Source organism: Streptosporangium sp. NPDC051022 (assembly GCF_040683035.1).
GTDB lineage: Bacteria > Actinomycetota > Actinomycetes > Streptosporangiales > Streptosporangiaceae > Streptosporangium.
Window position 1 is genome coordinate 211296 of the sequence record NZ_JBFBCF010000005.1, and the last position, 56159, is coordinate 267454.

The 56159-nt window shown below is 69.0% G+C and carries 53 protein-coding genes (2 of these 53 cut by a window edge); 34 read left to right on the forward strand and 19 right to left on the reverse strand.

The features are described from left to right. Both AB0N02_RS12115 and AB0N02_RS12120 read left to right on the forward strand, forming a co-directional pair. A protein-coding gene (locus AB0N02_RS12115) for a hypothetical protein (protein ID WP_363945165.1) crosses the window boundary here: on the forward strand, positions 1–1159 show its 3' portion. It extends 65 nt beyond the left edge of the window; only the last 1159 of its 1224 coding nucleotides appear in the window; its start codon lies off the left edge, out of view; the stop codon is at positions 1157–1159. A 26-nt stretch (positions 1160–1185) separates the two neighbouring features. Further along, positions 1186–1398, forward strand: coding sequence for a hypothetical protein (locus AB0N02_RS12120; RefSeq protein ID WP_363945167.1), 213 nt, complete (start codon positions 1186–1188; stop codon positions 1396–1398). Between the two features lie 5 nt (positions 1399–1403). Here the strand turns inward: AB0N02_RS12120 and AB0N02_RS12125 are convergent, their stop codons facing one another. Next, positions 1404–1958, reverse strand: a complete 555-nt coding sequence (locus AB0N02_RS12125) for a hypothetical protein (protein WP_363945168.1) — start codon at positions 1956–1958, stop codon at positions 1404–1406. 439 nt (positions 1959–2397) lie between these two features. On the opposite strand from AB0N02_RS12125, the gene AB0N02_RS12130 reads away from it, so the two are divergent. Continuing rightward, positions 2398–3363, forward strand: a complete 966-nt coding sequence (locus AB0N02_RS12130; RefSeq protein ID WP_363945170.1) for a hypothetical protein — start codon at positions 2398–2400, stop codon at positions 3361–3363. Here the strand turns inward: AB0N02_RS12130 and AB0N02_RS12135 are convergent. Then, the gene (locus AB0N02_RS12135; RefSeq protein ID WP_363945172.1) at positions 3353–4093 is read right to left on the reverse strand and encodes a hypothetical protein; all 741 of its coding nucleotides are present in this window, start codon (positions 4091–4093) and stop codon (positions 3353–3355) included. The genes AB0N02_RS12130 and AB0N02_RS12135 overlap by 11 nt on opposite strands. Positions 4094–4155: 62 nt before the next feature. On the opposite strand from AB0N02_RS12135, the gene AB0N02_RS12140 reads away from it, so the two are divergent. The 3 genes from AB0N02_RS12140 (at position 4156) to AB0N02_RS12150 (ending at position 8268) form a co-directional block, all read left to right on the forward strand. Beyond that, the gene (locus tag AB0N02_RS12140; protein WP_363945173.1) at positions 4156–5574 is read left to right on the forward strand and encodes a hypothetical protein; all 1419 of its coding nucleotides are present in this window, start codon (positions 4156–4158) and stop codon (positions 5572–5574) included. 8 nt (positions 5575–5582) lie between these two features. Then, the gene (locus AB0N02_RS12145; protein ID WP_363945174.1) at positions 5583–7400 is read left to right on the forward strand and encodes a DEAD/DEAH box helicase; all 1818 of its coding nucleotides are present in this window, start codon (positions 5583–5585) and stop codon (positions 7398–7400) included. A gap of 106 nt (positions 7401–7506) precedes the next feature. Further along, positions 7507–8268 carry a DUF3883 domain-containing protein gene (locus AB0N02_RS12150; RefSeq protein ID WP_363945175.1) on the forward strand — a complete coding sequence of 254 codons (762 nt, stop codon included), beginning with the start codon at positions 7507–7509 and terminating at the stop codon, positions 8266–8268. Positions 8269–8455: 187 nt separating this feature from the next. Here AB0N02_RS12150 and AB0N02_RS12155 read toward each other — a convergent pair whose 3' ends face one another. Beyond that, a complete protein-coding gene (locus AB0N02_RS12155; protein WP_363945177.1) occupies positions 8456–8962 on the reverse strand; it encodes a very short patch repair endonuclease in 507 nt (168 codons plus the stop codon). 83 nt (positions 8963–9045) lie between these two features. On the opposite strand from AB0N02_RS12155, the gene AB0N02_RS12160 reads away from it, so the two are divergent. Next, a complete protein-coding gene (locus AB0N02_RS12160; RefSeq protein ID WP_363945179.1) occupies positions 9046–10320 on the forward strand; it encodes a DNA cytosine methyltransferase in 1275 nt (424 codons plus the stop codon). Between the two features lie 45 nt (positions 10321–10365). Here the strand turns inward: AB0N02_RS12160 and AB0N02_RS12165 are convergent, their stop codons facing one another. Beyond that, positions 10366–12186: a prolyl oligopeptidase family serine peptidase gene (locus AB0N02_RS12165; protein WP_363945181.1), complete on the reverse strand. Its 1821-nt coding sequence runs from the start codon at positions 12184–12186 to the stop codon at positions 10366–10368. Next, positions 12174–14096, reverse strand: a complete 1923-nt coding sequence (locus tag AB0N02_RS12170; RefSeq protein ID WP_363945183.1) for a helix-turn-helix domain-containing protein — start codon at positions 14094–14096, stop codon at positions 12174–12176. The genes AB0N02_RS12165 and AB0N02_RS12170 overlap by 13 nt, the downstream gene beginning before the upstream one ends. On the opposite strand from AB0N02_RS12170, the gene AB0N02_RS12175 reads away from it, so the two are divergent. Continuing rightward, a complete protein-coding gene (locus tag AB0N02_RS12175; RefSeq protein WP_363945184.1) occupies positions 14002–14523 on the forward strand; it encodes an ATP-binding protein in 522 nt (173 codons plus the stop codon). The genes AB0N02_RS12170 and AB0N02_RS12175 overlap by 95 nt on opposite strands. Before the next feature lie 283 nt (positions 14524–14806). Here the strand turns inward: AB0N02_RS12175 and AB0N02_RS12180 are convergent, their stop codons facing one another. After that, positions 14807–15073 carry a hypothetical protein gene (locus AB0N02_RS12180; protein WP_363945185.1) on the reverse strand — a complete coding sequence of 89 codons (267 nt, stop codon included), beginning with the start codon at positions 15071–15073 and terminating at the stop codon, positions 14807–14809. A 110-nt stretch (positions 15074–15183) separates the two neighbouring features. On the opposite strand from AB0N02_RS12180, the gene AB0N02_RS12185 reads away from it, so the two are divergent. The 3 genes from AB0N02_RS12185 (at position 15184) to AB0N02_RS12195 (ending at position 18974) form a co-directional block, all read left to right on the forward strand. Next, positions 15184–16431, forward strand: a complete 1248-nt coding sequence (locus tag AB0N02_RS12185) for a sensor domain-containing protein (RefSeq protein WP_363945186.1) — start codon at positions 15184–15186, stop codon at positions 16429–16431. Then, positions 16419–17057: a response regulator transcription factor gene (locus tag AB0N02_RS12190; RefSeq protein WP_363945187.1), complete on the forward strand. Its 639-nt coding sequence runs from the start codon at positions 16419–16421 to the stop codon at positions 17055–17057. The genes AB0N02_RS12185 and AB0N02_RS12190 overlap by 13 nt, the downstream gene beginning before the upstream one ends. A gap of 291 nt (positions 17058–17348) precedes the next feature. After that, a complete protein-coding gene (locus tag AB0N02_RS12195) occupies positions 17349–18974 on the forward strand; it encodes an amidase (RefSeq protein ID WP_363945188.1) in 1626 nt (541 codons plus the stop codon). A 249-nt stretch (positions 18975–19223) separates the two neighbouring features. On the opposite strand, the gene AB0N02_RS12200 is transcribed toward AB0N02_RS12195, so the two are convergent. Both AB0N02_RS12200 and AB0N02_RS12205 read right to left on the reverse strand, forming a co-directional pair. Continuing rightward, positions 19224–19499, reverse strand: a complete 276-nt coding sequence (locus tag AB0N02_RS12200) for a hypothetical protein (protein ID WP_363945189.1) — start codon at positions 19497–19499, stop codon at positions 19224–19226. A gap of 130 nt (positions 19500–19629) precedes the next feature. Continuing rightward, entirely contained in the window at positions 19630–20274 is a 645-nt protein-coding gene (locus AB0N02_RS12205; protein WP_363945190.1) for a TetR family transcriptional regulator, read from the reverse strand. 58 nt (positions 20275–20332) lie between these two features. Between AB0N02_RS12205 and AB0N02_RS12210 the strand changes: the two genes are divergently transcribed. Then, positions 20333–21478, forward strand: a complete 1146-nt coding sequence (locus AB0N02_RS12210) for an FAD-dependent monooxygenase (protein ID WP_363945192.1) — start codon at positions 20333–20335, stop codon at positions 21476–21478. A 33-nt stretch (positions 21479–21511) separates the two neighbouring features. On the opposite strand, the gene AB0N02_RS12215 is transcribed toward AB0N02_RS12210, so the two are convergent. Together AB0N02_RS12215 and AB0N02_RS12220 are read right to left on the reverse strand one after the other, a co-directional pair. Further along, entirely contained in the window at positions 21512–22630 is a 1119-nt protein-coding gene (locus AB0N02_RS12215; RefSeq protein ID WP_363945194.1) for an epoxide hydrolase family protein, read from the reverse strand. An 89-nt stretch (positions 22631–22719) separates the two neighbouring features. After that, positions 22720–23544, reverse strand: a complete 825-nt coding sequence (locus tag AB0N02_RS12220) for an alpha/beta hydrolase (protein ID WP_363945196.1) — start codon at positions 23542–23544, stop codon at positions 22720–22722. 185 nt (positions 23545–23729) lie between these two features. Here AB0N02_RS12220 and AB0N02_RS12225 point away from each other — a divergent pair, with 185 nt between their 5' ends. Beyond that, positions 23730–24386: a TetR family transcriptional regulator gene (locus AB0N02_RS12225; RefSeq protein ID WP_363945198.1), complete on the forward strand. Its 657-nt coding sequence runs from the start codon at positions 23730–23732 to the stop codon at positions 24384–24386. Between the two features lie 130 nt (positions 24387–24516). Here AB0N02_RS12225 and AB0N02_RS12230 read toward each other — a convergent pair whose 3' ends face one another. Beyond that, a complete protein-coding gene (locus AB0N02_RS12230) occupies positions 24517–26169 on the reverse strand; it encodes an MFS transporter (protein WP_363945199.1) in 1653 nt (550 codons plus the stop codon). A gap of 103 nt (positions 26170–26272) precedes the next feature. Here AB0N02_RS12230 and AB0N02_RS12235 point away from each other — a divergent pair, with 103 nt between their 5' ends. Next, positions 26273–26839, forward strand: coding sequence for a helix-turn-helix domain-containing protein (locus AB0N02_RS12235; RefSeq protein ID WP_363945200.1), 567 nt, complete (start codon positions 26273–26275; stop codon positions 26837–26839). A gap of 354 nt (positions 26840–27193) precedes the next feature. Here AB0N02_RS12235 and AB0N02_RS12240 read toward each other — a convergent pair whose 3' ends face one another. Then, the gene (locus AB0N02_RS12240) at positions 27194–27700 is read right to left on the reverse strand and encodes a DinB family protein (protein WP_363945201.1); all 507 of its coding nucleotides are present in this window, start codon (positions 27698–27700) and stop codon (positions 27194–27196) included. 296 nt (positions 27701–27996) lie between these two features. On the opposite strand from AB0N02_RS12240, the gene AB0N02_RS12245 reads away from it, so the two are divergent. The 6 genes from AB0N02_RS12245 to AB0N02_RS12270 all read left to right on the forward strand — a co-directional run bounded on the left by AB0N02_RS12245 (position 27997) and on the right by AB0N02_RS12270 (position 35808). Beyond that, complete coding sequence (locus tag AB0N02_RS12245; RefSeq protein ID WP_363945203.1) at positions 27997–28695, forward strand: pentapeptide repeat-containing protein; 699 nt, start codon at positions 27997–27999, stop codon at positions 28693–28695. Positions 28696–28868: 173 nt separating this feature from the next. Further along, positions 28869–29408 (forward strand): DUF4262 domain-containing protein, encoded by a 540-nt coding sequence (locus tag AB0N02_RS12250; protein WP_363945205.1) that lies wholly within the window; start codon positions 28869–28871, stop codon positions 29406–29408. Between the two features lie 445 nt (positions 29409–29853). Next, entirely contained in the window at positions 29854–31875 is a 2022-nt protein-coding gene (locus AB0N02_RS12255; RefSeq protein WP_363945207.1) for a hypothetical protein, read from the forward strand. Positions 31876–32233: 358 nt separating this feature from the next. Then, positions 32234–34099, forward strand: a complete 1866-nt coding sequence (locus AB0N02_RS12260; RefSeq protein ID WP_363945209.1) for a potassium transporter TrkA — start codon at positions 32234–32236, stop codon at positions 34097–34099. 300 nt (positions 34100–34399) lie between these two features. After that, the gene (locus AB0N02_RS12265) at positions 34400–35239 is read left to right on the forward strand and encodes an alpha/beta fold hydrolase (RefSeq protein ID WP_363945210.1); all 840 of its coding nucleotides are present in this window, start codon (positions 34400–34402) and stop codon (positions 35237–35239) included. Between the two features lie 236 nt (positions 35240–35475). Continuing rightward, entirely contained in the window at positions 35476–35808 is a 333-nt protein-coding gene (locus AB0N02_RS12270) for a YciI family protein (protein ID WP_363945211.1), read from the forward strand. A 148-nt stretch (positions 35809–35956) separates the two neighbouring features. On the opposite strand, the gene AB0N02_RS12275 is transcribed toward AB0N02_RS12270, so the two are convergent. Then, complete coding sequence (locus AB0N02_RS12275; protein ID WP_363945212.1) at positions 35957–36493, reverse strand: TetR/AcrR family transcriptional regulator; 537 nt, start codon at positions 36491–36493, stop codon at positions 35957–35959. Between the two features lie 79 nt (positions 36494–36572). On the opposite strand from AB0N02_RS12275, the gene AB0N02_RS12280 reads away from it, so the two are divergent. Continuing rightward, a complete protein-coding gene (locus AB0N02_RS12280) occupies positions 36573–38105 on the forward strand; it encodes an MFS transporter (RefSeq protein WP_363945213.1) in 1533 nt (510 codons plus the stop codon). 103 nt (positions 38106–38208) lie between these two features. On the opposite strand, the gene AB0N02_RS12285 is transcribed toward AB0N02_RS12280, so the two are convergent. Together AB0N02_RS12285 and AB0N02_RS12290 are read right to left on the reverse strand one after the other, a co-directional pair. Then, entirely contained in the window at positions 38209–38508 is a 300-nt protein-coding gene (locus AB0N02_RS12285) for a hypothetical protein (RefSeq protein ID WP_363945214.1), read from the reverse strand. Further along, positions 38505–39101: a hypothetical protein gene (locus tag AB0N02_RS12290; RefSeq protein WP_363945216.1), complete on the reverse strand. Its 597-nt coding sequence runs from the start codon at positions 39099–39101 to the stop codon at positions 38505–38507. The genes AB0N02_RS12285 and AB0N02_RS12290 overlap by 4 nt, the downstream gene beginning before the upstream one ends. 530 nt (positions 39102–39631) lie before the next feature. Between AB0N02_RS12290 and AB0N02_RS12295 the strand changes: the two genes are divergently transcribed. After that, a complete protein-coding gene (locus tag AB0N02_RS12295; protein ID WP_363945217.1) occupies positions 39632–39988 on the forward strand; it encodes a hypothetical protein in 357 nt (118 codons plus the stop codon). Positions 39989–40427: 439 nt separating this feature from the next. Here AB0N02_RS12295 and AB0N02_RS12300 read toward each other — a convergent pair whose 3' ends face one another. After that, the gene (locus tag AB0N02_RS12300) at positions 40428–42089 is read right to left on the reverse strand and encodes an alpha-amylase family protein (protein ID WP_363945219.1); all 1662 of its coding nucleotides are present in this window, start codon (positions 42087–42089) and stop codon (positions 40428–40430) included. A gap of 141 nt (positions 42090–42230) precedes the next feature. Between AB0N02_RS12300 and AB0N02_RS12305 the strand changes: the two genes are divergently transcribed. The 7 genes from AB0N02_RS12305 (at position 42231) to AB0N02_RS12335 (ending at position 48800) form a co-directional block, all read left to right on the forward strand. Then, entirely contained in the window at positions 42231–42626 is a 396-nt protein-coding gene (locus AB0N02_RS12305; protein ID WP_363945221.1) for a hypothetical protein, read from the forward strand. A gap of 339 nt (positions 42627–42965) precedes the next feature. Further along, complete coding sequence (gene secD, locus AB0N02_RS12310) at positions 42966–45236, forward strand: protein translocase subunit SecD (protein WP_363945223.1); 2271 nt, start codon at positions 42966–42968, stop codon at positions 45234–45236. A 161-nt stretch (positions 45237–45397) separates the two neighbouring features. Beyond that, a complete protein-coding gene (locus tag AB0N02_RS12315; RefSeq protein ID WP_363945224.1) occupies positions 45398–45616 on the forward strand; it encodes an EF-hand domain-containing protein in 219 nt (72 codons plus the stop codon). Between the two features lie 446 nt (positions 45617–46062). Then, entirely contained in the window at positions 46063–46626 is a 564-nt protein-coding gene (locus tag AB0N02_RS12320) for a calcium-binding protein (RefSeq protein WP_363945226.1), read from the forward strand. Positions 46627–46808: 182 nt separating this feature from the next. After that, positions 46809–47063, forward strand: coding sequence for a hypothetical protein (locus AB0N02_RS12325; RefSeq protein WP_363945227.1), 255 nt, complete (start codon positions 46809–46811; stop codon positions 47061–47063). Positions 47064–47083: 20 nt separating this feature from the next. Beyond that, positions 47084–48574 (forward strand): hypothetical protein, encoded by a 1491-nt coding sequence (locus AB0N02_RS12330; protein ID WP_363945419.1) that lies wholly within the window; start codon positions 47084–47086, stop codon positions 48572–48574. A gap of 49 nt (positions 48575–48623) precedes the next feature. After that, entirely contained in the window at positions 48624–48800 is a 177-nt protein-coding gene (locus AB0N02_RS12335; RefSeq protein ID WP_363945229.1) for a hypothetical protein, read from the forward strand. Between the two features lie 158 nt (positions 48801–48958). On the opposite strand, the gene AB0N02_RS12340 is transcribed toward AB0N02_RS12335, so the two are convergent. Next, complete coding sequence (locus AB0N02_RS12340) at positions 48959–50344, reverse strand: hypothetical protein (protein WP_363945230.1); 1386 nt, start codon at positions 50342–50344, stop codon at positions 48959–48961. 280 nt (positions 50345–50624) lie between these two features. On the opposite strand from AB0N02_RS12340, the gene AB0N02_RS12345 reads away from it, so the two are divergent. Both AB0N02_RS12345 and AB0N02_RS12350 read left to right on the forward strand, forming a co-directional pair. Further along, positions 50625–51257 carry a helix-turn-helix domain-containing protein gene (locus tag AB0N02_RS12345; RefSeq protein WP_363945231.1) on the forward strand — a complete coding sequence of 211 codons (633 nt, stop codon included), beginning with the start codon at positions 50625–50627 and terminating at the stop codon, positions 51255–51257. A gap of 204 nt (positions 51258–51461) precedes the next feature. Further along, the gene (locus AB0N02_RS12350; RefSeq protein WP_363945232.1) at positions 51462–52247 is read left to right on the forward strand and encodes an SAM-dependent methyltransferase; all 786 of its coding nucleotides are present in this window, start codon (positions 51462–51464) and stop codon (positions 52245–52247) included. Positions 52248–52289: 42 nt separating this feature from the next. Here the strand turns inward: AB0N02_RS12350 and AB0N02_RS12355 are convergent, their stop codons facing one another. Together AB0N02_RS12355 and AB0N02_RS12360 are read right to left on the reverse strand one after the other, a co-directional pair. Continuing rightward, positions 52290–53015, reverse strand: coding sequence for a DUF981 family protein (locus tag AB0N02_RS12355; protein WP_363945233.1), 726 nt, complete (start codon positions 53013–53015; stop codon positions 52290–52292). Positions 53016–53287: 272 nt separating this feature from the next. Beyond that, the gene (locus AB0N02_RS12360) at positions 53288–53755 is read right to left on the reverse strand and encodes a MarR family transcriptional regulator (protein ID WP_363945234.1); all 468 of its coding nucleotides are present in this window, start codon (positions 53753–53755) and stop codon (positions 53288–53290) included. A 361-nt stretch (positions 53756–54116) separates the two neighbouring features. Between AB0N02_RS12360 and AB0N02_RS12365 the strand changes: the two genes are divergently transcribed. The 3 genes in view from AB0N02_RS12365 to fahA are tightly spaced (each overlapping or abutting the next) and all read left to right on the forward strand, a layout consistent with a single transcriptional unit that may run on beyond the window. Continuing rightward, positions 54117–55286, forward strand: coding sequence for a homogentisate 1,2-dioxygenase (locus AB0N02_RS12365; protein ID WP_363945236.1), 1170 nt, complete (start codon positions 54117–54119; stop codon positions 55284–55286). Continuing rightward, positions 55283–56152, forward strand: coding sequence for a hypothetical protein (locus AB0N02_RS12370; protein ID WP_363945238.1), 870 nt, complete (start codon positions 55283–55285; stop codon positions 56150–56152). The genes AB0N02_RS12365 and AB0N02_RS12370 overlap by 4 nt, the downstream gene beginning before the upstream one ends. Then, positions 56152–56159: the 5' portion of a fumarylacetoacetase gene (gene fahA, locus AB0N02_RS12375; protein ID WP_363945240.1), read on the forward strand. 1129 nt of this gene lie beyond the right edge of the window; 8 of the gene's 1137 nt are visible here — the first part of the coding sequence; it begins with the start codon at positions 56152–56154; the stop codon falls past the right edge of the window. The genes AB0N02_RS12370 and fahA overlap by 1 nt, the downstream gene beginning before the upstream one ends.

The following is a 56159-nucleotide window of genomic DNA, read 5'->3' on the forward strand; positions in this document are numbered from 1 at the left end:
CTTCTGGATCGCGACGGCGCTGTCCGGCGGGGCGGACGAGCGTTCCTTCGGCTGGGTCTCCTACGGGTGGTGCACGGGCCGTGAGATCGACCTCAAACTACAGGACCTGCTCTCCCCACTCTGGGACTCTCCCCTTCTGTGGTTCGGGTCCGCGCCGCTGATCGCCCTCGCCTGGGGCGGGCGGCTGCTGAGCGAGCGGATCGAACGACCTCGGCTCGGCCGGATCCTGACCCGCTCCGTCGTCGCCGTGCTGATCGTCCTTCACCTCCCGACCCCGCTGCTGTTCGTGCTCGACGCGTCCGGCAACTCCATGTGCGTGGACGGCTGGGGACCGCCGGAGGTAGCGAGCTGGGTCATCACGATGGGCCTCTACAACCTGCTCCCCGTCGTCCTCGTACTCCTCGTCGTCCGCCGCCCGGGACCTCCCCGCCGCAACCGCCTCGCCCGTACGGGGGCCGCGGTGTCCATCGCGTTCATGATGATCGTCCTCGCGGTGGCCGACACGGCGCCCGGCAAGGTGAGCACCACGCATGAGCTCGACTGCGCCGGATTCGGCGACCGCACGGACCCCGGTCTCAGCGAGCCCGAGAAGGGATTCCTGTGCGGGATCCGGGACGACCGCCCCGACAGGGGCGTGCCCGAGCTGGCGAACATGCCCGACCGGGAGCTCCTGGCCTACGGCCACCACCTGTGCGACCTGGCCGTACGGAACGGAGGCGACGTCTCCGCGCCCGCCGTGGCGAAGGCGATGAGCCGGACACCAGGCTTCTCGCTGGTAAGGGCACTGACGAAGCTCTGCCCCAAGGTGGCCGAGGTGCTGGCGGAAGAAGAACGGCAGAGGCAGGCGGAAAGCGCCGCCTACATCGCGGCGGCAGAGAGGGCCTGCTCCGCCCACCCCCGCCACCGCCCGAGGATCAAGCCGGTACGGCAGGCCCGCGCGACCATGTGGACGGAGTTCTGGCACATCGACGCCTGGGACGAGGGAAACGAGGAAGCGCAGGCCGACAACATGGTCGCCGACCTGGTCGGAAGCGCGCCCGGCGCACTGAACGTCTGGGCCGCGGAGGAGGTCGGCCACGCGTGCGTGACGGGCGAGGCCTACCGCCGCCGCCCGCCCGTGGAGACCCGGGGCTGGGAGCAGGTCGTCGAGGTCGGCTAGAGACCGCGAAGGGCACCCTGACCCTCGTGGGTAGCCACAGCGAAGAGCTTCCCAACCTCGTGGCCGACGGCCCGGGAAACTACCGCGTCCGCGTCCACATCCGCGGCCGCAAGGCCGTACAGGAGAACATCGACGCCCCCGACGGCACCGTCCAACTATTGATCATGGTCTTCCCCGGCAAGGACAAGAAGCCCGTCATCTACCGCGACTACCCTAACGAGAGGCCGACGAGCACGTGAGTCTCTCACTCTAGAAGAGAACCAGAAGCTGGCCTCCTCCTCTTTCGCTTATGAGGCAGAAGCTCCTCCCATCCCTGAGGGTGGGCTCTAATCCGGAAGTCCGGAGCTGGAGACGACTGGCCGATGCGCCAAGCGCCCACCTTCACAGCAAAGAACTGTCGCCCCGGCCCCATGAGCCGGTTCAGCAGGTTGATGGTGTCGAGGTGCTCCGGCCTGAACCGTTCGGCGACCCAGACGCCGGTCACGCAATCGACGCTCACTCCCGTCGTGTAGGTCAGCAGCTGTCCGAGGTGGCGGTGATTGCCGGGCTCCAACTGATTCTCTACGACCACCGTGTTCCCCGTCGAGCGATCGGTCCCGACCAGATCCGCAAAGTAGTCCCCAATGGGGTACTCCTTCCGCTTCCACTCAAGGTCCATGCGCAGAACACGGCCAAGCTCCCCAGGGTTGTCCCACAGCCACGGCGTGAAGTCGCGAGCCTCGTGCGCCCAGACGTGCCGCAACGGCACCTCTTCCAGCCGCCCTATGGGCGAGCCAACACCGCTCCCGGCAGATTCCACCTACCACCTCCTGGCAGACCCTCACCAAGGCGCGAACGCCTTCTGGCGCCATCCGGGACAAAGCTCATTCCGGGCGACACCAGTAGTGAGCCACGAATGCGCGCTGGCAGCAAGCAGAGGCCGCACATCCGAAAAACCTGGGAATAGTTGGGAAAAGTTGGGAAACCCAAAGACCGGCACCACGACATCGAAAGCGACGGACGGCACAGCTGCAACCTTGACAGCAAAAAATCACCTTTGGCGAAGCTCGTGCCCCATAATCCCTTTTTTCGGACTAGCGAGAGTCAGGCGGGTCGTCATCTTTCTGTTGACAAAAGAATTTTGTCGCCAATGGCCCACAGCTCATGTATGGTCCATGCATGGCCAGCAAGATCCCGCACCGCCAGAGGAGGGTTAAAGGTCCTCTATGCCCAAAAAAGAAGGATCCGCCTCGTATGGCGTGACACACGAGCTCAGGAAGATCCGTGACTCGTGCGGACAGCCGAGCTATAAAGTCATCGGCGAACTCTCAGCCGGGTTCGATCTCGACCGGAATGCCGCCCCTCGACGCCCGCTGGCAACAGCAACCGTGGGAAACATTTTCAACTCGGATCGACTTCCCTCCTGGAAGACGGTGGCACCGATCCTCTGGGCCTGCTATCGATACGCGAAGGAGCAACGGGTACTCGACCTAGATCCCGCCGACGCAACCCGGACTGCCTGGAACAGGCTGGTAGAGATCGCCAATCCTGCCCCCGCCCTTCACGGCACCTCCCAGAGCAGCGGCCAGTCTCCAGCGATCGCCACCGACACGCCGTCTCCCGGCCATGAAAAGGCGCTGACATCAGCCTCCCTCGAGAACTTCTCTGCCGAAGAACGGTGGTACCTCAACACGTATGGCCAGATAGGGGCCGACCTGTTCCGTGCGGCAAGCACAGGGGAAAGCGAGGCCGCCTACCGCCTCGGAGTGGTCACGACCGTTGACCGGCACCCCCGAAGGGCAAGAGACTGGCTTGCCATGGCAAGAGACCTGTCACACACCGACGCCTCCGAGTTGCTGGCAAGCGCTCCGGGAACCAAGAAAGGACAGGCCTTGGCCGCCGAGCATGCCTACTGGCTTGGCTACACGGCCCATCACGGGTTCGGAGACAGAGATCAAGCCATCTTCTATTACAAATACGCCGCCAAACAGAAACACTCCGACGCCGCATACAACCTGGCCCACATATATTGCGCTGCAGGCGAACTAGGTGATGCAGCACGCTGGTTTTCTATAGCCGGCCGGGGAGAAAATCTCGACGCCAAGCGTCAGCTATCACTACTGCAGAGAGAAATGGGTTCGCGGGAACTTGACGAGGAAAGCCAGCGGTCTTCTCCCCCGAGCCCGACCAGAGATCCCTCGCCCGGAATGGAAGTCAGAGAGTGAATCTGAGATGATCAGCGACACTCTCTCGAGCCTCCGCTGGGAGCCTCCTGTACTCCGACCAGATTCGATCGACATGGCTGGGGCGCCGACGGCCGCCGACTATCCACGATGCGAGGGTCTCCTGCTCGTCAGGGCTAAGAACAGAGATGCTGTCAATGACTTCCGGAACGCTGGCTGCCGAGCTGACCGGCCCCCCAGACTTGCAACGCCGGCATTCGGTGACGTATTGGATAGCAGTGTCGCCGCCGACGAGCTCTACTGGCCGACGAGTTATTGTAAGCTGGGCGGTTTCATACTCAGATTCCGGATAAACTTCACCGCCGGTGATTCCGCATATAACGCACATGAAGTCGTCGCCGACGAAGACAGCCATGCGCTGCTTGTTAGAGAGCGTTTCGCTGGACGCACTGGTTTTCCGTGGATCCCAGACTTCCTCGCCGGCCTTGGCGAAGCGCAGTTCGTTCGGGCTAAGTGAGGCATCCTCTTTGTTGGTCAAGATCTGCCAGCCGTGTGGCCGGAGGTCACGCATCCGCCGGTCGACCTGCTCGACGCCAGGGAACGCGTCACGTAGCCGCGCCTTGGTGAAGAGGTTTCCCTCACCGATAACGGACAGCAGCCATAGCGCGACCCGGACCTTGGTTCCATACTTCGCGCCGGCGTCGTCCCAGGCAGGAAGAACCACCCTGGCCCCCTTCTTCGAAACGTCACTCAGCCAGAAGGCACGGAACAACGGCGATCCATACGATGATACGTACGCACCAGACACACAAGGTCACCTCTAGGAGATCCTCCATGGCCCTGCCGGAACCGCCCAGCGGTCAGGATGTCAGGTCGCTGGTAGTGCAGCGGCTGACCGAGGTCCAGAGAGGGCAGGGCACACGAGAATCCGTCACTATCGAGTGGCGGGGACGCCCGCTGAGCATCGACGTCATCGACGTGCCCATCGAGCTCCTCTACTACAACCCGGAGACCCACCGCATCCGCGCGCAGCGGGAACACGACCCCGCTCGTGATGCGCATCTGACAACTGACCCGTGGAGTCCGGAGAGCCAGGACTACCTGCACGACCTCCTCAAGGCCAACCCCGCCGATCCGGACCGTGAGGATCCCGAGTTCACCGCCCTCCAGGAGGACTTAAGAGAGTACGGGCAGAAGGATCCGGGAATCATCACGCCCACAGGCATCCTGGTCAACGGCAACACTCGTCGTGCGGCGCTCAAGGGCCTCGGTTACCCCAACATCCGCGTTGGCGTCCTGCCCAACGACTGGTCCTGGCAGGACATCGGCGCCGTCGAGCTGGAGCTCCAGCTCCGCAAGGAGCACCGCCGTGACTACTCCTACATCAACTGGCTGCTCGCGATCGAGGAGGAGGGGGGCCGAGGCCGTGGCGTAGTGGAGATCGCGAGAAGTTTCCGGGTTCACCAGAAAACCGTTCAGCAAGCCCAATGGATCTTAAGCTTCATCCGTGAGGCGATCGACCGCAGCAGCGTGACGCTGCCGGATGGAAGTACCGCAAGCATGCGGCTGATCGACTTTGAAAACGATCAGGAAAAGCTCAAGGAGCTTCACCGAGCGTACACAAATGCGAAAGACCAGGAAAAGGCCGACTCCCTGAAGGAAGCCAGACTACTCGCGATCCTGCTGGGGAAGAGCAAGACCGACGTACGACTCATCGAGGAAAACTTCACCGAGAAATACCTTGAGCCGAAGCTCGCCCCCGAGCTCAAGCCCACGGTTAGCACGACGCCTGCCACAGTGAAGATCCCTGGCATCGATATGAGCGTGCGCAACGTCTCAGCAAAGATCAGCAAGGCGCGCGCGACCACGGACATCGTCCTCAAGGCCAAGGCCCAGACAGCAGCGGCGGCCAAGCTAACCCCGCAAGAAATCACCGAAGCGCACAGGGTGATCACTGTGGCCAACAAAGCTGTCGAGGCTGGCCTCGACACCGCCGGCCGTGATATCAGGTTGCGCAAGCGCACGCTCGCGGCCCCGGAGCGGGTGAGCGACGCGAACGACCTGCTGCGTTCCTGTATCGATGACATCGCCCAGGCCCGGAGCCAGGGCCTGCTCGACAACGAAGCCCTCGATGAGGCAATCCTGGGCCTGCGGGACACTCTCAGGAAGCTCGCACAGCAGGCATCCCGCGGTGTCACCCAAGCTGGCGAAGGACTGCTTTGGCTGCAGAACGCGACCACGGACCGGAGGTAAGAGTTAGCGTGCCAAGTCTCCGGCTCGAACTTGAGGTGTCCGGAACCGCAGTTCTCCTGAAGTCCTCAGAGCATTACGCGGCCGACCTGCGCCAGCTCACACCACGCTTCCGTACGGCCATGCAGAAGGGGCCGAGCCTTGTCGAGGTTGAGCTCGACGACCTCCTGGTCAACCTGCGTGAGCTGGGGCAGTGGCCCTCCGAAGACGTGGAGTGGCAGCCGGAGCTGGCAAACCTGGTGCGGGACAGCTACCAGGCGACTGTCGAAGCAGAAGCCCAACTGGAAGGTGCAGCCCCCGCTTCCGGGCTTCTGACAGAACAGAATCTTCAGCAGGCGTTGGACCTCTCCGGCTGGAAGGGAAATCTGACTGCTTTCCAGTCGCGTGACATCATCAAGCTTCTCTCTCTCGGGCACGGCGCCAACTTCAGCGTGCCCGGCGCCGGCAAGACACGGGTTGGCCTGGCGACCTTCCAAGTGCTCCGTGCCAGAGGAGAGGTTCAACGCCTGCTCGTGGTCGGCCCCAAGTCGTCATACGAAAGCTGGCAGTTCGAGAACCAGGAATGCTTCTCTACGCCGCTGCGCCTTCAAGTTCTCGAAGGAAAGCTTGATCCCAGTGCCGAGCTGATACTCGTGAACTACGAACGGCTGTCGGCCAACGAAACCGCGCTGGCGAAGTGGCTCACCACCGAGCCGTCAATGATGATTCTGGACGAGGCGCACCGTATGAAACGTGGCCCCTCTGGGGTCTACGGTTCGGTGTGCCTCGCGCTGGGCCCCCGGGCCAGAAGACGTTTGATCCTCACCGGAACGCCGGCGCCAAACGGCGTGCAGGACATTCAGAACCTTTTCGCGTTCGTCCTGCCGGGACAGGGGAGGCAAACGGTCAGCCGAGCTATCGCGGGTGGGGATCTACGGTACGCCAGCCAGGTCCTCCGTCCCTTCTTCACCCGCACCACGAAGAAGGAGCTTGACCTTCCTCCCGTCACGACACGCATCCGGCGGCTGAGCCTGCCGCCGTTGCACAAGGAGATCTATCAAGCGCTCACCGGGGTGATGAGCGCACGAGCGGCGGGATCCCAGAACAACTTCGAAGCACTCGGGCGCGTGGTGATGTACCTCCTCATGGCCGCGACGAGTCCCGCACTCATCACCATGGGCACCACGAGGTATGAACCTCTGAACTACCGAGTCCCGCCCATCGAGGTTCCGTCAGGTGCCACCTTGGAACAGCTCCTCCGCGATCTTCCCGACCACGAGCTGTCTCCGAAGTACAAAGAGACCCTCTCCATTGTGGCCGCCAATGCCGAAGCAGGGCGAAAGACTATCGTGTGGTCGACGTTCGTCAGAAGCCTGACCACTATGCAGTCCATGTTCAGGAATTATGATCCCGCGATGGTCCACGGTGGCACCCTGGACAGGGAAGAGCAGATCAGGCGGTTCCGTGAGGACAGCGACTGCATGGTCCTGTTGTCCAACCCCGCCACCCTCGGCGAGGGCATCAGCCTGCACCAGGTCTGCCACGACGCTGTCTATGTGGACCGGGACTTCGCAGCCGGACGTTATCTCCAGAGCCTGGACCGTATTCATCGCCTGGGGCTCCACAGGGAAACCATCACGAATGTCACCATCCTTGCCTCGGAGGAGACGATTGACGACGTCGTGGAACGGCGCCTGGAGACCAAGCTGCGCTTCATGGGTTCGATCCTTGATGATCCCGAAGTGGAACAACTCGCTGATCTGCAGGAGGAACCGGCCGTTGGCGGTGACATGGACCTGGCTGACGTACGGGCATTGCTTGGATACCTGAATGTCTCCTCTGCCTCCTGACGCTGTCCTGAGGGCCTCCCTGCACTGGCTGAAACACCTCCGGCATTCGTCAGTGGCTCGCGCTCAGGCCCTGTTCGCGGCTCATCCTGAATACACGGACCTGACCATGACCCAGTACGGAGCCGCACTGGACTGGTTGCGCCATACGGGGATGGTGACCAGCGAAGGCCGGTTGAGCACTGTCTCCAACAAAATGGAGCTGGCCTTGCTGAAGACAGCGGTTGCCCAGGCTGATCCCCTCTGGCTCCGGGACGCCGACCAGCTGATCACCACATCCGATGATCTTCCTGAGGATGTTGTGATGGCGGGTGAGGTTCTGGGGCTGGACCCTCGGGAGACGCTGGCAGCGGTCCGGGCGGCCTGGGGAAAAGTGGATACCACCTCCCGGCAGGAAATCGGCTCGGCCGGAGAACAGGCACTTGTACGACTCCTTCAAGACCTCGGGTGCCTGGCTGTCAGCTACGTAGCGGAGTACGCCGACGGCCTGGGGTACGACGTGGCCGTAGATGATGAGGGATTCCGGCTCAACCTTGAGGTTAAATCGACCACGCGCAGGGGGCGCCTTACCCTCTATCTGTCGCGCAACGAGTTCGAGGTCATGCTCACCGATCCGCAGTGGCGGCTGGTGATCGTTCTTGTTGGGACGGGCAAGGAAGCTGATGCCATCGGCACGCTCGACGGGCGGTGGATTACTCATCACGTGCCAGCTGACACCTCTTCCCTCGGCCGCTGGGAGTCAGTGCGCTTCGACGTACCCGCCGACGTCGTCCAGAACGGCATACCCGACCTGATCGGCTGGGTACCCGAGGAAGATCACTTGCTGCGTTCCGGAGCCGGGAAAACACGGCCGTCGTGGCTGAAACCCTAGGTTCCACCAATCCGCCCTTGGGCGATCTCACGGTGGTGCACTGGGACCGGGCATGCATCTCGTGCCAAGGTGGAGACTTCCTGCGCCAGGTAACCACACCTGAACAGCTGCGAGACCGTCGCTCCGGCCCGCAGTCCCAGCGCTATGAGCTAGCCCGCCCCTTTCGCCCCATACTGGTCCGGTCTCGCTAAATATCGGTCAACCCGTTAGATTCGCTGGCATGTTCGGAACAGCTGGGGCGCACCGCCGCCACTACCGCGTCAATCGCAGACGCGAGCGGCTCGTGCTCCCACAGCCGGACCACGTTCCAGCCAGCAGCCTCAAGAGCAGCGTTGACCGTCACATCGCGCTCCATGTTGCGACGCAGCTTCGGTGTCCAGTACCACTCGTTCACCGTTGGTTGCCGCCCGTGCTCCGGGCAGACGTGCCAGAAGCATCCATCGACGAACACCGCCACCTTCCGGGCGGTGAAAACGATGTCAGGCCGGACCCTCACGCCTCCCACATCAAGTCGCAGATCTTTCCGATACCGGTAGCCCAAACGGTGCAGAGCACTGCGCAACACCACTTCCGGTTTGGTGTCGGCTCTCCGGTTCGCCCGCATGTTCCGCGAACGCCCCTCGTTGAGCGGCGCAGGGTAGAGGCCCTTGGCGTGGGCCTCCTTCCGGACTTGATCACTGCTTCTCTTCGTCATGTTCCCACCAGTCGCTGTCTTCTCCGGGAAGATACATCTGGCGACTTGGCTGTGCGGTATACCCGTAGATGAAAGGACCTATTGTGAGCGAACGGCAGCTTCGCGTCATTGAGATCTGCGCTGGCGCGGGCGGCCAAGCTCTAGGCCTTGAGAAGGCCGGATTCGAACATGAGCTGGCTATCGAGCTTGACGCCAACGCAGTCAGGACCCTCAGGCGCAACCGGCCGGGCTGGAAGATCGAGCAGGGCGATGTCGCTGATCTCAGTGTATGGAACCCGGCTGACTACGCCCCGGGCGACGAGCAATCCGGTTGCGAGCCGATCGACCTCCTGGCTGGGGGTGTGCCGTGCCCGCCGTTCACCATTGCGGGCAAGCAGCTTGGCGCGAACGACGAACGCGACCTTTTCGCATGGGCGATAGAGCAGGTAGGCATCCTGAAACCTCGCGCAATCATGCTGGAGAACGTCCGCGGCCTGAGTATGCACCGCTTCGCGGCCTACCGCCAGCATGTCCTCAACGAGCTTCATAGCTCTGGCTACATCGCGGAATGGAAGCTTCTGCAGGCATCCGACTTCGGAGTGCCGCAGTTGCGTCCCCGCTTTGTTCTCATCGCACTCCAGGAAGAGGACGCCCCCTACTTCCACTGGCCCGAACCCTCCGGTACACCGCCTACGGTTGGTGAAACGCTCCGTGAACTCATGGGTTCCGAAGGGTGGGAAGAGGCAGGTTCCTGGGCCGAGAAAGCAAACAAGATCGCGCCAACCATCGTAGGTGGATCTAAGAAACACGGTGGGGCCGACCTTGGCCCGACGAGAGCGAAAGCTGCTTGGAAGTTGATGGGCGTCGACGCTATGGGCGTGGCCGACAGCCCGCCAACCCGAGGAAGTCATTTCGAAGTCGGCCCGAAACTGACGTGCGAAATGGTTGCCCTCATCCAAGGCTGGAAGCCAGAGGACAATTGGAAGTTCGAAGGAGGGAAGACATCCGTTTACCGCCAGATCGGCAACGCCTTCCCTCCGCCGGTCGCCGAAGCCCTGGGCAAGGCCGTCAAGGCTGCGCTCCTGCACGAGACGGAACCTCTTCAGCGGACCAAGTCAGTCCATGACCCCGTCTACCAGGCACTTCGCGACAGCGAAACCCATCTCACTCTCAGCCAGATCGCCAAGGCAACTGGCCTCGAAATGCGTGTCGAAGATGTCGAACGCCGCCTTAGGCACCTGGAGCTGGACTTTGAGATTGAGACGATAGAGGGCTCCCGCAGCCGCAAGTTCAAGCTTGGAGAGTTCAAAGCTTTCCGCGGCCAAGAAGAACACATTCGCCATCAGCTATTTCCTAAGAACCTCTCCAAGATCAGTTGACATCGTTCGGAAGCAGCGACCACCAGGCAAGCTCTGCAGTTTCGCTTATGACCTGTTTATAACCTTACCTGAACGAAGGTGCTCCAGCTCCAGAGATAGAACGCGCTGAATATCCGAAGGCTTGCGCAAGGCATGTCCTGCTCCATGGATGGTGATCAGACATGAGGCATGTCTCATGCGCTGGGCAAAAGCCTGAACCTGCTCTAAGGAAGTTACATCGTCTTCATCCCCATGGATCAGAAGCAGTGAACATCGACTGCCGATTTCGGGTTCGCCTGTTCCATGGGGATAATCACGGTGAAGCAGATCCGCATGATGAGCTTGGAATTTAGGCGCAACGCTGCCCCAAGTCATAGGGTCGATAATCGCGGATCTGGCGATCCCCGCAGCAAACGTGCAGTTCATTGTGAGAGCTCGCAGAACGGTGTAGCCGCCGGCGCTGGCTCCCCAGATCATCGCTCGTCCCGGATCCGTACGCCCCTCAGACACCAAGTGCAGGGCGGCATCGGCGCAATCGGTGACATCCGATTCTCCCCAGCGATGGCGGAGCTGCAGACGGTACGCGCGGCCGTACCCCGTGCTCCCCCGATAGTCGACGTCGGCGATGGCGACGCCTCGGCTTGTGAAGTACTGGGCGTGGAGGTCCAGGCGCATGGGCCAGTTCGCTGTCGGGCCGGGATGAGCCCGAACGAGCAGGGGTGGCGATTGGTCGCCGCCGTTCGTGGGTGGGTAGTAGAGGCCGTACGCCTCTCTTCCGTCGCGGGTGGGGAAGGTGAAGGGCTCGGGCTGTGACAGGGATGAGGGGTCGAGGTCCAGACCCGGGTCGGTCAGTTCGTGGGTGGAGCCGTCCCCATCAGTCAGAACCACCGTGGGGAGCTTGGTGGGGCCGGAGCCGATGAGGGCGAGTCGCCGACCGGTGACGGCCAGGTAGGGCTTGATCGAGGTGTACGGCAGAGGCACCGGTTCCAGGGAGCCGTCCGGGTGTCTCGTCATCAGGTGATGTCGCGGGCCTCGTTGGACGGTGGCCACGATCTGGTCGGATTGGAAGGCGTACGTGCGGTAGCCGAACTCCCACGGCGCCGCCGCGACCTCGAACTCACCTGTGATCACCGGGTTGAGGCGGTCGTCGTGCCAGGTGTAGAGGTTCCACCAACCGGAGCGGTCGGAGACGAGGTGCAGTGTCCCGTCAGGGCTCCACTGCGGCTGGCACACCGACTCGTCATCACCTCCGGCGACGAGCTGGACATCGGTGAGAGCGCCATCGGGGGCGATGTCGGCCAGCCACAGGCAGGAGCCGTCCCACGGCATCAGCGGGGCGTTCCACGAGATCCAGGCCAGCCAGCTGCCGTCGGGGCTGGGCTCTGGGGACATGTAGAAGTCGTCGTCGGAAGCGATCACTCGCGGTTCGGCCGAGCCGTCGGCCGGCAGGACGACGAGCTCGTTGTGAACGTCCCGGGCAGTCGGGCCCTCGTGCCGTTCGCGGACGCAGACGAGCATGTCGGCGCCCGGAAGGAGGCGAAGGTCCGCGTAGCGGAGGGCGGCCGACGAAGTCGGAGGAGGGGTTACGGGGACCGGGGCCCCGTTGTCGCGAACGTGGTAGATCCGCTGGTCTTCGGCGTGGCAGAACCAGATGTCCCGTTCGGTGGCCAGGTAGGCGCCTCCGCCGTACTCGTGGACGCGGGAGGCGACGTGGATCCCCTCCGGCAGGACGTCCCGCGGACCGTCAACGGCCGTCCAGCCGACGAGCACGTCTCCGTCGGAGCGCCTCTCGATCCAGTAGACGGTCTCACCGACCGTCTGAAGCGCGTCGTAGGAGACGGTGGCACGGGCGACGAGTTCAGCCGGGATAGGAGTCACTCTTTCCATGTTCGGACGAAGTCGTCCAGTTCGCGAGCCGCCACCGTATGACCGTGGCCGACCATGTGATCCCGGAGTCGCCGCACCCGTGACATACCCGAGGTGGAGCCTCGCCGGGCGAACACGGCGATCGACTCCTGGGCCAGCCGTACGGCCTCGGCTGTCTCGCCTTGACCGAGAAGTGCCTGGGCCAGGTCCACACCGATCTCCGCCCGCCGTCGGACGCATGTGGCGGGAACGCCGCCGAAAGCACGCTCGAAGGAGCGGGCGGCCTCGGAGTGCCGACCGAGTTCCAGGAGGCAATTGCCCTCGTAGCCGAGCAGCCGTTCGTGGTCGAAGTCGTACATCCACTCGTCGCGTTCCTCACCGGCCCGCTCCAGGGTGGTGTGTGCCCTGCCGAGTTCGGCGAGGGCCGTACGGCCGTCGCCTGCGTGAGCGTGGGCGGTGGCGTTGACGGCGTGGAACCAGGCCGCGGTGACCCCGGTGACGGAACGACCCGCCACATCCAGAGCCGCCGAGGCGTGACGTACGGCCTCGCCGGCTCGTCCCGCCGCGTCGGCGGTGACGGCCCGGTAGGCGCTGACGTAGGAGCGCAGGCCGGCGTCGCCCGCTTCGGCCAGGGCATCCAGGGCGATGCCGTACCGTCGGCCCATCTTGAAGTGGTCGCCGAGATCGAACCAGATCCACGCGGAGAACCCGGCTGCCTCTCCGGCGGCGGAGGCGACACGGCGTCGCAGGCGATCCGGCACGGGAGCTCTGAGGACGGAGAGCAGCAGGCCGAGGTGGCCGTCGACCGGAACGAGCATCTGGGCCGACGTCAGCTCGTGGTAGAGGCGACGTTGGTGCGTTGTGATCGCTTCGATGTCGTCGAGTACGGCGGGAGTCGGCGTGGAGGCGTGGGTGCCGCACGCGCTCAGGCGTCCCCAGTCGACGTCGAGTTCCTGGGCCTCGCCGGAACGGCGGGCCGCCTCACCGCTGTGGCGCAGATGAGCCTGTTCGCGAATGACGGCGGGGAGCAGGCCGTTCAGCGCTCCGCCCGCGCCAAGGGCGGTGTCGCAGGCGACGATCACCGACTCCGAGGGGGCGACCGAGCCGCGTTCCACGGCGCCGAGGTGCTGCCAGGAGTATCCGGTGAGCTCCCCGAGCTCCATCAGCGTCAGTTCGCGCGCCTTTCGCAACTCGCGCAATTTAGCCCCCAGGGCAGCCAGCAGGGACGCTTGGGGGTCGAGGACTTTGACGGGTCGTCCTGGCTTTCCCTTTCGCTCCGTGGCCATTCGCACACCTCCCGTTGTTTTTGCTGGTCGTTGCGAGCAAATCAGGTCGCGCGATCTGCTGTCAGCACGTTCGACAGATCGGATCGCGGAGGTGGAGATCACCATGAGCAACAGGGCCTTGAACGCACTCGATCGGGAGATCGAGACATGAGTCCGTCGTCCGCTGGAGGAGATGCCGGGAATCCTCCGCCTCGAATTCAGAGCGGTTTTCCCGTCGCGGTGAACGGCACCGCGGACGCGGTGTTTCAGGAGACGATCCGCGCGCTGGCATGTCGGTTCACCGGTTGGTACCTCTGGTACGGCCCGGCGACCGGGCGGTGGTGGGCGCTTTCCCCCGCCTGGTGCCGACAGCGCGTCGGCCTGGTCGAAGCCGGTAGTCCCAGCGAGCTGGCCGTGCAGATCCAGCGGATCGAGGACTGCCGTCTCCACCTCGATCCTTACCCGCGTGGCACCCCCACCGCTCGACGGCCACGCCCCGTCCCCAGAGCGGCGTCCCTTCCGGCGCCGCACCCGAAAAGCCATCAAGAGCACGACCGAAGGGGGCGATGAGATGGCAGGGCGCTTTCTGTCCGTGCTCGTGGGCGCGTTCGGTGACCGGCTCCGCACGATGGCCGGTGACTCCGTGGATCTGTCCCGCCCGTACATGGGGTGGTCGTCACCTCTGGACCCGGCATCCACACATCGCCCCTTGTTCTCCCGGCGCTTCAGGGCGACCCCGGATCAGGTCAGGCCCGCCCGGAACTTCGTGGCCGGGTTGCTCGGGGACAGCCATCCGCTCCGTGACGACGCGGTGCTTCTCACCAGCGAGCTCGCCACCAACGCCATCGAACACTCCGCCGGACCGACCTCCGGCTCACGGGAGTTTCTCATCACGGTGTCCTTCGTCGCCCGGGGCGTGCTGGTCACCGTTCAGGACTCCGGCTCCCTGAAGATCCCTTGTCCGAGAGAGTCAGGGCCGGACGCCACGGGGGGACGCGGGCTCGCGCTCGTCAACAGTCTCGCCACCCAGTGGGGATTCCACCGTGACTCCATGGGGACGGTGATCTGGTTCGAGCTCGGCTCACCTGGCTGAGGGAACGGATCTCGGACAAGCCCGCCACGGCGGGGTGACGGGTGGGCATCGGCGGCATCACCGAAGGGGGCGTCTCACGGGTGGGCTGGACGGGGCCCACCCGGCGCAGCCAGGCATCAACACAGCCTCACCTGCTTATAAGCCTTATAAGCCTTTACCGGCATATGCCTACATGGCTGAGTGCCACCCGGCCGGGACCTCGGCGACGTCGGTGATGTGACACCGGTGAGAGCTCGGCAGGGCGGCTGGGGCGCCGTGCCTGTCGCGCTGAGAGGGATGTCGTTCAGGGACGGCGCCGGGTGTAGTGGTGGGCGATCAGGGCCGCGATGGAGCAGACGGAGAGGATTCCGGCGACCATGCCGACGTCCTTGGCGACGCCACCGACGCTGTTGCCGATGATGTTGACGACGGCGCACACGGTGAAGCCGATCCACAGGATCACGCGGAGCGCGGTGCCGCCGCTCGGCGGCCCGGACCGGTGGGAGGGGGCGATCGGCGAGGCGGACGGCCGCGGCTGGGCGGCGGGTGTGACGCGGTAGGGGTCGTTCATACCGATCAGCCTAGAAACCGCTTCCGCCTGGGGAAATGCCGTAGCCTGCCCGGTCGATGGTAGTGCAGGGTGGAATGAAACGGTCCTCGCCTCAGCCTAGGGTTGGGCAGGTGAGCAGGGACGCCTTCGAGGCTCTGGAGCGCCTGGCGGGAGGTCTCGGCACCGCGATTCTCGCCTTCATGGTTCTCGCGTTGTGGGTCATGGTCGCCGTGGCCTGCGTCGTGGGGGTGGGGCTGCTGATGATCCCGCCGATGCTGGCCTTGACCAGGGCGGTGGCCGAGCGGGAACGCGGCCGGCTCAACCGCTGGGGGCTGGAGGTCGTCACCCCCTACCTGCGGCAGGACACGGCGACGGGCTGGACGGCCAGGATGCGCGCCGCCCGCCGTGACCCGGCGACCTTCCGTGACCTGCGCTGGGTGGCCGCGCACGCCACGCTCGGGCTGGTGCTCGGCGTCGTCGCCGTGCTGATGCCGACGATGACCCTGCGGGACGCGTCGTTCCCGCTGTGGTGGGGTCTGCTGCCCCCGGAGAACCAGGTCACCAGCTACGACCTGCCGCTCACCACGTTTCCCGCGGTGCTGGTGGCCGCCCTGGCGGCCGTGGTCGTCCAGGTGATCGCCGTCGTGCTCGCCCCGCGGATGGCCAGGTTGCAGGCGTTGCCCGGTGTACGGCTGCTGCGCCCGCATCCGTCGATCGACCTGTCGCGGCAGGTCGCCCGGCTCACCGCGACGCGGGCGGGCGCCCTGCAGGCGCACGCGGCCGAGCTGCGCAGGATCGAGCGGGCGCTGCACGACGGCGCGCAGAACCGGCTGGTCGCCGTCGTGGTGACGGTCGCCGTGGCCAAGCGGGCGCTGGCCCGGGAGGCGGCGTCGACGGGCCTGGCGCTCGACGGGCCGCGGGCGGCGCTCGACGAGGCGCAGAGCGCCGCCGAGCAGGCGGTGGCCGAACTGCGCGGGGTCGTCCGCAGCATCCTGCCGCCCATCCTGGAGGACAGGGGGCTGTCCGGGGCGCTGAGCGCGCTGGCCGCGGGCAGCGCGGTCCCGTGCGCCCTGACCGCCGACGACCTGGGGCAGCTGCCGCTGTCGGTGGAGACCACCGCCTACTTCGTCGTCGCCGAGGCGCTGACCAACGTGGCGAAACACAGCGGCGCGCGGAAAGTTGTGGTCGAGGTACGCCGCGACGGCGGCCCGCTGCGCGTGGTGGTGAGCGACGACGGCAAGGGCGGGGCCTCGGAAGCCGGCGGTACCGGGTTGGGCGGTATCCGCCGCCGGGTCGAGGCACACGACGGAACCATCACGCTGACCAGCCCGCCGGGCGGGCCGACGACCATCGAAGTGGAGTTACCGTGCGGATCGTGATCGCCGAGGACGACGCGCTGCTGCGCCGGGGCCTGGTGCTGCTGCTGACCGGCGAGGGATTCGAGGTGGTGGCCGCGGCCTCCGAACCCGACGGGTTCCTGGCGGCGGTCGCCGAGCACCGGCCCGATGTGGCGGTGGTGGACGTGCGCATGCCGCCCACCCACACCGACGAGGGCATCAGGGCCGCCGTCGAGGCCCGGCGGCTGATCCCCGACCTGGCGGTGCTGGTCCTGTCGGCCTACGTCGAGCAGGCCTTCGCCACGAACCTGCTGGCCCAGGGGACCCGCGGGGTGGGATACCTGCTCAAGGAGCGCGTGGGCAACGTGGAGGAGTTCCTGGACGCCCTGCACCGGGTGGCCGCGGGCGGGACGGCGATGGACCCCGAGGTGGTCGCCCAGCTGTTCACCCGCCGCCACGCCCCGATCGAACGGCTGACCGCCCGCGAGCGCGAGGTGCTGGCCCTCATGGCCGAGGGATTGGGCAACACCGCCATCGCCCAGCGCCTGGTGGTGACCGACGGCGGCGTGCAGAAGCACATCCGCAGCATCTTCGCCAAGCTCGACCTCGCCCCCACCGACCAGGTCGACCGCAGGGTCGCCGCGGTCCTGCACTACCTGGAGAGCTGACCGTCGCGGCAGTTCGCGGAAACGGCCGTCCCAGGAGCGGCCATCACGGAAGCGACCGTCCCAGGGGCGGCCGCGGGCCGGCCGCGCCTTTCGCCTGCCCGTTTCGTCGTCTCTGAGCAGACCTGGCGCCGCCCCGACGGTATGGCAGGCGCTACCGGAGGTTCGGCAGCCAGCAACGTCGTCTCGGCGAGATCCCGTTCGTAGGGTTTTGAACACCGGCCAAAAGGCCGCACCACGTGCGCCGATGTCCCTCCCGGCCGCACCCTCTCAGCCCTATGACAAGGAACCACCATGCGCCCCGCCGTCTCCACTCCGCTGCGCCGTACGGCGGTCGCCGCCGCCCTCGCCTCGGTCTGCCTGGCCACCCCGTTGGCCGCCCACGCCGACGAGGCCCCGCCGACCTCCGCGACGGCCAAGGGCCTGGACCTGGAGCGAGTCACGATCCTCGATCTCCAACAGGCCATGAACGGCAAACGGCTGACCTCCGAACAGCTGACCCAGGTCTACCTGCGGCGCATCAAGGAGCTGAACCCCCGCCTCGGTGCGGTGGTCACCGTCAATCCGGACGCCGTGGCCCTGGCCCGGCGCAGCGACGCCGTACGCCGCTCCGGCAAGGCGCGCGGACCGTTGGAGGGCATCCCGGTCCTCCTCAAGGACAACATGGACACCGCGGACCGGCAGCCGACCACGGCGGGCTCCACGGCCCTGCTGGGGGCCCGCCCGGCCAAGGACGCGTTCCTGGTCAGGCGGCTGCGCGAGGCCGGAGCCGTCATCCTCGGCAAGGCGAACATGACGCAGTGGGCCAACTTCCGCTCCCCCGCCGCCATCGCGGGCTGGAGCGCGACCGGTGGCCAGACCCACAACCCCTACGTCCTCGACCGCAGCCCCTGCGGCTCCTCCAGCGGCTCGGCGGCGGCCGCGGCGGCGAGCCTGGCCGCGGTGACGATCGGTACCGACACCGGCGGCTCGATCGTGTGCCCGGCGAGCATGACCTCGACCGTGGGGGTCAAGCCCACGCTGGGACTGGTCAGCAGAGCCGGTGTCGTGCCCATCACCGCGCGCCACGACAGCCCTGGCCCCATCACCCGCAACACGACCGACGCCGCGCTGACCCTGCTGGCGATCTACGGCCCCGACGCCGCCGACCCGGACAGCGCGCAGGCCGCCGGCAAGCTGCCCGCCGACTACCGCACGGTGCTCGACCGCGACGCGCTGCGCGGCAAGCGGATCGGGGTGTGGCGCAAGGGACACGTCGGCATCGATCCTGACATCGACCGGGTCTTCGAGGCGACCGTCAAGCGGCTGCGGGACCTGGGCGCCATCGTGGTCGAGGGCGCGGACGTGCTCACCGACGACAAGGCCGTGGCGGAGCACCTGTACCCCGCCGTGCTGACCGAGTTCAAGCACGACCTGAACGCCTACCTCGCCGCGACCCCGGGCGAGCACCCGAGGAGCCTGAAGGAGCTGATCGCCTACAACAAGCAGCACGCCAAGACCGAGCTGGCGAAGTTCGGTCAGGAGATCTTCGAGATGGCCGAGAAGACCGACGGCGACCTGTCCAACCCCGTCTACCGCGAGCACCGCGACACCGTGACCACTCAGGCGCGCCGCTCCATCGACGACCTCCTGGCGAAGTACCGGCTCGACGCCGTCGTCACCCCCACCGACCTGCCCGCCCCGAAGATCGACTACCAGGGCGGCGGGGAGAACGCCTTCGTCAACTCCAGCACCAACACCTCGGCGGCCGGGTACCCCCACATCAGCGTGCCCGCCGGATACACCAGGGGTGGCCTGCCGCTGGGTGTCTCCTTCATCGGCACCCGCTTCGCCGACGCCAGACTCCTCGGCTACGCCTATGCCTACGAGCAGGCCACCCAGGCCCGCAAGGCCCCCCGCTACCTGCCCACCCTCCCCTGACCTCCACACGACCGACTCCTCCGGCCGCCACACGACCGGCCGACGACCTCCCGGGAGCGGGCCGACAACCTCCCGGACCGCTGGGCGGGCGCACACCGCGCCCGCCCGGCGTGTTTTCCCCGGTCCGCCGGGTGCTTCGGCTCCCGCCGTGCGCGACGCCCCGGCCACGCGCGGCGTGTCACCCCGGCAAGTGAACGCCCCAACCTGGACGCCGGGTCTGGGACCCGTGGCCGGTCGGCGGCGGGATGTTCAGTGCCCACGCCCAGCGGATCGCGGCGTAGAAAGGGGGATGACGAAGGCCGCGTAAGCGGCCCAGCGGCCCCATCTGGCCGCCGAGGCGGGGGTAGTCCAGGTGGCGGTTCCGTGCTCGGAACGGCCGCAGGCACCGCAAGAGTCGCCGGTGCGCCGCTGGAAGGCCAGTGCCGCGCCTGCCCACAGCACCCCTCCGGCCAGGCAGAGGATCAGGTTCAGTACCGGCCAGGGAAGCGCGGCCCCGAAGTAGGGGGTGGCCAACCGGGTCGGCATCGCGGCCTGGGCGTGGAGGTCCGGCGTCGCGGCCTGGGACCACCGGGTCCAGGGCCGCCGCCCGTGACCCCGTCACGGTCACCGGCGGACGACCCGGAGGACACTGCGGCGCGGGTTTCGGTGATCGTTGTCACGGATGTCCGCTGTGCCGATGCTCCCCGAGGCCGGACTCCTCCTCGGGTATGCCGCAGCCTCGCACGATGACCTGGACCATCTCCTGGACGGCCTCCCTGCTGACGCTCCCCGGCGGTGAGGTGACCAGGGTGAACAGCGCGCCCGCGTAGAACGTGATCAGAGCGGAGATCGTCGCGCGGGGAGTGGTGAGGCCGAGTTTGCCGTGCTGTCCGGCGGTGATCCGCACCGCGGCGCCTTCCAGGCTCGCGAGCGCCGAGGCGAGCACCGGTCGGCGGGTGGCCTCCAGCTGCAGCTCGAAGATCGCCAGATAGCGGTCGCGCAGGGTGGTCGCCGCCGTGAGCAGTGATTCCGTCAACAGGTCGACCAGACTCGCGGGCCGCTCGACGGCCTGGTCGGCGGCTTCGTCGGTGGCGCGGTCGGTGGCGCGGTCGGTGTCGGCGAGATGCAGCTCGACGATGCGCTCCGCGGCGGCCACCAGCAGCGCCTCCCGGCTGCGGAAGTAGTTCGAGGCCGTACCCGGCGGAAGGCCCGACGCCTTCTCCACCGCGCGGTGGGTCACCCCATGCACGCCCGAGGACGCCAGCAGCTCGATGGAGGCGTCGGCCAGGGCTTGGCGACGGGCCGGATTGGTAGGCGGCATGGAGCCATGCTACCAATAATCGTCTTAGTACGATCGTAGTGAATGAGCGGGAGGCCTCATGAGGATCGTGGTGGTCGGTGCCGGGCTCGGAGGAGTGGCGGCCGCGGTGGGACTGCATCGCACAGGCCACGAGGTGACACTCTTCGAACGGGCCGCCGAACTGCGGGAGGCGGGCACCGGAATCGTGGTCATGCCCAACGGGCTTCGCGCGCTGGACACGCTGGGACTGGCCGAGAGCCTCCGCGGGCACGACATGCGTGCCCCCCAGGGGGGACTGCGGGACCGGCTCGGACGACCGCTGCTGGTCAGCGACCTGGACCGAGCACTGCAGGTGGTCGGGACCCCCGCCATGATCGACCGAACGGAACTGCACCGGGCGCTGCGTGCCCCGCTGCCCGCCGGCCTGGTGCGGACCGCGACCTCGGTCGAGCGCCTGGAGCCCGACTCCACCGGGGTGACGGTGATCAGCGAAGGCGAGCCCGTCGCGAGGGCGGACGCCGTGGTCGCGGCCGACGGCATCGGCAGCAGGCTGCGCGCACAGCTGTTCCCCGGTCACCTGGGGCTGCGGCGGACCGGCCGGATGGACCTGCGCGGCATGTTACCTCGCCCTCCCGGCATGGCGCCGGACCTGCTCGTCAGCCAGTTGGTCGACCGCCGCACCGGCGCGATGTTCGGTCTGTTCCCCGTCGGCGAGGACCGTCTGTACTGGTTCACCGACTCCCTCCTGGACGGCCCGCCGCCCGGCGCGGACGAGGGACGCCGGCAGATGTTGTCCCTGACGGCCGACTGGCATCCCCTCGTCCCCGCGCTGATCGAGGCCACCTCGCCCGCCGACATCTACGTCGACCCGATCGCCCGCCTGGCCGAACCCCTGCCCTCGTTCGCCGTCGGCCGGATCGCGCTCCTCGGCGATGCCGCGCACGCCATGCCCCCCGACCTCGGCCAGGGCTCCAGCCAGGCCTTCGAGGACGCCGCCGCGCTGACCCGCCACCTGACGGGCGGGGAAGCGGCCGACGTCGCCCGGCGGTTCCTGGCCTACGACGCCGAGCGCAGGCCCAGCGCCAACCGCATCATGCGCGCGGCGGCCCGGCAGTCGCGGCTGACCTCCCAGACCGGCGTCACCGCGTGGCTGCGCGACATGCTGCTGCGCGCCGTACCGGCCCGGCTGACCACCCGGCGACTCGCCGCCCTCTGGCAGGCCTGACGCCCTCGGTTCCCCGCTGTCCGGTTCGGTGGGTCAGGCGAGCTTGGCGAAGAACTCGCGGACGTCGGTGACGAACAGCTCGGGCTGCTCCAGGGACAGGAAGTTGCCGCCGCGCTCCAGCTCGGTCCAGCGGACGACGGTGTTGTCCCGCTCGGCGTAGCGGCGGATGGCGATGTCGGTGGGCAGGGCCACGGCCACGCCGGTGGGGACGGTGCCGCGCTCCTTGGGGGCCCAGGCGGCGGGGTCATGGGCGTTCTCGTAGTAGAGGTTGGCCGAGGAGCCCGCGGTGCCGGTGAACCAGTAGACGCTGACGTTGGTCAGCAGGGCGTCCTTTCCGACGGCGTCCTCGGGAAGTTCGGCGGCCGGGTCGGTCCACTCCTTGAACTTCTCGGTGATCCAGGCGAGCTGGCCGACCGGGGAGTCGTGCAGGCCGTACGCGAGGGTCTGCGGGCGGGTGGACTGCTGGACGTTGAAGCCCATCATGTCGTCGCGGAAGTTCTGCAGCCGCGCCAGCCGTACCCGCTCGCCCTCGGTCAGGTCCGCGAAGTCGGCCGGGTCGTCGGAGGGGAAGGTGATGAAACCGTTGACGTGGACGCCGATGACGTGCTCGGGCGCCCGGCGGCCCGTCTCGGTGGCGATGTCGGCGCCGCCGCCACCGCCCTGGACGCCGTAGCGGTCGTAACCGAGACGGTCCATCAGCTCCACGTACGCGGTCGCGATCCTGCGGGTGTTCCAGCCGGGACCGCTCAGCGGGCCGGAGAATCCGACGCCCGGCATGGAGACGACGATCAGATGGAAGTCCTCGGAGAGCGGCCCGGCGACCTCGGTGAACTGGGTGAACGATCCGGGCCAGTCGTGCAGGAGCATCAGCGGGATCGCGTCCTCCCGGGTGGAGCGGACGTGCGCGAAGTGGATGTTCTGCCCGTCGATCTCGGTGGTGAACTGCGGGAGCTCGTTCAGCCTCGCCTCGGCCGCGCGCCAGTCGTAGCCGTCCGCCCAGTACTCGGCCAGTCCCCTCAGGTAGTCCACCGGCACGCCGCGGCTCCAGCCCTGGCCGGGAACCTCGCCGCTCCACCGGGTCCGCGCCAGCCGGTCACGCAGATCCCGCAGATCGGACTCGGGGATCTCGACGCGGAAGGGCTTGATGCTCATCGCTTTTCCTTTCGGGGAGCTCGCTGGCCTCAAGTATAGCGGAACGGAATCATTTGTTCCACGAGAAATCGGCCTGCCCCGATCCGGACTCAGCCGGTGAACTCCAAGGAGGCGAGGAAGTCGCCCACGGCCCGGACGAACCCCGCCGGGTCGTTGGCGTAGACGAAGTGGTCGGTGGGGAGCTCGGCGAGGCGGGTGTTCGGGCGGCGGGTGACCATGGCCTCGGCCTGGTCGGCGGGGATGACGCTGCCCTCGGTGCCCCGGATGACGAGGGCGGGGCAGGTGGTGGCCAGCCAGGCGGCCCAGTGGTCGCCCCGGTTGAGCTCCTCGGAGGCGAGCATGTCCTGCGGGTGGAAGGGCAGCCGCCAGGTGCCGTCGGGGTTCTCCCTCAGGGTCTCGGTGAAGTAGGGAGCGGCCTCGCCGAGGGCCTCGATCAGCGCCTCGCGGGTGGGCGCCCGGTACGGCAGACGCTCCAGGAACGCCAGCGGGTTGGACTCCCCGTCGAGGCCGAGGGCGACCGGCGCGTCCGCGTTGACGAGGGCGGCGACCCGCTCGGGGTGGCGGGCGGCGAGGTGGTAGGCGTTGATGCCGCCCAGTGAGTGCCCCACGATGGCCACCCGGTCGAGGCCGAGGTGGTCGAGCAGGGTGAGGATGTCGGCGAGGTAGCCCTCTCGGGAGTAGTCGGCGGCCCGGTCCGAGTCGCCGTGGCCGCGCTGATCGGGGGCGATGATCCGCCATTCGGGGGCCAGCCCGGCGGCGACGACGGCGAAGCTCGCCCCCTCCGAGAGGTGCCCGTGCAGGGCGAGCAGCGGACGCCCCGGCCCGCCGAAGTCGACGTAGGACAGGCGGCGGCCCGCGATGTCCAGCTCGGCCCGCACCGGGGTGACCGTCTCAGTCGCGACGTTCCGGCTCATGGTTCTCTCCTCCGCACCGCTCATGACACAGGGGTTTTACGGCTTCGCACACCCCCGCGCTCCTTGTCCGTCATGACGGTACAGATGATTTGGGCATTTGCGCAATGCATATGCCTAAGACGTTCGCCTAAGTCGTTTGCGCAAGGCGGGGAGGGCGTCGCGCGCGGGGCAAGTAGCATCCCGATATGGGAAATCGCGAGGACCTGCTCGTCGGCGCGAGGCGCTGCCTGGAGGAGAAGGGATGGGCGCGGACGACCGTCCGCGACATCGCGGCGGCGGCCGGGGTCAGCATGGCGGCCATCGGCTACCACTTCGGCTCCCGGGAGGCGCTGCTGAACGCGGCGCTCATCCAGGCGATCGACGAGTGGGGGCTGGAGACCGGGCAGACGGCCTCCTCCGTCTACGACGACCGGACCGCCACGCCGGCGGAGCGGTACGAGGCGCTGTGGACCCGGTTGCTGAAGTCGTTCGGCACCCACAGGAAGCTGTGGATGGCCAGCGTCGAGGCGCTCTCACAGGCGGAGCACTCGCCGGAGCTCCGGAAGTATCTCGCCGCGGGGCAGCTGGAAGGGCGCCGGGGACTGGCCTCGATCCTGCTGGGGATCGAGGAGGACAAGCTCCCGGAGAGCGCCGTGCGCACCCTCGGCTCGGTGCAGCTGGCCCTGCTGTCCGGGATGATGATGCAGGGGCTGACCGACCCCGAGCAGGCACCGTCCGGCGCCGAGGTGCTGGAGGGACTGCGGGCCCTCATGAGACACATCGACCCCGCCGGTGGAAGCGGCGCGAAGAACTCCGCCGAGGTGCCGGAAGAGAAGACGGAAGGCCCCGCCCAGCTTCCGTAAAGGAGCCGAGGCTCCGTGAGGGAAGGGACGGGTTGGTTCTCCCGGCGCCGAAACCCCGGCTGACGCCGCGACCGGTCCGGTCGGCGCCGGGCCCCGTGCCTTCCACCCTCCGCGTCCCCGTGCTCATGTCCTACTCGCCGCGTTCTCCGAACTCGCGTCGCCGGATGAGCAGCGCGAGCAGCGCGCTCACCAAGGTGGCGCCGACGCCCACCCACATCGCCGCGTGCAGGCCGTCCATGAACGCCCGTGTCGAGGCGTCGGTGACGGCGGCCATGATTCGATCGCTCGTTCCCGGGATGACCGGTGTGAGGCCCTGCCCGACGATTCCCGGGTTCGCGGCCACCGACGCGGCGACCTCCCCGGGCACGCCCGCGGCGTCGAGCGCGCCGGGCAGCCCGCTGCCGACGGCGGCGATGACCACCGATCCGAGCACGGTGGTGCCTAGCACGCCGCCGAGCTGGTTCGCCGTCGTCTGCAGCCCCCCGGCGACACCGCCGTGCTCGATGGGCGCGTTGCCGACGATCGCCTCGGTCGAGGCCACGGTCACGAGACCCATCCCCAGTCCGAGGATGACGAAGTACGGCCACTGCTCGCCGTAGGGCGAGTCCGCCTCCAGGCCGGTGAGGCCGTAGAACGTGCCGGCGAGCATGAGCATGCCGGACAACAGCGGCCACCGGGGACCGAACCTCTCGGTGAGCAGGCCGCCGAGCGGCGCGCCGAAGGCGAACACCGCGGTGAGCGGCAGCATCCGTACCCCCGTCTCGACGGGACTGTAGTGGTGCACGTTCTGCAGGTAGAGGCCGACGAAGAAAAGCACCCCGTACAGCGCGAAGAAGCCGGAGACGACGAGCGCGACCCCCACCGACAGCGAGCGGGAGCGGAAGAGCGGCAACGGCAGCAGCGGGTCGGCCGCCCTGCGCTCCCGCAGGACGAACAGCCCGAGGAGAACGAGGCCCACGACACCGGGCACGAGCACGTACGGGGAGGTCCAGCCGTGTTCCTGCGTCCGGATCAACGACCAGACGACGAGGAGCAGGCCACCGGAGAGCAGCGTCACCCCGGGCAGGTCGAGTCCTCCGGTGCGCGTGGTCGCGCGGGTCTCCCGTACCCATCGCAGGGCGCAGAACGCCGCCACCAGGCCGAGCGGCAGGTTCAGAACGAAGATCGATTCCCATGAGACGTGCTCGACGAGCAGGCCTCCGACGATCGGGCCGGAGGCCGCGGCGAGCGCGGAGGCGCCTCCCCAGACGCCGATCGCCCGATTCAGCTCGGCCGGCGGAAAGGTCGCCCGCAGGATGGCGAGCGTGTTCGGCACGAGCATCGCGCCGCTGAGGCCCTGGAGCACGCGGAACGCGACGAGGATCTCGGTCGAGGCCGACAACGCGCAGCCGAGCGACGTGAGCGCGAAGCCGGCGACACCGATCACGAAGACACGTCGCCGGCCGAAGCGGTCACCGAGCTTCCCGCCGAGGATGAGCGCGACGGCCAGCGCGAGGAGATAGCCGTTCGTCACCCACTGCAGGCCCGCCAGGGAGGAGCCGAGATCTTTGGCGATGGTGGGATTCGCGACGTGAACGATGGTGCCGTCGAGACTGACCATCATGACGCCGAGGGCGACGGCGAGGAGGGTGAGCCGGTGTCGGCGCCGTGACGGGTGGCCGGTGCCCTCCGGAGACAGGCGATCGGCACCCTCCGGTGACGGGTGGCCGGTGTCCTCCGGCGGCGAATGGCCGGTGCCCTTCGGAGACGGCGTGACAGGCCGGTGGAGGTCGGGTGTGCTCATGGCGGGGAACTCCGGGCAGGAAGTGGGGATGCGAAGCGGTACATGACCGTACCACTTGGTACACGGGTGTTCCACTTCTTCGCCGACATGGCTAACCTTCCCTATGAGCAACAAGAAGGAGCCCCTTCGCTCCGACGCCAGGCGGAACCGGGAGGCCGTGCTCGCCACCGCGATGCGCGTGCTCAGCCAGAGACCCGAGGCGAGCATCCAGGAGGTCGCCGACGCCTCCGGCGTCGGCCGCACCACCGTCTACCGGAACTTCTCCACGCGCGAGGACCTCGTCCGCGCGCTCTTCGCGGTGGTCATCGAGGAACAACGCGCGACCGTCACCGCCGCCATCGCCGAGGGCGGTACGGCCACGGCGATCCTGCGCCGGCTCGGAACCGGAATCGTCGCGATCGGTGAGCGCTATCGCTTTCTCGACGCGCATCGCGACCTGGTCGTCGAGGATCCCCTGAAGCACCCCGCCCCGGACGAGCCGTTGCTCGCCTGGCTCGTGACCGCGCACGAACTCGGGCAGATACGGGCCGACCTGCCGCCGGACTGGGGATACGCGATGATCCGCGCCCTCGCCCTCGGGGCGAACGAGGAGGTCGTCGCGGGGCGCAGAAGCCCGGAGGAGGCGGGGCGTCTGCTCGGCGACACGCTGGCGCGAGCGTTCGCGGCGTAGCCCGTCCCGCACAGGTGGTGAGGCCCATTCCACGTGGTGGCGGGGCCCGTTCCGCACGGTGGCGGGGCCCGTTTCACGCGGTGGCGGGGCTCGCCCCGCGCGGGCCAGGAAAGGCGAGATGCCGTCCTGCCGGGTGATCCGCGCGCGGCGCTCGACGAACGGGCATCGGGCTGCGCGCGGTCCGGGAAGTCCTCGCCCGGCACCCGGGCGCATGGGAGGTCGCCTTCCAGGATGACAACGTCACCGCAGCACGTTTCTGGCACCGGGTCGGCGCCGAGCACGCTTGTGTGTCAGCACTCGCCGGACCGGCGCCCAGGAACAGCGCACAGCCGGTGAGAGCAGGTGGTCATCGCACTAGCCCATGGTCTTGGAGCCGTCCAGGGACTCGCGGATGATGTCGGCGTGGCCCGCGTGCTGGGAGGTCTCGGCGATGATGTGGAGCAGGACCTGGCGCACCGACCAGCGCGCGCCCGGCTCGAACCACGGCGCCGGCGGCAGCGGGTGGGAGACGTCGAGGTCGAGCGTCGCCGCCAGCTCGTCGGTCCTGCGGGCCACCTCCTCGTAGGCGTCGAGCAGGCCGGCCAGCGTCTCGCCCTCGAGCATGCGGAAGCGGTTCTCCCAGTCGGACTCCCCGCCCGTCATCGCCTCGGTGTCGCCGAGCGCGAAGCGCATCCACCTGGCCTCGATGTCGGTCACGTGCTTGATCAGGCCGCCCAGGCAGAGTGCGCTCGCGGTGGTGCGCAGCGCCGCCTGCTCGTCGGTCAGGCCGGCGACCGTGTGGCGCAGGAAACCCCGCTGCCTGGCCAGCGTCCACCGCAGCTCGGCGCGCTCACCGGTGATGGTCTCGTTCTCCGTCGTCACGCTGTCGGCCCTTTCAGGTCATCGGGGGTCAGAGAGTCAGGCGGGATCCCTGTTCTCACCTGTTCTCACAGGTTAGAAGGGCCCACCGACAATTTCGGCCGCCCCCGATCCGGGTCCGCCGTACGCCCGCCGGGATGTCTCCGGAGCGGATCCCGAGCGGGTCCCGGGCGGGTTCCAGGTGGGTTTCGGGCGGGTTCGGGATGGGTTCGGGGCAGGTTCGGGGCGGGCGGGCGCGGGGGAGGTCGGGCGGTGGCTCCGGGTCGAGGATGGGCCGAGCGTCTGCTTGGATGCTCGGCATGGACGTCACAGAGCTGCTGGCGGAGAAGCGGAACATCGAGGGCCTGAACCTTTCGGGGATGGCGCTGACCGATGTTCTGGCGGCGGAGCCGTACCGTTTCACGAACTGCGACCTGACGCGGGCCGATCTGAGCGAGGCCGATCTGGCGGGTCACGTCTTCGAGAAATGCGTGCTCGACGAGACCGACTTCCGGGGCTCCGACCTCGAAGGCGCCCGGTTCGAAGGCGGCGGAGGGGCGAAGACCAGGTTCGGCCGTGCCGAACTGACCGACGCGACCTTCGTCAACGCCGACCTGTCCGGTGCCGAGTTCGGTAACGCGCTGCTGACCGACGTGAACTTCACCGGCTGCCGGATGATCGGGGCCCGCCTCACCGGGGCCCGGGGCACGTCCTTCTTCCTCTCCCGTTCCAACCTCACCCTGGCCGACCTGTCCGGGTGCTCGTTCCGTAAGCACGAGCTGGAGGGCATCCGGTTCGACGAGGCCAACCTCGCCTCCTGTGACTTCACCGGTGCCGTTTTCACGGACTGCCGCCTCATCCGCGCCAGGGTGGTCGACACCAGGTTCACCAAGGCCGACCTGCGGGGCGCGGACCTCGGCGAGGTCGACGACGGGCAGCTCCGTGCCCTCACCGGCGCGATCATCAGCTCCAGCCAAGCCGCCGCCATTCTCGCCGTCCGTGGACTGACGGTGCTGTGAGGACCCCGCCGTGTGCTCACCCGCGCTGGAACCCGTGAAGCCCTGCGGATCCGGGGAGCCCTGCGGATCCGGGGAGCCCTGCGGATCCGGGGAGCCCTGCGGATCCGGGGAGCCGGCTCGGTCGGGTGGGCCCTGTTGAGGTGACGGGCGGGGCGGCCAGTACGCTCAAAATCATGTTCGACCAGCTCACCTGTCAGTGTCTCCTCTGCGTCGCGCACGATGTGGAGCTGGATGAGTTCGACCGCGACACCATGCGGAAGGTCCGTGAGCGCGGGTGGGTGGTGATCATGGTTCCCGAGGACGAGGACGGCCCGGGGTGGGCGTTCACGGTCGGGCTGTGGCACACGTTCCGCTCCCCCGAGACGGCCATGTTCGGGCTGGACATCGAGGTCATGCGGGACTGCCTGAACACCCTCGCCGACGAGATCGCCGCCGGGAACGGTCTCGTGGCCGACCAGGAACGGGACGACGTCATCAGGAACTACTCGGTCGTCACGAGGAACGTGGACCAGAGCTGGTACCGGTCGCTGTTCGGCATGGCGCTGCACTTCTACCAGAGGCCTCCGCTGCCCTTCATGGAGGTGGTCTGGCCCGACAACGCGGGCCGGTTCCCCTGGGACCCCCGCGCGACGCCGCGGCTGCGCGAGCTCCAGCCCTCGCTGTGGATCCCCAAGGACGACCACGCTCCGGGGCCGTGGACGAAGCTGCCGTGAAGGGCGGTAGCAGGTAGCGACAGGCGGCCCCGTACATCGTCCGCCCTGACGGGGAGTCCCGCCCTGACGGGGAGTCGGACGGCCTGGCGGGGAGTCGTACGGTCTGGCGGTGGTCGACGGCGTTCGACGGCGGCCTTCGAGAACGGTCTTCGGCAGGGCGGCCGCCGTACATTCGCGCCGACCAGGCCTATGACACCGCATCGCCGTACCGGCGCCCGGCACGAGCAACCCAGGAGGTGGCCGAGGGGTGAGCGTTCCAGGAGGAGCCCACCGCCCGTTCACCGTCACTTGACGTGAGCTGTCCACTGTTGAAGCACTGACCGGGGCCGTTCCCATATGGGAGGGGCCGGGACGCGGAAGAATGATCCCTGCCCGAACCTCCGGCGATTCCGGAGAAGCGAGTCATGCCTGACCAGGTCGAAGGCATGGGACAAGGGAGCACGTGATGCGCACCTACTTCGAGCCGGACGAGGACGAGGAGTTCGAGTCGGCCAAGGAGCTGCTGATCCGCCGCTGTCTGGCCTGGGCGGACGAGCGGGACATGCGGGCCGAGGTCGTGATGCTCTCGGCGGTCCTGGACTCGCGGCACCGCAGCCTGGACGGGCGGCTGGCGTACTGGGACCCCGTTCAGATACGGCGGTTCCTCCTGGAGTGGATTCCCCGGTATGTCGTGGCCGCCCAGGACGTGCTCGACGCCGGGCCGGAAAGCCTGCTGACGTTCCTGCGATACCTGACCGCCTCCGGTCTGCGCGATCCTCGGGGCGCGGGCCTGGCGGAGCTGGAGGCGGCCGTCGTCTCGGTCGCGGCGGAGTACCCCGCCGCACTGGTGGATCCGCTCCGGCAGAGCATCGGCAAGTTCTGGACGCGGACGGCGCTCGACAGTGGCGTCGATCTCACCGACCCCGCCGCCCTCGACAGGTTCCGACGGGACGTCAACGCAGGACGGATCCCCTACGACGCCGACATACTCGACAAGCTGAACATGGCCCGGTTCCTGGAACCGGAGGCCGAGGAGGAACGGGCTCTCGCCCAGCCTCCGGTGACCCTTCCCGGCGCTGCCGCCCTCTCCGAGGCGGCCGCCCGTAGTGAGACCGTACGGCGGCTCACCGCCCTGACCGAATGGGTGGGGACGGAGGGGCGCCCGCTCACCGCCACGGGCAACCTGAGGCTGGCCGACGCTCGCGCGCTGGCCGAACTGCTCGGCACCGGGGAGCAGGAGCTGAAGGTCCGCGGCTCGGCCGAGATGCGACAGGTCGGCCTGCTGATCGCCTGGGCGAAGAAGGCACGCCTGGTGCGGGTGAGCAAGGGGCGCCTGCTCCGGGTGGCCAGGGCCACGCCGATCCTGCGCGACCCGCGGGCCCTGTGGCGGCGCGCGTTCGAGACGTTCTTCGAGTTGGGTACCGCGGTCGGCGCCCCCGCCTCCGGGCGGGACGACCCCTCCATGCTCACCGAGCTGTTCGACGAACTGCTCCCCGATGTTCTGAACACCGTCTACGGCATGCCGGGCCCCGTCCCCGTGACCCGGCTTCAGGAGACCGTGTGGCTGACCTGCCAGGAATACTTCATGATCGAACCGGGTGAGGAGGAATCCCAGCAGGAGACGTGGCGCCGGCAGGTCGACCTGGACCTGGTCGCGGCGTTCGAGGTCCTGTCCGGCCTCGGAGCGGTCGAGCTGGGGCACGGGGTCGCGGACGAGCTGTACTCCAGCGACCTGCGGGGAGCGAACCCGCTTCTGCCTCCCGAGGCGTGCGAGCGGCTCCTTCTCCGCTTGGCCGAACCCGGCCCGCTGGTCCGGCTGTCGCCCCTGGGACTGAGCGCCGTACGGGAACGGATGCTCGCCGCGGGCAGGGACGCCCCGCTCGTCGGAGAGCTCGCCGACGCCCCGCCCGCGGAGCTACTGGGCGTGCTCGCCCAGCACTACACCCCGGAGAGCACCGTCGTCGAGCTGGAAGGCTGGCTGGCGAAGCACGGCGGAGACGTCGAGCCGCTTCTGGACGCGGTGCGCGGGTGTCCCTTCCGCACGCGGGCGGCCGCGCTGCTCAGGACACTCGTCGAGGCACGCACCGACGGCGGGTTGATACTCGAACGGCTGCGCCGCGATCCGGTGCTGGGCCCGATCGCCGTGACGACCCTCCTGGAGGCCGGAAGGCTGCGGCCCGAGGATCTCACCCCCGAGGAGCAGCTGTCACTGATGGCCGAAGGGCTGCTCGGCCTGCTGGAGCTGGGCGGCCCCGAGGCCGTCGCGGACGAGGTCACCGAGATGCTGGGCGAAGACGCCCTCGGGATGATCGAGGCGGTGCTGAGCGCGGGCCATCCCGCGGGCGCGGCCATGGAGGAGTTGCGCACGCTGGTGGCCGAACCGATGCGGGCCCGGTCTCACCGGTTGCGTCTCGTGCACGGCTCGGCCCACGGGTCACGTGGTCGCCGCGGCGGGCACACCAAGCGCGGTGGGAAGCGCAAGCGCTGAGGCCTTTCGAGCCGGGACCTTTGAATCCGCCAGGGCCTTTGAAGCCGGAACCTTCGAAGCCGCCACGTCCCATGGCCGCCTGACACGAACGGCCATGGGACCGCCGATCCGCCGGATCCCACCGGACTCAGACCCGCCCGCGTCGCCGCCCCCTCCGCCCCCTCCGCCCCAGGGCCTGACGCTCGTACGGAACAGCCTTCCTCGCCGCGGCGGGAATCGCAGGAGTGGCACGCCATCGCGGAGGAAACCGCGCTCGAAGTCGTGGAACGTGCCATATTTCATGGATTTGCGAACACCAGAGCGACCTGCAATTTTTGTGCGATTGTTGGTCCGGTGTTCACCTACGGGGAGGGGTCCGGTGTCGAAACCGACGTTCCGGGAACGGTCGCGATACTGGTTCGACAACACCATGTCGAGGGGCACGGTCGCCCTGATCGGCTGGCTCGCCCTCATCTCCCTGGGGCTGATTTTACTCGTCACGCTGCTGAGCCTGTGGCTGACCCCGCGCGACGCCGCCAAGAACAGCGGTTTCCTCGGTGTGCTGTGGATGTCGCTGATGCGCACGCTGAGCCCCGGCAAGATCGCCAGCGACAGCGGGAGCACGCCGTTCATCGCGCTGATGTTCGTCGCGTCCATGGGCGGCCTGTTCATCGTCAGCGCCCTGGTCGGCGTGCTCTCCAACGGGCTCAAGAGCAAGTTCGAGCAGCTGCGCAAGGGTAAGTCGCGGATCATCGAGACCGGGCACATCGTGATCCTGGGCTGGTCCGAGCAGGTTTTCACGATCGCCGCCGAGCTGGTCCAGGCGCACGCGAGCGACAACGGGTCGGTCATCTCGATCCTGGCCGACAAGGACAAGCTCGACATGGAGGACGACATCCGGCGGCACGTGCCCGACACCGGCCGGACCAAGCTGGTCTGCAGGACCGGGCGGCCGACCGAGCCCGCCGACCTCGACCTGATGAACCTCGACTCCGCCCGCTCCGTGGTCGTCCTGTCCCCGCAGGGCGACGACCCGGACGCGCACGTCATCAAGACACTGCTGGCGCTGGCCAAGCGCGCGGGCGACCACCCTCCGGTGGTGGCCGCGATCGCCCGTACCGCGAACATGGCCGCCGCCCGGCTGGCGGGCGGCCCCGACGTCCTCCTGGTCGACTCCGACGACACCGCCTCCCGGCTCATCGTGCAGTCGTCGCGGCAGTCCGGCATGTCCGTCGTCTGCATGGACCTGCTCAACTTCGACGACGGGGAGATCTACCTGCGCTCGGACCCCGACCTCACCGGGATGACGTACGGCCAGGCGCTCCCGGCCTACCAGACCGCCACGGTCATCGGCCTGCGCGGCCCCGGCGGCGTCCTGCTGAACCCGCCCGCGGACACGATGATCACCGCCGAGGACGAGGTCATCGTGATCGCCCACGACGACTCGCTGATCCATCTGGCCGACGGCATGCCCGAGGCCCTGGAGGAGTCGATCGTCTCGGCCGAGCACGTCCGGCCCGGCCCCGAGCGGACCCTCGTCCTGAACTGGAACGGCCGGGGCCGTCAGGTCGTCCGCTATCTCGACGGCTACGTCTCCCCCGGTTCCGTGCTGGACATCGCCTCCGACCACCCCGACGCCACGGTCCCCTTCGAGGGACTGGTCAACCTGACGGTGAACGCCAAGGAATGCGAGACCACCGACCGCTACGCGCTGGAGTCACTGGGCCTGGGCGTCTACCAGCACGTGATCGTGCTCTCCGACGACCGCTATCCCACCGAGCACGCCGACACCCGTACCCTGATGACCCTCCTGCAACTGCGCGACATGCAGGCCACGCTGGGCGAGCGGTACTCGATCGTCAGTGAGATGCACGACGAGAACAACCGGAGCCTGGCCGAGGTCACCGAGGCCGACGACATCGTGATCAGTGACACGGTCATCGGCCTGCTGCTGGCCCAGCTCGCCGAGAACAAGCACCTGGCCGAGGTGTTCGGCTACCTCTTCGACTCGCGGGGCTCGGAGATCTACCCGCGCCCCGCCTGCCGGTACGTCCGTACGGGAGAGCCGGTCAGCTTCGCCTCGGTGATTGAGTCGGCCAGGCGCCGGGGCGAGACCGCGATCGGCTACCGCCTGGCGGAGCGGGTGAACGAGGCCCCGCACTTCGGCGTCGTGCTCAACCCCGACAAGTCCCGGCCGCTGCGCCTGGGCGAGGGCGACTCGGTGATCGTCCTCGCCGAACGCTGACCGTCACCGCCCCGGGAGAAGGAGGACGCCCTCGAACCGATCACGGTCGACCGCTGACCGTACGCCTGGGGTCCCCGTGGTGCTCAAGAAAAACCGGGCGGATACGGCGTGCGCGTCCGGCCAGTCTCTGACGTGACTTGACGTGACTTGGCAGGCACCGAACTCGGTGGGCAGAGGACGCCCGGTGATCTCGCGGTGTGGCCCCGCTTGACCTTGACACGGTGACAAGGCCTTCACTGTCGCCAAGGAGGTGGTCCCGATGGCCATGCCGAGACAGGACACGGTGGCAGTGCAGGTGTCATGACCATGATCTACAAGTCCGAGGCCGGTGGACGCGAGCTCCTCGGCCACTACCGGCGGGTGCTGGACGCCTGGCCGGTTCCCGCCGAGCACGTACGGGTGCCGACTCGCGAGGGCGAGACCTTCGTCCTCGTCTCCGGCCCGCGGGACGCGCCGCCCCTGGTGCTGCTGCACGGCTCGGGCGCGAACACGTCGATGTGGCGAGGGGATGTCGCCACCTGGTCCCGGTACTTCCGCACGTACGCCGTCGACCTCGTCGGCGAGCCGGGCCTGAGCGCGCCCTCGCGCCCCGCCCTGGACTCCGACGCCGTGTCACTCTGGCTGGACGACGTACTGGAAGGGCTCGGGATCACCGACGCCGCGTTCGTCGCCACGTCCCTCGGCGGCTGGATGGCCCTGGACTACGCCATCCGCCGTCCGGAACGGGTGACCCGCCTGGCCCTGTTGTGCCCCGGCGGCGTGGGACGGCAGAAGGTCGGCTGGATCTTCAAGGCCCTGCTGACCCGCCCGTTCCGGCGCGGTGGACTGCGCGAGTCGGCGATGGCCGTCGCGGGACTGGACGGGGAGAGGCACCGGCAGGCACTCGACGCCGTCGTCCTGACGTTCACGCACTTCAACCCGCGCAGGGAGAGGCTCCCGGTGTTCCCCGACGACGCGTTGCACGGCCTCCCCATGCCCGTACTCGTCATCGTCGGTGGCCGTGACGCCATGCTCGACTCCCACCAGACCGTACGGCGCGTCCGTGAGTGCGTCTCGCACTCGACCGTGATCCTGCTCCCCGAGGTCGGTCACGCCATCTTCGGCCAGGCCGAGCCGATCGCCGAGTTCCTCCGGGCCTGAAGTACGGCTCCGGCCGGGATACGGCCGGAGGCGACCATGAGCCGATCATGTTCGTAATCCCGGAAGCAGGCCGGAGCCTCTCCTCGGCCCGGGGGTCTTCCGGCCCTCACCGTCGCCCCGCCGCCGGTCGGGGAAGGAACGGGAGAAGATCCGTTGTTTTCCCGCCAGGGGAGTAGGATCCGGCCGTCCCCGCCTGTCGGAGGACAGGGGATGAACACCGATTCGAGGAGAAACCGATGGCCCGGTACGGAATCCTGGTCTACTCGCCGGCCCCGGCCGACCCGATGGCCCTCACACCCGACCAGATGAGGCTGCTGGAGCGCTACCCCGCCCAGGTCGAGGAGCTGGGCGGCCGGATCGTCACCGGGTTCGCGCTGCACCCCAGCACCACGGCCACCTCGGTCCGCGGCGACGTGGTCACCGACGGCCCGTTCGCCAAGGCCGATGAGGTCGTCACCGGGTTCTACGTCCTGGAGGCGCCCGACCTGGACGCGGCCCTGCGCATCGCCAAGCTCAACCCGGTCGTCCGGGACGGCGGCGTCGAGGTCCGGCCGCTGTTCGCCGGGTGAGCGGCGACGGTTGGGGCTCAGATTGATCTGACGCCACCGGCCGACTCAGAATCGATCTTCGATGTGGTAGACGGGTGGACGCACCTCCTTTCCGGCTTCGGGCGTCTCCCCCTCCGATACGGCGAAGGCCGCGGTCCCCGAACCCGGCCTAGTCCACCAGCTCGATGATCCGCTCGATCACCCTCTCACGCAGGGCCTGCGGCAGGGTCACGCCCGGCGTGACGTCGTAGCCCCACAGCCCGTCCGCGGCCATGCGTGCGATGAGGCAGAGCAGGGTCCGCTCATCGGATCCGGCGTCACCGTCCTCGGGGAACCAGCGCTCGCTCAGCCGTACCCACGGCGCGACCCAGTCGGGCTCATGCGCGCCCTCGGCCATCAGGCGCAGGTCGAGCCGGGTCGGTGTGGCGGTCGTGGCGCGCACGTACGCGATCGTGCGTTCTCTCTCGGTCGCCTCGGCGGGGTCCTTGCCGAGCGCGCGGCGCATCGTGGCCTCGGCCTGCCCGGCGAGGTGGGTGTGGATGCCCGTGATCAGATCGTGCTTCGTCGGGAAGTGGTAGATCAGGCCGCGCTTGGTGACTCCGGCCTCGGCGGCCACGGCGTCGAGGGTGAGCGCCGCCACTCCGTGCTCCTCGATCACGTGTAGCGCGGCCTCGATGATCGCGGGCCGAGCGCTCGGTCGTGCCATGGCAACCTCCTCACCGGGCTCCAAACTATACCAAGTGGTGAAGTAACCTACTTGGTGAAGTAATCGAGATGGAGACCCCATGACCACCCTCCGCGCCGGAGGCCGCACCTGGGTCGGCCTCGCCGTCCTCGTGCTGCCCATGCTGCTCATCGCCATCGACGGCATGGTGCTGCTGTTCGCCCTGCCCGCGATCACCGAGGAGCTGTCGCCGACCGGCACCCAGCAGCTGTGGATGCTGGACATCTACTCGCTGATGATCGCCGGGCTCCTCATCACCATGTCGTCCCTGGGCGACCGGATCGGGCGCCGGCGGCTCCTGCTCGTCGGCGCGGTCGGGTTCGCCGGGGCGTCCGTGCTCGGCGCGCTCGCCACCGCCCCCTGGATGCTGATCCTCTCCCGCGCGCTGCTCGGCGTCGCCGGATCGACGATCATGCCCTCGACGTTGTCGCTGATCCGCAACATGTTCCTCGACCGCGGCCAGCGCCGTACCGCGATGGCGGTCTGGGCGGCGATGGCGGCCGCGGGCGCGGCCGGCGGCCCGATCGTCGGCGGGTGGGTCATCGAGCACCTGAGCTGGCACGTCGCGTTCCTCATGAACATCCCCGTGATGATCGTACTGCTCGCCCTCGCGCCGATCTTCGTGCCGGAGAGCCGCAATCCCGAGCCCGGCCCGATCGACGTCGTGAGCATCGTGCTGTCGCTGGCCGGGATGATCACGCTCGTCTACGGCATCAAGACACTCGCCGAACAGAAGCACGTGCCCGCGGCGCTGGTGTGCCTCGTCACCGGCCTGCTCCTGGTCGCGCTCTTCGTCCGGCGGCAGCTGCGCCGCGAGACCCCCATGATCGACGTGCGGCTGTTCCGTGTCCGCGCGTTCTCCGGTGCGGTGACCACCGACCTTGTCTCGGTGCTCGCGATGATCGGCTCGCTGTTCGCGCTCACCCAGTACCTGCAACTGGTGGTCGGCCTCAGCGCGATCGAGTCGGCGCTGTGGCTGCTGCCGCAGGCCGCGGTCTCAGCGGTCGCCGGGTTCATCGCCGCCGCGCTCGTGCGCCGTATCCCGGCGTCCGTGCTCGTCGCGGCCGGCATCCTCGTCACCGCCGCGGGATTCTCGATGCTGCTCGGGCTCACCCCCGGCAGCGGGGCTGCGCCGGTCGCGATCGCGCTGTGCCTGGTCGGGCTCGGAGCGGGCGTCGGCATGACCCTCACCAACGACATCATCATGAGCTCGGTCCGGGGCGAGCACGCCGGCCAGGCCGCCGCGATCAGCGAGACCGCCTACGAAATGGGCACGGCGCTCGGCACCGCGATCTTCGGCTCCATCCTGATGGCCTTCTACCGCGGCGACGTCGCGGGAGCGGCCGGCCTCGCCCTTCCGGCAGGCAGCGCCGACGCCGCCGGGGAGACGCTCGCGGCCGCGCTCGCGATCGCCGCCGACCTCGGCGGCTCGGCGGGTCAGGCTCTCGCCGCCCTCGCGACCGGAGCGTTCACCGACGCGCTGGCGTGGACCGGCGGCATCGGGGCGGTGCTCCTGCTCGGGACCGCGATCTTCTCCGGAATCACGTTGCGGGGAGTGTCGGCGCACGCCGACCTCACCGAGATCGAGCACTGAGCGCGACGAACGCCCCGGCGCGAGCGCAACCGGTCCCCGCACGTCACGACGCCTACCGGCCGCCCGGCCCGCGACCGCGACGCCTCCGCGCCCGGCCGCCCGCTCAGGCGATCAGGTCACCGGTCGGGTCGTCCGTCCGGCCCTCGGCCTGGGCCTGGGCCTGGGCCTGGGCCTGGGCCTGGGCCTGGGGCTGGGGCGGGGGCGGGCTCTCCGGCCGGGAGGCGGCCCGGAAGCGGGCCGCCTCCTGATAGGCCGTGATCACGGCGCCGGACATGGCGATCGGCACGATCAGAAGAAAGATGAGGGACGCTGTCAGGCCCAGAGCGTCCAACAGGATCAGGAGCACGACGGGTGCGACGATCCCACCGGTGACCCACTCGGCGGGCTTTCCGGGGAGGTTCAAAACCATTCCGTCCGTTCGTACCAGGGCCCCTGAAGGTGCGTGTAACCGACTTCGTGCTCCTGCGGGGGCTCGCCCTTGGGGCTCCACGCCAAGTCGTGGGAACCGAGGAAACCCGTGTCCTTCAGGTAGAAGAAGACGACGTCGTCGACCCGCCGCACAGCCGACACGGGGTACAGTCCCACCCATCCCCCGTCGCTCTCGGGTTGCCTCCCTGCCACGATCTCCCGGGCGAGGTGCTCCATGCTCGCCTCCGACAGCGCGAAGCGGGCGGTGTAGGGGACATTGAACGCCACGAGGCCGATCGCGATCAGTCCGACGACGGGCACCACCGCCCAGCGGAGCCAGTACCTGCGCAGGGTGGGACGGCCGTCCGCGCGGAACAGCCCCACGACGAAACGGGGAATCCAGATGACGGCGACTCCCAGCCCCAGCAGGGCTCCCAGGGTCGTCGTCACGAAGTAGCCGCCGGGAACGCTCGTGCCGTACAGCAGGAGGAGGGCCGAGAGTGCGATGGCGGGGATCAGCAGGCGCCCCGGTGGACCGGTCAGTACGCGGGTGAGCGTCGGCAGGCTCGGTTCCGCGAATCGCGTCATCGGCGAGTCCAGCGGCCACTCAGGGGCATTTCCGAACATGGCGCAATCTAACGCGCCAATGATCGAGATGACCAGCGCCCGTCCGTCACCTCAGGGGAGCGCCGCATCGGCGTGAACGACGGTTCGGGGCGGTATGGACGATGCGGGCACCCGGGGACGGCGTGCCAGGAGACTCCGCTGAGCGGGTTCCGGCGGGCCGCCCCGAGCGCCGCGGCCGGACTAAGCGGCAGTGATCATGAAGGCCAGACCCAGCAGGACGACGACGGGGATCAGCCACACCACGGCCTCGACAGCGAACTCCTTGTACACGGTCAATTTCTCCCTTTAAGTCCCACTAAATCCATAAAACTGGCCATGCGAAGCATATGTGCATCTGAGAGTGGTCCCGCACCCGGCCCTCCACCACGGAGACCCACCGGCCGCACACCCCGCCCCGAGAGCTACCCGCGTCCCCTTTCGGAGGATCCCCCAGCATCCCACCGCTTCGCTAAATGTAGTGTTATGACTACTTTTAGTGAAGGAGTGGGATGATGACGGACTCGCATCACGAGCACGAGGACATCCTCGGCAAGCAGCTCGTGCTCGGCACGGGCTTCACCGAGGAGGATCGCCACGAGATCCTCGAACGGCTCACCCCCGTTGGGAAGCGGCTACGCTCCTACCCCGGTGATTCGGTGGAGCTGCGGCTGAGCATCAAGAACCGTGGTGAGGAGACGCAGCGGCTGACCCTTGAGTGCGTTCTCCCCGGTGTGGAGCCCCTGGTGGCGAACTCGGAGCGGCCCGACCTGTCCAGCGCGCTGACCGAGGTCCGCGAGGACATGATCCATGAGTTGGAGCGGGTGAAGACCCGGCGGGATCCACGCCACGACCGCCCCCACCGACCGTGACCCGCCCCCGCCACCACGTCCCGTGATCCCGATCCTCTCGATCCCGATCCTCTCGACGCTCTCGGGCGCCCTCGGGCGCCCCACTCCGTGAGGCCCCGCCGTGCCGAACCTCTCGAAGCGTCGTTCTCCGGACCGCTCCCGGGAACGTCGACCGGGTGACGCGCCGCTCATCGGCGCCGGCCGGGTCCGTCCCGCCACTCGCCGTACCGGCGCCGCAGAAGACCTCCGCACGGCGAGCGGTCGAGCACGGAAGCCCCTCCGCACGGCGAGCGGTCGAGTGCGGAAGCGCCCTCCGCGCGACGAGCCGTCGAGCACGGAAGCCCCTCCGCGCGACGAGCCGTCGAGTGCGGAAGCGCCCTCCGCGCGGCACGCGTCCGAACACATGACGAGCGGTCAAGCGCGGAAGCACCTTACGCACGACCAGCCGTCGAGGCGGAGGTCACCGCCCCTTGGCCGAGGCGTCCTCCAGGGGCTGGTCGGGAGCCGCGGAGCGCAGCCAGCGGGTGCCGTACGGCTCCAGCTTGAACCTCACCCGGCCGTCCTTCGGGAGGTCGAGTGTGCCGTCGACCAGCAGGTCGGTCAGCACCCGGTGGCCGTCCACGCCCTTGAGGACGAAGTCCACCTCGGCCTCGCGGTCGGCGAAGTTGTGGACGGCGACCACGGTGCCGCCTTCCGCGTCGGCTCTGTGGACCAGTACGGCGTCGTCCCCGGAGGCCAGGACGTCGTAGTCGCCCCAGGCCAGTTCGGGGGACTCCCGGTAGCGTTCGACGAGCATCGTGATCCAGTGGAGCAGGGAGTCCGGGTCGCGGCGCTGGGCGTCGACGTTGACGTTGCGCGGGCCGTACCTGCCGGTGGGGGACGGGACGGGGGTCTTCGGGCGGACGGGCGAGAAGCCGCCTTCGGGGGTCCACTGCATCGGGACCCGGACGGCCATGCGGCCCTCGCCCTTCAGGTTCTCGCCGAGGCCGATCTCCTCCCCGTAGAAGAGCACCGGGGTGCCTGGCAGGGAGAACAGCACGCTGTAGGCCAGTTTGAGCCGCCGTAGGTCGCCGTCGAGCATCGGGGGCAGGCGGCGGCGCAGGCCGCGGTCGAAGACCTGCATGCTCTTGTCCGGGCCGAAGGCGTCGAAGACCTCCCGGCGTTCGGCGTCGGTGAGCTTGTCCAGGGTCAGTTCGTCGTGGTTGCGGATGAAGGTGGCCCAGTGGGAGTCCTTCGGCGGGGCCGGCCGCTGGCTCAGGGCGTCGGCGAGGGCCTGGGGGGTCTTGCGGGCCATCGACAGGTGGAAGCGCTGCATGCCGATGAAGTCGAAGCACATCGTGACCTCGTTGCCGTTGCCGTCGCCGAAGTACTTCATCAGGTCGGGGTAGGGCAGGTTGACCTCGCCGAGCAGGATGGATCCGCCGTCGCGGCGGTTCATGAAGGCGCGCAGGTCGGCGAGGAAGGAGTGCGGATCACCGCTGATCCCCTCGATCAGGAACGGCACCGCGTCGACCCGGAAGCCGGACAGGCCGAGTTCCATCCAGAATCCGAGGATGCGGGCGATCTCGTCGCGGACCTCGGGGTTGTCCAGGTTCAGGTCGGGCTGGAAGCGGTAGAAGCTGTGCAGGTAGTACTGGCCGGTCTTCTTGTCCGGTTCCCAGACGCTGTTCTCCCTGTCGGGGAAGACGATCGCCCCGGGGTCGACCGGGTCGGGGTCGTCCTTCCAGACGTACCAGTCTCGTTTGGGCGAGTCGCGGCTGGATCGGGACTCCTTGAACCAGGGGTGCTCGTCGGAGGTGTGGTTGACCACCAGGTCGGCGATGACCCGGATTCCCCGGTCCCTGGCGGTCCGCATGAACTCCACGAAGTCCCCCAGCGTGCCCAGACGGGGGTCGACGGAGTAGAAGTCGGTGATGTCGTAGCCGTCGTCGCGTCCCGGGGTGGGGAAGAACGGCATCAGCCAGACACAGGTCACGCCGAGCCGGTCGAGATGATCGACCTGCTGGGTGAGTCCCCGGAAGTCTCCGATGCCGTCGCCGTTGCCGTCCTTGTAGGTCTCGACGTCCAGGCAGTAGACGACGGCGTTCTTCCACCACAGATCGGCCGTGTTCGTCAGTCGCATGCGCCCCGCACTACCCGAGCCGAATGCCTTTATAGAGATTTATTACCAGCAAACCGCTTTATATCCGCCGATCCGGCGGTGACCGGCGGACATGTCCCGGCCAGGACGGCTACGGTGGAGGCGGAACCCCGAAGGAGGAAGATGCGGCAGCCGAGGCACGGCGCGGCCCTGAGCTGGCTGCTGGCGCTGCTGTTCCCGCTGCTCGTGGCCGGAGGACCGGGCACGGGCGCCGCGACCGTCCTCCTGCGGCATCCGGCGGTCGTCTCGATCGCCGCCCCGCAGCATCCGCTGTCCCACCAGGTGCCCGCCGCCGAGCGGCGGCACGACCTCGCCGCGGCCCTCACCGGAACCGCGGCCGGAGGCGGGAGCGGGAGCGGAGGCGGAGGCGGTCACCCGGTCGCGGCCCCTCCGCCGGATCTCCCGCGCCACCTTCTCGCCACCGGCTCCGGCTCCGGTCCCGCGGGCGGCGACGTTCCACGCCCGCTGCCGACCCCGCCGGTCGGGCCGGCCCGGGCCCCGCCCTCCACAGGCGCCTGACCCACCCCGGAACCGCTCCGGGGGTTTCGCCGTATCCGCGAACACCCCGGAACCGCTCGGGGCGCTTCGCCGTACGCGCGAACGGTCAGGCGACTCCTTCCCGGTTTCCCGGCTTTCCCGGTACAGCCCGGCTCCCCGGCGTGATCCGGCCCCCGGCCACGGCCTCCCCGGCCCGTGCCCCGGTTCCCCGTCACGCTCTGGTCCCGGCCTGACCCGGTTTCGGCGTGATCCGGTTTCCGGTCCGACCCGGTCTCCGGAGTGATCCGGTTCCCCCGGCGTGGCCGGGGTCGCCCGGGTGTCTCGCCGTACCCGAAAACCTCTCAGCCTGTGGAGGCTCCCATGTCGCGTGCCCCCGTGGTGCGCGCGGTGACGGCGCTCACCGTCATCGCCCTATCCCTGTTCATCGCGTTGACCATGACGCCACGCCTGGGTCTCGACCTGCGCGGCGGCACCCAGATCGTGCTGGAGACCAAAGACTCCCCCACCACCAAGGCCGACGCCGAGGCCACCGACCGCACCCTTGAGGTACTGCGCCGCCGGGCCGACGCGCTGGGCGTCGCGGACGCTCCGCTGGCCCGTTCCGGCGAGCGGCGCATCATCGTGGAGCTGCCCGGCGTGCAGGACCCGGCCAAGGCCGCCGAGGTCATCGGCAAGACCGCGCAGCTCACCTTCCACCCCGTCATCGCCCAGGCCGACGAGACGACGAAGGCGAAGAACGGCGAGCAGATCATCTCCGACGAGGACGGCGCCAAGCTGCTCGTCGGCCCGGCCCGGCTGACCGGGAACGGCGTCAGCGACGCCGAGGCGGGGATGGACGTCCAGCGGGGGGGCGGCTGGTTCATCACCCTGGACTTCCGCGACGAGGGCCGCAAGGAGTGGGCGAAGCTGACCGGTGAGGCGGCGTGCAACCCGTCGGGCGACCCCAAGCGGCGGGTGGCCATCGTGCTCGACTCGAAGGTCCTCATCTCACCGCAGGTGAACGAGGACGTGGCCTGCGGCGTGGGGCTGACCGGCGGCTCGACCCAGATCACCGGCTCCTTCAGCACCGAGGAGGCGCAGAACCTGGCCGCCCTGATCAAGGGCGGCTCGCTGCCCGTGCCCGTGGAGATCGTCGAGCAGCGGACCGTGGGCCCGACGCTCGGCGCGGCGGCCATCTCGGCCAGCGCCGAGGCCGCCGTCATCGGCGTGGCGCTCACCGCGCTGTTCATCATCGTGACCTACCGGCTGACCGGACTGATCGCCGTCGTCGCCCTGCTCTGCTACGCGCTTATCTCCTACGCGGCGCTGGTCGCGCTCGGCGCCACACTCACGCTGCCGGGCCTGGCGGGCTTCGTGCTCGCGATCGGCATGGCCGTGGACGCCAACGTGCTGGTCTTCGAACGGGCCAGGGAGGAGTACGCCGCGGGACCGCGACTGCGGCCCGCGCTGGAGAAGGGCTTCCGCAACGCGTGGAGCGCGGTGGCCGACTCCAACATCACCACGCTGCTCGCGGCGGGGCTGCTGTTCTTCCTCGCCTCGGGCCCTGTGCGGGGCTTCGGCGTCACACTGAGCATCGGAGTGATCGCCTCCCTGCTCACCGCGATGGTGATCACCCGGGTCCTGGCCCAGTGGGCGGTGGCGCTGCCCTCCGTGGCCAGGCGGCCCCGGATCACCGGCCTGGCGCAGAGCGGCCGGGTCCGCGAGTGGCTGACCGCCCGGGGGCCCGACCTGATGCGGCGGCGGGTGCCGTATCTCGTGATGACCGGTGTGCTGGTCGCGGCGGCCCTGGCCGGGGTCGCGGTCAGGGGCCTCAACTTCGGGGTCGAGTTCACCGGCGGCAGGCTGATGGAGTACTCCACGAGCGTGCCGCTGAGCGCCGACGCCGCCCGCGAGCTGGTCGGCGAGGCGGGGTTCCCGAGCGCGGTCGTGCAGTCGTCGGACACGGGCGTCTCGGTCCGGACGGGCCAGATCGGGGCGGCCGACGAGGCGAAGATCAAGACCGCGCTGGAGGGCGCGGGCGGGCAGGTCACCAAGGAGCGCGACGAGCTCATCGGGCCGAGCCTCGGCGACGAACTACGCCGCAACGCGCTGATCGCGCTGGGCGTCGCGCTCGCCGCCCAGCTCGCCTACCTGGCCTTCCGCTTCCGCTGGACGTTCGGCCTGGCGACGGTACTGGCCCTGATCGCCGACGCGTCGATCGTGATCGGCGTGTTCGCGTGGCTGGGCAAGCCGATCGACGGGGTCTTCCTCGCCTCGATGCTCACGGTGATCGGCTACTCGGTCAACGACAAGGTCGTGGTCTTCGACCGCGTCCGCGAGCTGTGGGGGGCGCGGCGCAAGGCTCCGTTCTCCGAGGTGGTCAACACCGCGATCCTGCAGACCGTGCCCCGCACGGTGAACACGGGTCTCGGCGCGCTGTTCATCCTCGCCGCGCTGGCGGTGCTCGGCGGCGACTCGCTGACCGACTTCGCGGTGGCGCTGCTGATCGGCATCATCGTGGGCACCCTGTCCTCGGCGCTGGTCGCGGCACCGCTGGCGATCGAGTTCGAGAAGCGCGGTACGGCCCCGCCGCCGCGCCCCCAGGGCAAGCGGACCTCCCGGGTCCGGGAGGGGTCGGGAGCCGTGGTCTGACCGGCGTGGGCACACCCCGGTCCCGGAGCGTTCCGCCGGGACCGGGGCTTTCCCGTGGGAACCGGGGCTTTCCGTGGGAACCGGGGCTTTCCCGTGGGAGGGGAGGGGCCGCTAATGTGCGTGGGGTCTGATTTCCCTGCTGCCGAAAGGCGGATGCACCCGTGGCGGACGACTACGCGACGACGTTCAAGATCCTCGATGTCGACGGCGACGGCCTCATCTCGGCCGTCGAGATGACGCGTCTCATGGAGGTGCTCGGCCAGCCGATCACCCCCGAGGGCGCCGCCGAGGCCATCGCCAGGATCGACCTGGACGGCGACGGTCTCATCTCCCTGGAGGAGTTCGCCGGTTATCTCCAGTGGGCCTCCAACAGGTCCTGACGACCCCGGCCCTCCCGCCGGAGGCGTGACGTGTCGCGGTGAGACGGGAACACGACCCGCTCATCGCCGGGAACGCCGGTGACGCCGGAATGCGCACCGGAACGGGTCCGAGACACGAGGCGTGCTCCGGCGGGAGGAACGGGCCGCGGAATTCGGTGGTCCCGGAAAGCCGGCGGGCGTCATCCCTCACCGGCCGACGTGGTCGCGCGGATCTCCGGCCCCATGAATACCTACTCGCTTTTAAGACGATTTTGGGGGATTTAAATGAGCAAATCCCTGCACCGACCAGGCAGTACGGTAAAGCATTCGCCCCTGGCTCCCGGAGCTATTGACTCCCTGTCGACGGCCCAATAACTTAAAGTAGCCAAGCGGTTTCAAAATGGAGCGGAGGGGTAAGGTTCGATGCGTCACGTGGCCACACCACCCGTTCACGATCGAGGTGGCGCATGACGACCGCCGTCCTGGAGCGCGTCACACTCCGTTTCACCCTGCTCGACACGAACGGCAACGGCTATGTGGAGGCCGGTGACTTCGAGCGCCTGGCGAGGCGGATCATCGAGTCGGTGGCCGAGCCGATGGGTTCCGCGAAGGCGCTGGCGGTCCTCGAAGGGCATCGGCGCTACTGGCGAAGCCTGGCGGACGGTCCGGGCGCCGACCACGGCGCAGACGGTCCGGGCGCCGACCACGGTGGGGTCAGCCTCGGCGAATACGTCACCCGCGTCGCCGGTCCCGAGCGTTTCGACGACGCCCTGCGGGAGTACGCCGAGTCGCTCGCCTCCCTGGCCGACGTCAATGACGACGGATTCATCGAGCACGCCCATTTCGTCGCCTGCATGCTCGCCATCGGATTCCACCCCGACAAGATCGACGCCGTGTTCAGGGACCTCGACCCCCACGGCATGGGCAAGGTCGCCACCGGTGCCTGGATAACCTCCATCAAAGATTTCTACGTCAGCGAAAGAACGGACATCCCCGCTCAGCATCTGCTGGCCACTCCCGGCCTGAGCTGACCCGGATTCCGCGCAGCGGATCGGCCGCGCTCCCCGCCGCCCGCCATCCGGCCCGCTCCCCGCGACAGCGCCGAGCAGGCGGAGCCGACAGGCACGCGACCGGTCTCCGAGATCCTCCATCCGGCTTTCTCCGCGGGAGGTGAGACATGGCCGGAGGTCTCGCACGTGAAGTGATCCGGTCGATGAGACCGGTGTTCCCCTCCGAACCCCGTCCAGGACGCCACGACCTGATCGATCCGAGGGACGACGAGGATCCCTCCGGCGGCCCGCAACGGCACTGTCCGGACGACGCGAGCGGCGACCTCACCGCCGCGTACACCCGTGCCCTGCCCGCCTCGGCCTTCCTCCGGCTCACGGAGACGTGCGGGCGGGCGTGGGACCGGACGGACCTCGTCCACGAGCGCGTCGCCGCCTGGACCCTGGGGCGCCGACGGTGACCGGGTTCCCGGGCAGCCGGGTGGGCGGGGCACTGTGCGAACCCCGGGGGGCCAGACACCCCGTGGCCGTGATGACCGACCGGATCGCCGACATCTTCGTCGACCTGGGCTACCGGATCGCCGAGGGACCCGAGGTCGAGGCCGAGTGGTTCAACTTCGACGCCCTCAACATGGACGACGGTCACCTCTCCCGCGCCCTGGACCACGCCTTCTTCGTCGCGGACCCCACGGGATCCGGGCGCAGGTCGGGGCTGGTGCTGCGGGCGCACACCTCGCCGGTGCAGGTGCGGGAGATGCTCGGCTCCTCCCCGCCGATCCGGATGGTCTGCACGGGACGCGTCTTCCGTCCCGACCCGGCCGACGCCACCCACAGCCCGGTCTTCAGCCAGGTCGAGGGGCTGGCCGTCGACCAGGACCTGACCATGGCCGACCTGCGGAGCACGCTGGACTACTTCGCCTCCTCGGTGTTCGGCGAGGGCACGGTGACGCGGCTGCGCCCCCACCGGTTCGCCTACACCGACCCGTCGGCCGAGGTGGACGTGGCGTGCGCCGTCTGCCGTGGCGGGCGGGGACGCGGCGTGGGAGAGCCGTGCCGTACCTGCGGCGGTGAGGGGTGGATCGAGTGGGGCGGCTGCGGGATGGTCCACCCGCGGGTGCTCGCCACGTGCGGCATCGACCCGGACAAGTACAGCGCGTTCGCCTTCGGCATGGGGATCGAGCGCACGCTGATGCTCCGGCACGGCGTGGCGGACATGCGGGACATCGTCGGCGGCGACGTCCGCTTCGCCCTCGGTACGGCCGAGCCGCCGATCTCCTCCCGCGCGTGGCCGGGTCTCGGGCTGACCCGGTCGCAGAGCATCCGGCGCCTGGCCGGGCAGGCACTGGCCCGTGCCGGATACGTCGAGACATCGACCTTCCCCTTCGTCGGCGGCGACGTGTGGGACGCCTTCGGCCTGGCGGCCGACGATCCGCGCCGCGCCACCCTCACGCTGGTCAACCCGATCAGCCCGGGGGAGGCCGGGCTGCGCACCACTCTCCTGCCCGGCCTGCTGACCGCGCTCCGCCGCGCGGTGGAGCGCGGCGAGCGGCGCGCGGGGCTCTTCGAGCAGGGGACGGCCTTCACCTCCCCGCCCGTCGCGGGCGCGCCTCCCCGCCTGCCCGCCGACCGCCGCCCGACCGACGAGCAACTGTGCGCCCTGCAGGCCGCCATCCCCGCGCAGCCGCACCACCTGGCCGCCGTACTGACCGGCGCCTCCCGGTGGGACGAGGTGGTCGACGCGGCACGGGCGGCGGCGGGCGTGGCGGGGGCGAGGCTGACCGCGCGCCGGGGCGGACGGCCGCCGTGGCTGCCGGAGGGCTGCGTCGAGTTGCTCGCGGGCCGTACGGTACTGGGCCACGCCGGGGAGCTGTGCCCCGGCACGGTCAAGGCGCTGGGCCTGCCCGAGGGAACCGGCGCGATGGAGATCGACCTCACGGCACTGGAGCACCTGACCGCCCCGGAGGAGCCATGACCGTCGGACACCGATCGCCGCGGGCCGCGGGCCGCGGCGGGGAGGCGCCGTGACCCCCGAACGGCTCGCGACCGTCTACCTCGGCGGGCGCATCGAAGCGCTCCGCATCGTCTACGACACGGCGACGGCCAGGCCAGGCCAGGCCAGGCCAGGCCAGGCCAGGCCAGGGTTCGATGCCGAGAAGGGATCGGGAAGTTCCCGGCGTCCCGACCGGGAGAGTGGGTGACCGCGCGGCGCGGACCGGGTGCGGGGTTCGGCTCCGGCACCCGGTCCGCGCCGCGCGGAACCGGCACGCCGCCGGGCCGCGGGGGTGTCCCGCCGCGGTGCCCGGTACGGCCGGGCCCCGCGGGGGGCGTCATGGGTCAGACAGTGATCCGACGGTGATCAGACGGCGGCCAGGTAGACCTGTCCGAAGACCTCGGCGAGCTTCTTGAGGTCGGAGGTCACGTCCACCTCGGGGGTCGCCGGGTCGTAGACGGCGGCGATGCGGCGCTGGATCGGGGTGAACCTCTTCAGCTCGTTCCAGGCGGTCAGCCGGGTGACCGTTCCCTTGGCGTCCTGGACGCGGGTCCAGACGTTCACCTGCTGGGCGGAGCCGTCGAGGGCGGGCTTGGAGATCCGGGTCGCGATCTGCTGGGCGGTGACCTGCCCGACCAGGCCGGTCTCCTCGGCGGTGACCTGCGCCAGGACGTCCCAGGCGCGGGCGCGGACCTGGATCCACTGGTTGTTCCTGGCCTGCTCGGCGTTGATCTTCCAGGTGCCGTAGCCGCTCAGCAGTCCGCTGTCGAGGGAGACCTGGTCGACGCGGCCCGAGATCAGGTGCGACTCGATCCTCTCCGGGGCCAGCAGCGGGTAGCGCTTGCGCATCTCGGTCTTGCAGGTGTCGTCGGCGCCGCAGGCGAACTCGGGGACGACGGTGTGGACGCCCAGGCGCTTGCCGGGGGCCGCCTGGCGCAGCGCGGCCGAGGCGGCCGTGACGAAGGCGAGGACCTCGTCGTCCGTCTTGAACGTCGCGTTGTAGCCCAGCTGCGAGCTGAACCTGATGCCGGCCACCTCGGGACGCGAGGCCAGCGCGCCGACCCTCCTGACGGCCGAGGCGAAGGTCTCGGCTCCGGCCTTCCAGTCGTCGGCCAGCTCGGTGTCGATCCAGACCCGGAGCCGCGTGGAGCTCGCGGTGGTGATCGCCTGACCAGTGGGGGTCTGCGCGGCGGCGGTGATCTCCTGCGCGGTCGGAACCACGGCCTGGGCCGTGGGCGCGGTGCTCTGCGTGGTCGGGGCGACGGTCTGCGCGGTCGTCCTCCCCGAGGTCGTGGAGCCAGCCGTACCGCTCAGCTCGGAGCCCGCCTCGGTGCCGTCGCCGCCCTCCGCGGAGCCGCCGACCGAGCACTCCTGACCGGACTCGCACTCGGGCGTTCCGCCCTCGTCCTCCGCGCCGTCGGGGAGCGGGCTGTTCTCGTCGCGTACGGTGTCGTCACCCTCCAGGGCCGGGCAGGAGCTGCCGGCGGCCGAGCAGTCGATGAACTTGCCCTCCGACGGGGTGGCGGTCTTCAGGTTGGCCGAGTCGTTGCCGCCCCAGAACCTCGCGACGTCGAGGGCCTCCTCGGGCTTGGCCAGCCACTGGCACACGATGAACGCCGGGGTGTCGGCGCCCATCAGATCGTTGCAGCTGCGGTCGTCCTTCGGGGAGGCGGCGGAGGCGGCGGGCATCACCACGCTGACCGCCGCGAGCATGGCACCGACGGCGATGGTCCGTCGCAGGGTGAATCGCATGTCCTGAACTCCCCGGTAAAGCCGGTCAAAACGATCGTCTTGTACCTTATCCGGATCATCCTGCCCCCAACAGCCTTGGTCAAGAAAACGTCAGGTTCTCGCCACGTCGTATTAAGCTCAGGCGGGCCATACCGGAAAGACATACCGGGGACCTTCCCGGCCCGTCGTGTTCTTCACGCGCCGTGATCCCCGGCCGACCGGCCGCGCGATCCCCTGCCCGCCCGTCGTCGCGGACACCGCGCATAATCGAGGACATGGTCCCAGCCCAGCAGGCGTCCTGATGCCCGCCGAATCATCGCAGACCCTGGAGCGCGGTCTGCGTCTGCTCCGCCTGCTCGCCGACGGCCGCCGTGGCCGGACCCCGACCGAGCTGGCGACCGAGCTCGAACTGAGCCGTCCGGTGATCTACCGGCTGATCACCTCCCTGCAGAGCGAGGGGTTCGTCAGGCGGGACGCCGAGGGCCGGGTCCATCTGGGCTTCGGCGTGCTGGTCCTGGCCCGCGCCGTTCAGCCGCTGCTCCGCGAGAGCGCCCTGCCGGCCCTGCGCAGGCTCGCCGAGGACGTCGGCGCCACCGCGCACCTCACGGTGGCGGAGGGGGACGACGGCCTGGCGGTCGCGGTGGTCGAACCCTCCTGGACGGACATGCACGTCGCCTACCGCGAGGGCTCCCGCCACCCGCTGACCAGGGGCGCCGCGGGGCTGGCCGTTCTCGCCCTGCGCGAGGGCCGTACGGACTACGTGGTCACCGAGGGGCAGCTCCAGGAGGGCGCCCGGGGCATAGCCGCTCCCGTGCCGGGGCTTCCCTGGCTGGAGGCCTCGGTCGGGGTGGTCGCCTTCACCGCCCTGGATCCCGGGGCCGTCGGCCCCCGGGTGGCCGCCTCCGCCGCCGAGCTGGCCCGCTCCCTGGCCTGACGCCCCGGGGAGGGCCGCGCCACCGCCCCTCCCGCGATAGCCACCGACCTTCCCGCGATATATGAAGAAACGCGGAAAATTTCCCTGCGAAAGGCGGCGAGACAGCGGATCGGCGATATAAAGGATCTTCGTCCGCTCCCGGCGCCGTAGAAAGAGGCTCCCGTGGCCACCGCCCCCTCTTCTCCCCCGTCAGGCCAGGAACCGGTGAAGGGCATCGACACCGGTGTGGCCCACTCGGCCCGGATCTGGAACTACTGGCTGGGCGGCAAGGACAACTACGCCATCGATCGCGAGATCGGCGACCAGTTTTGTGGGATATTTCCCGAGATAGTCGATATCGCGAGATCTTCGCGAGGGTTTCTCGCCCGTGCCGTCCGTTATCTGGCGGGCGAGGTGGGCATTCGGCAGTTCCTCGACATCGGCACCGGCCTGCCGACGGTGGACAACACCCACGAGGTCGCCCAGCGGATGGCCCCCGACTCCCGCATCGTCTACGTCGACAACGACCCCCTGGTACTGGCACACGCCCGCGCCCTGCTCGTCAGCACCGCGCAGGGAGCCACCGAGTACATCGACTCCGACCTGCGCGACCCCGGCAGGATCCTGGAGGCGGCCCGCGGCACCCTGGACTTCACCCGGCCGGTCGCGCTCATGCTGATGAACATCCTGGGCCACGTCACCGACGCCGACGAGGCACGGTCGATCGTGAAACAACTGCTGGACGCGCTGCCCTCCGGCAGCTACCTGGCGGTCGCCGACGGCACCAACGTCATCAAGGGCGCCGAGTTCGAGGAGGCGATCGACGTCTGGAACCGGGCGGGCTCGGCACCGTACCTCCTGCGCGCCCCCGAGGAGATCGCCCGCTTCCTCGACGGCCTGGAGCTGGTCGAGCCCGGTGTGGTCTCGTGCCCGCGCTGGCGCCCCGAACCCCTCACCATCGGCGCCACACGTGAGGTGGACGAGTTCTGCGCCGTCGGCCGCAAGCCCTGACACGCACGGCGGGACGTCCGGGCGACGGTCGCGAACACCCGCCTACAAGGTGTTGACGATCAGGCCGATGTGGGTGAAGTAGTTCAGCGCGCCGAACAGGGTGAACGCCAGTCCGGCGAGACCCCAGCACACACCGACGACGATCGCGAGCCTGCCTCCCTGGGCGCGTAAGACGAAAGGGAACAGCACCGCCCCCAGACCGACCAGGACGTAGAGGCCCGAGATGAACGTCGCCTCCAGCAGGGGAACTCCCGCGAAGGCGCCGGATATCGGCTCCTCGGGAGGCGCGGCGAACAGGGTGTAGGTCCACCCGGCGGCCGCGATGCCGAAACAGGCCAGCCCCATGCCGAACACGAACAGCGAGATCGGGCCCGCCGCCCGGGAGATCAGGCCGGGCCGGTCCAGCTCCGAGGCCAGCAGGACGCCCTTGCGCCACAGGTAGAGGGCGGCGGCGAGCATCAGCACCCCGAAGGCCAGCGACGGCTCACCGAAGACGATGTTGTCGAAGGGGAAACCCTGCCCGGCGAGCGGCCAGGTAAGCGTCATGTGCAGGCCGGTCAGGGTCAGGATCAGGCCGAGTACGCCGAAAGCCAGCGCCCAGCCCTCGAAGTGGTCGGGCACCTTTCCCCGCAGCAGCTCGCGCCCGAGCCCGACCACCAGCAGCAGACCGACCCCCGCCGCGACCGCCATGATCGTGTTGTAGGTGGGCATCCTGGCCCAGTCGATCTTCAACCCCTGAGCCGCCTCGACCGACCACCCGACAACCATCCCGGCTATCCCCATGATGCGAAATTTCCCTAGGTAGTCACATCAAAACAGCGAGTAACCACAAACCCTCCCCCGAGACACCCCCACCCGCCCCTCCCCCCCCCACGCCCCCACCCGGACACCACCCCCGCCCACACGGTGGCACACCACGGCGCCGGTACGGCGAGCGGCGGCACAGACTCCCTCGGCGCCCGTGAACGGCGCGCGACCCGGTGAACGTTCCCGGTCGTTACCCCGGGGAGGTCGTTACCCCGGGGAGAGGGGCACCCGCCTCAGGGGGTGAGCTGCGCCGGATCGCGGGTGGGGGCATGAGCCGCGTAGAGCCGGGCGATCATGTCGTTGAGCCGTTGCCGTTCGGCCGGTTCCAGCGGGGCGAGGAAGCCCGCCTCGACCGTCGCCATGTGCGCCAGCGCCTCCTCGACGGCCTGTCTCCCCCGGTCGGTCAGCACGACGAGGTGTTTGCGCCGGTCGACGTCGCTGCGCGCCCGCCGGGCGTAGTCCAGCCGCTCCAGCTTGTCGATCACGGCCACCATGGTGGTGCGGTCCATGCCGGACAGCTCGCACAGGTCGCGCTGCGACAGCTCCCGCCCGTGCGCGTAGCCCAGGATCCGCAACTCCTTGCCCGTGATCTCCCAGTGCCGCAGCTCGCGCTCGATGCGGTCGCGGGCGAGATCTCCCAGGCGCAGGAGCATGTAACCGGTCGCCGAGGAGATCTGCTGCGCTGCGGTCCGCCTGCTCATTCCCCCAACTTACGACCTCGCACGCGGGAAACCCATCGGTCGAGACGGCGCGGTCCAGGCGGAGTACCGGGCCGGGACGGGCGCAGCGGAAGGCGGAGCGGAAGTACCAGGCATGGGCCGGCACACCGGGAAAGGAACAGGCACGCCGGGAGCCGGAGCGGGCACATCGGGAAAGGAACGGGCACACGCGGGACACCGGCGAGAGCGCGAGGCAGAAGCGCAAGGGGGAAGCGCAAGGGGGAAGCGGGCATGCCCGGGGGCGGGCGACCGGCCCGTGTTTGACATCACCTTCCCGGTGACAGATGGTTGTACGTATAAAGGACAATAGTGTCCGATAAGCGGACGAGGCTGGGAGAAGCGGATGCCGTACTACCGCGTCGTGGGTGAGATCCCCCGTAAACGACATGTGCAGTTCCGGCGGCCCGACGGCGGGCTCTACGCCGAGGAACTGATGGGCGAGGAGGGGTTCTCCAGCGACTCCTCGCTGCTCTACCACCGGCACCTGCCGACGGCGATCATCAAGGCCGAGGCGGTCGAGGCCCCGGCCTCCGCGACGCTCACCCCCAACCTGCCGCTCTCCCCCCGGCACTTCCGCACCCAGGACCTGCCGGTGGGCGGCGACCTGGTCTCGGGGCGCGGCCTGCTGGCGGGTAACTCCGACGTCCGCATGTCGTACGCCGCGAGCGAGACCCCCAGCGAGCTGTACCGCAACTCGATGGGCGACGAGTGCGTCTACATCGCCTCGGGGCAGGTCAGGTTCGAGTCGACCTACGGCGCGATCGAGGCCGGGGAGGGCGACTACGTCGTCGTCCCGACCGGGACGATCCACCGCTGGGTCCCCCAGGGCCACGTCACGGCGTTCGTCATCGAGGCCGCCGGGCACATCAGGCCGCCCAAGCGCTACCTGTCCTCCTACGGGCAGTTCCTGGAGCACGCCCCCTACTCCGAGCGCGACCTGCGCACCCCGGAGGAGCCGATGCTCGCCGAGGGCGAGGAGGTGCCGGTGCTGGTCCGCACGCGCGGCGGGCTGACCCGGCTGGTCTACCGCAACCACCCCTTCGACGTGGTCGGCTGGGACGGCTGCCTGTATCCCTACGCGTTCAACATCAACGACTTCGAGCCCGTCGTGAAGCGCACCCACGCCCCGCCGCCGGTGCACCAGACCTTCGAGGGCCCGAACTTCGTGATCTGCTCGTTCTGCCCCAGGCCACTCGACTTCCACCCCGAGGCCATCCCGATCCCCTACAACCACCACAACGTCGACTCCGACGAGCTCATGTTCTACGCGGGCGGCGACTACACCGCGCGCAAGGGCTCGGGCATCGACATCGGCTCGATCTCGCTGCACCCGGCCGGATTCACGCACGGCCCCCAGCCCGGCGCCGTCGAGGCCGTCATCGACGCGGTACGGCAGGGCCACACCGAGACCAGCGAGCTGGCCGTGATGGTCGACACCTTCCGCCCCCTAGACCTGGGCTCGGCGGGCCTCTCCGTCGAGGACCCCGCCTACGCGTGGACGTGGGCCCGATGAGCCTCTTCGACGCCCTGGTCGACGACGCCGGACTGTTCCCTCCCACCGCGCTGCCGATGGCCGACGCCCTCGAACGGCACCGGGCCGACCTCGCCGAGGGGAACCCGGTGCTGACCCACCGCTTCCTGTGCGCGGCCGGCCGGGTGCCCGAGCTCCGCGAGCATCTAGACGCCTACCCGGGCCTCCTCCCCGAGCCCCTCAGGCTCGGGATCATCCTCGACACGCCGACCCCACCGCCGCTCGACGACCTCGACGTCGAGCTGGTGGAGGTGCCCGGCGGGCGGGCCGTCGACCTCGACGGCCTCGGGACGCCGGGGGCCCGCCAGTTCGTCGAGGTCACCGCGGCCCAGCTGCCCGTCGACCTGCCGCCGGGGACCGGGCTGAAGGTCAGGTGCGGCGGGACGGTCGCGGCCGCCTTCCCGTCCGCCCAGGACCTGGGCGCCTTCATCTCCTACTGCGTCGAGCACGGCACTCCCTTCAAGGCCACGGCCGGGCTGCACAACGCGGTCCGTCACTTCGACCCGTCCCTGGGCGTCGACCGGCACGGCTTCCTCAACCTGGTCGTGGGGGTCTGCGCAGCCGTACAGGGTGAGGATCCGGTGCCGGTGCTGGGTACGACGGACGTGGGCGAGCTGGTACGGCTGGCCCGCGCGGTGCCGGAGAGCGCGGCCGTACGCGCCAGGGAACTGCTGGTGTCGTACGGTTCGTGCAGCACGAGGACCCCGATCGAGGACCTGGTGGCCCTCGGCCTCGTCGCGGAACACCGGGGCGACGGCTCCGGCGCGGAACGGAATTCACGGGTCGGGGCGGCCGCCGGGACGGCGGGCGCGACCGGCGGCATCGGTACGACGGAGGGGAACGAGTGATGTCCTG

Excerpts from the sequence above, each read along its gene's own strand:
- AB0N02_RS12140 (WP_363945173.1), top strand. The coding sequence starts at position 4,156 with ATGGCCCTGCCGGAACCGCCCAGCGGTCAGGATGTCAGGTCGCTGGTA.
- AB0N02_RS12150 (WP_363945175.1), top strand. The coding sequence starts at position 7,507 with ATGACCCAGTACGGAGCCGCACTGGACTGGTTGCGCCATACGGGGATG.
- AB0N02_RS12155 (WP_363945177.1), bottom strand. The coding sequence starts at position 8,962 with ATGACGAAGAGAAGCAGTGATCAAGTCCGGAAGGAGGCCCACGCCAAG.
- AB0N02_RS12165 (WP_363945181.1), bottom strand. The coding sequence starts at position 12,186 with ATGGAAAGAGTGACTCCTATCCCGGCTGAACTCGTCGCCCGTGCCACC.
- AB0N02_RS12175 (WP_363945184.1), top strand. The coding sequence starts at position 14,002 with ATGGCAGGGCGCTTTCTGTCCGTGCTCGTGGGCGCGTTCGGTGACCGG.
- AB0N02_RS12170 (WP_363945183.1), bottom strand. The coding sequence starts at position 14,096 with ATGTACGGGCGGGACAGATCCACGGAGTCACCGGCCATCGTGCGGAGC.
- AB0N02_RS12180 (WP_363945185.1), bottom strand. The coding sequence starts at position 15,073 with ATGAACGACCCCTACCGCGTCACACCCGCCGCCCAGCCGCGGCCGTCC.
- AB0N02_RS12195 (WP_363945188.1), top strand. The coding sequence starts at position 17,349 with ATGCGCCCCGCCGTCTCCACTCCGCTGCGCCGTACGGCGGTCGCCGCC.
- AB0N02_RS12200 (WP_363945189.1), bottom strand. The coding sequence starts at position 19,499 with ATGCCGACCCGGTTGGCCACCCCCTACTTCGGGGCCGCGCTTCCCTGG.
- AB0N02_RS12205 (WP_363945190.1), bottom strand. The coding sequence starts at position 20,274 with ATGCCGCCTACCAATCCGGCCCGTCGCCAAGCCCTGGCCGACGCCTCC.
- AB0N02_RS12210 (WP_363945192.1), top strand. The coding sequence starts at position 20,333 with ATGAGGATCGTGGTGGTCGGTGCCGGGCTCGGAGGAGTGGCGGCCGCG.
- AB0N02_RS12215 (WP_363945194.1), bottom strand. The coding sequence starts at position 22,630 with ATGAGCATCAAGCCCTTCCGCGTCGAGATCCCCGAGTCCGATCTGCGG.
- AB0N02_RS12220 (WP_363945196.1), bottom strand. The coding sequence starts at position 23,544 with ATGAGCCGGAACGTCGCGACTGAGACGGTCACCCCGGTGCGGGCCGAG.
- AB0N02_RS12225 (WP_363945198.1), top strand. The coding sequence starts at position 23,730 with ATGGGAAATCGCGAGGACCTGCTCGTCGGCGCGAGGCGCTGCCTGGAG.
- AB0N02_RS12230 (WP_363945199.1), bottom strand. The coding sequence starts at position 26,169 with ATGAGCACACCCGACCTCCACCGGCCTGTCACGCCGTCTCCGAAGGGC.
- AB0N02_RS12235 (WP_363945200.1), top strand. The coding sequence starts at position 26,273 with ATGAGCAACAAGAAGGAGCCCCTTCGCTCCGACGCCAGGCGGAACCGG.
- AB0N02_RS12245 (WP_363945203.1), top strand. The coding sequence starts at position 27,997 with ATGGACGTCACAGAGCTGCTGGCGGAGAAGCGGAACATCGAGGGCCTG.
- AB0N02_RS12250 (WP_363945205.1), top strand. The coding sequence starts at position 28,869 with ATGTTCGACCAGCTCACCTGTCAGTGTCTCCTCTGCGTCGCGCACGAT.
- AB0N02_RS12255 (WP_363945207.1), top strand. The coding sequence starts at position 29,854 with ATGCGCACCTACTTCGAGCCGGACGAGGACGAGGAGTTCGAGTCGGCC.
- AB0N02_RS12265 (WP_363945210.1), top strand. The coding sequence starts at position 34,400 with ATGACCATGATCTACAAGTCCGAGGCCGGTGGACGCGAGCTCCTCGGC.
- AB0N02_RS12270 (WP_363945211.1), top strand. The coding sequence starts at position 35,476 with ATGGCCCGGTACGGAATCCTGGTCTACTCGCCGGCCCCGGCCGACCCG.
- AB0N02_RS12275 (WP_363945212.1), bottom strand. The coding sequence starts at position 36,493 with ATGGCACGACCGAGCGCTCGGCCCGCGATCATCGAGGCCGCGCTACAC.
- AB0N02_RS12280 (WP_363945213.1), top strand. The coding sequence starts at position 36,573 with ATGACCACCCTCCGCGCCGGAGGCCGCACCTGGGTCGGCCTCGCCGTC.
- AB0N02_RS12290 (WP_363945216.1), bottom strand. The coding sequence starts at position 39,101 with ATGACGCGATTCGCGGAACCGAGCCTGCCGACGCTCACCCGCGTACTG.
- AB0N02_RS12295 (WP_363945217.1), top strand. The coding sequence starts at position 39,632 with ATGACGGACTCGCATCACGAGCACGAGGACATCCTCGGCAAGCAGCTC.
- AB0N02_RS12300 (WP_363945219.1), bottom strand. The coding sequence starts at position 42,089 with ATGCGACTGACGAACACGGCCGATCTGTGGTGGAAGAACGCCGTCGTC.
- AB0N02_RS12305 (WP_363945221.1), top strand. The coding sequence starts at position 42,231 with ATGCGGCAGCCGAGGCACGGCGCGGCCCTGAGCTGGCTGCTGGCGCTG.
- secD (WP_363945223.1), top strand. The coding sequence starts at position 42,966 with ATGTCGCGTGCCCCCGTGGTGCGCGCGGTGACGGCGCTCACCGTCATC.
- AB0N02_RS12320 (WP_363945226.1), top strand. The coding sequence starts at position 46,063 with ATGACGACCGCCGTCCTGGAGCGCGTCACACTCCGTTTCACCCTGCTC.
- AB0N02_RS12325 (WP_363945227.1), top strand. The coding sequence starts at position 46,809 with ATGAGACCGGTGTTCCCCTCCGAACCCCGTCCAGGACGCCACGACCTG.
- AB0N02_RS12340 (WP_363945230.1), bottom strand. The coding sequence starts at position 50,344 with ATGCGATTCACCCTGCGACGGACCATCGCCGTCGGTGCCATGCTCGCG.
- AB0N02_RS12345 (WP_363945231.1), top strand. The coding sequence starts at position 50,625 with ATGCCCGCCGAATCATCGCAGACCCTGGAGCGCGGTCTGCGTCTGCTC.
- AB0N02_RS12355 (WP_363945233.1), bottom strand. The coding sequence starts at position 53,015 with ATGGTTGTCGGGTGGTCGGTCGAGGCGGCTCAGGGGTTGAAGATCGAC.
- AB0N02_RS12360 (WP_363945234.1), bottom strand. The coding sequence starts at position 53,755 with ATGAGCAGGCGGACCGCAGCGCAGCAGATCTCCTCGGCGACCGGTTAC.
- AB0N02_RS12365 (WP_363945236.1), top strand. The coding sequence starts at position 54,117 with ATGCCGTACTACCGCGTCGTGGGTGAGATCCCCCGTAAACGACATGTG.
- AB0N02_RS12370 (WP_363945238.1), top strand. The coding sequence starts at position 55,283 with ATGAGCCTCTTCGACGCCCTGGTCGACGACGCCGGACTGTTCCCTCCC.